We start from the raw sequence: 54,280 nt of genomic DNA on the forward strand, positions 1-54,280 counted from the left end.
CCTGCGGCTTGTCGCTCTTGCCGGGTGTGCTGGCCTTGTCCGCCGGCAGTGCCTTGCCGGTGGTCTTGCCGGCCTGCGCGCGCGCGTCAGCGGTTTGCTGCGCCACGATCTGGTCGTACGGGATGGCGCCTTGCAAGGGCTCGATGATCGCCTTGAGCCTGGTGCGGCTGGGCGCGTCATCGAGGGTGAGCAGGCCCCGGTCAAAGCCCACCGTGCCGACGTCCAGAGTCCAGTTTGACGGCTTTCCGCCCTTGGGAAAGCTGAAATCCCAGCTGGTCCGGCCCTGCTTGTCGCGTTCCAGGTCGACGCTGGGTTGCACCAGCTGCAGCGAGGGCACCTCGATGCGATGGGTCAGCAGCGGGAACGGCGACAGGCGGAAGCGCAGCGCCTGGAGTTGGGCGAATCGTGGCTGCTGCGCCCACGGCGGATTGGCGATGCTGATGTCCCGGGCGGTGAATTCCGGCCATGGCACCAGCGAGGCCAGCCAGCTGCCCTGGCGATCACGCGTCCAGTCGAGCGTAAGGTCGCCATTGATCGCGAACGGGCGGCCGAGGGCCTTGCTCACCTTGTCGCTGATGAAGGGCCGCATCCGGTTCCAGTCGAACGTGGCGATCACCACCACCAGGATCAGAATCAGCGCGAGCACGACTCCCACGATCCATGCGAGGACTTTGCGGCTGCGCTTCATGCTGGTCTCCTGTCACGGTTCGCCAAGCTCATGGATAACCCCTTGGGTGACAAGATTTCGTGGTGACGGCCCGGCGGGCGTCAGGCGGGGTTCATGCGCAGGCCGCCGACGGGTTCGCTGCACGGTGCAGGCCGACCACGCCGGGGGTGTCAGTGCGCCGGTTCGGTCACCTTTACCGGCACATCCATGCTGCACAGGTCGACCTTGCCGGGCGGGTGGGTGTAGAACGCGCTGCGGCCGTTGCGCCGGGCTTCCACCAGGGCAGCGAAGGTGGCGCTGTCGGTGCGCAATACCTTGACCGAGGGGCGCTCCGCGGCAGGAATGTCGGCCGCCAGGCGTACCGACTGGATGCCGACGCGCCGCGCCGGGTTGGCGTAGAAGCCCATCGGTTCAGGGCCGCGCGGAAGGCCGGACAGCAACGGCATGCCGTCGAGCACCCGTCCGGCGACCGCGAGGGCATGGTCCAGCCGGCGCGCCTGGCCGATGACGGCATACAGCGAGCTGCCACTGCCGCTGTCCGGCGCCACGTCGCGCGCCACACCCACCGTGCCGTAGCACTGCGCCACCCATTCCTGGCCGCTGGCGGGATCGCGTCCCACGGGGAAGCCTTCGGAAAAACCCACTTCGGGCGCGTAGACATCACCGTCCGGCATGGCCGTCCACGGCAGCTTCGGATTGATCGGGCGAGTGAACTCCGGTGCCAGGGTGCTGGCGGCCTTGCCCAGCGAGCGGACCTTGCTCTTGTCACCGTTCTCGTCATCGTTCGGGTCGCCCCACTGGGTGACGAAATTATCCTGTACCCGGATGATCGCCAGGCCGTCGAAGTAGTGCTCGCGCACCAGAGTGCGAATGTTCGCCGCGTGCAGCGGGGTGAAATCCTGGGCCAGCTCGATCACCACCCGTCCGGTCGGCAACTGCATCAACAGCAGGTTCTGCGGGTCGGGCGTGCGCCATTCCGCTGGCGTGGACTTGGCCAGGATTTCCTTGGTGGTCGGCGTGGGCTTGTCTTGGTCGGCGGCGAACACGGGGCTGGCCAGCAGGCTGCCGGCCAGCGCGAGTGCAGTAATCAGGTGGCGACGACGCATGGCTTTCCCCTCAAAGTCGATCAGACGAGGACAGCAACTTAGCAGAGTGACGCCGTGCCGGCCGCCACTCGGGTGCCCGTCGACCCAAGCGACGTCGGGCGCGATCAGGAGCCGGTGCGCGGTTTGCGGCGGGTCCGCTTGCCGCCTGCAGCTGCACGGGGGGCTTCTTTCCCCGGGACCACGCGGCCGGCATGCAATTGCTCGGCCCAGGACACGGCATCCACATAGGAGAGAAAGTGTTGCAGATAGCCCGCCGACTCTTCGCGCATGAGCGCCAGTGCGCGATGCACCAGGCTGCGTGAATTGAGCGGGCCGGCATTTGCCGGCATTTCCTCCAGCGATTGGCGCAACTGGCTTTCCGCGCGAACGCTGGTCCAGATCTTCCGGAAGTCACCCAGCGCGGCCAGCTCCGGAAGAGGTCGCTGCGAGAGGGTGGAATCGACGGGGTCGATGGCTGGCGGACCGCTTCCACGAGAATCCGCTCGATGGGTGATTTCATCGACCAGGGCGGCCAGTGTTCCGCTGGCCGGCAGGCACGGCTTGGCGGCCGCGTTCGCCGGCCGACTTCCGGATGCCTTGAGGTCGCTGGCGTAGTCCGCAAGCAGCCCGGACAGCCGCTGGTCGAGCAAACGCCGTGCCTCACCGGTATGGCTGGCCGTACGCCGCTCAAGCGCGTCGATGAAATGAAATCGCACCGGATCGAACCGTGCGCCAGCCTGGGCGCGCCATGCGTCCAGTAAGGCGCGGGGATTTTTCCTGCTACGGCTCATGGGATGGCGCGGTGGTGGTCGATGGCCGCGGCAGCGGTGCGATTTCCACGCGTCGGTTGCGCGAGCGCCCTTGCTCATCCGCGTTGGAGCTGACCGGCTGGCTGGAACCGAACGCCGCGGCAAACACGGCGTCGGCGGGAACGCCTTCGGCAATCAAGGCCCGGGTCACGGTCAGCGCCCGCTCGGCGGACAGCTCCCAGTTGTCGACGAACTGGCGGTTGCCATCGCGCACCTGCCGGTCGTCGGTGAAGCCACTCACCATCAGCATCTCGTTGCGGGCCTTGAGATAGTCCGAGAGTGGACCGGCCAGGCTCTTCAACACGTCCTTGCCTTCGGGCTGCAACTGGTCGGAGTTCAGCGCGAACAGCACGTTGCCACTGATGCCGATGCGGCCGTTCGCAAACGTCACGCGGCCGGCAGCCAGCGGTATGGCCAGTGCCTGTTCCAGCGTCTTGCGCTGTTGTGCCTCGATCTGCCGCTGCTTGACCGCCTGCTCCAGACTCCTGGAGAGTTGCATCTGCACGCCGATGACGCCCACCAGCACCAGCACGAACGCGCCCAGCAGCACCGACATCAGGTCGCCGAAGGCCGCCCAGATCGGCGCCGCGGACTCCGCATCGACCTCGATCTCGTCGCTCATGCCGGTTCCAGTCCGTCCGCTGCGCGCTGGCTGGGCAGTTGCTGCAGGTTGGCGATGATCTGCTTCTGCGACAGCATGCTGAGGTCGATCACTTCACGGGCCTGCGCCACGTAGTAGGCGAGCTGCTCGTCACTGCGCGTCAGCGATTTGTCCAGCGCGGTTTCAATGAGCTGCAGGCGGGTGACCAGCTGCTCGTTCGATTCGCCGAACAACGTCACCGCCATGCCGAACGCTTCGCCAAGGCTGGCAACCTCGACGGCGCCGCTGGTGACCTGGGCGGCCGCGGCGTCGAGTTTGTCGGTTTCGGTGGCGATGTGGTCGGTGAGGCGACTGCCGGCGCGGTCCAGCAGGTCCGCTGAGGTGGCAACCAGCGCGTCGATCGCCAGCTTCTGTTCGGTGGAGGCCCGGTTCACGCCATCGAGCAGGGTTTCCACCGTGGCCATCAGGCGGTTGCGCTCATCCAGCATCGCGGTATCGCGCACCATGCTGTCGGAAAGCTTCTGGCGCAGTTCGGCAACCACTTCCGCCGCAGCCTTCGGCGCTTCGGAGGCGGCCTGCACCAGCCGGGATATTTCGCTGATCGTGGCGCTGGCGTGCGTTTGGGTATGGCTCGATATTTCGCGCGCGGTCTGGGCCAGTGCGTCGCAGATCTCCTGCTGTCGGCTTGCGGTGTGCGTGCCGGCTTGCTCCCAGTCCAGTCCGAGCTTTGTCGCCACCGCATCCAGCGCCTGGGTCCAGGCCGCCAGACGCTGCTGGTCCTGGGCTGCCCAGGTGGCCTGCAAGTGGGCATGCGACTGGTCAACATGGCCGACCAGCGCCATCGCGTGCTGTTCGAAAGTCGCCGCAGCGGCGGCCAATGCCTGCTGGTTGCGCGCGGCCAGCGTTGCGTGGCTTTCCTGTTGCTGTGCCAGCGCCTGGGTCCAGGCGCCGGCCACGCCGTCAGCGGTGCTGTCCAGACGGGTGGACACGCCGTCCAGCAAGGCGACCGAGCGTTGCTCGAAGGTGTCGGCGAATCGTTCCAGCGCCTGGTGCAATTCGCTGGCTTGCGCCTTGTTTGCGCGCTGGTGTTCAGCCAGGGCCTGATGCCACAGGTCCGCCACCGTCGTCGTGGTGGCCGTCAGTCCGCTGGACAATCCGTCCAGCTGGCTCTGCACCGCCCGCGTGATCGTGTCGTGCAGCGCCGCGGCCTCACTGGCCAGCCCCGCCATGGTGGTTTCGATGACGGGTTTCAGCACGGTGCCTGCCACGCGCGCGCTTTCGCTCACGCTCTGTTGCAGCGATTGCTCCACGGAGCGGGCCAGGCTGGCATAGACCGTTTCGGTCCGGCCATGGAAGGCTTCCTGACTGGCGAGTTGCCGCTCGCTCATGGCCACATTCTGGTGCTCGATGGCGCCCATCATTCCTTGCAGGCGATCGACCAGCGCGGGCATCACCGCGACCTGCTGCTGCAGGAGTTTGAAGGTCTCCTCGCGCTGGTGTGCCTGCGAAAACACGCGCAACGTGGTGGCGATGCGGACATCCAGCCACTGCACCGCCTGCAGTCGCTCGCGTCGGCACAACGCGGAAAGCAGGCCGAGCATGGCCGAGCTGGCGACGCCCGCGATCGAGGTGCCAAAAGCAAAGCCCAGGCCACGAACCGGAGCCGCCAGCGAGCCGCGCATGGCTTGCAGGTCGGTGGCGCTTTCCAGCGCAAAGCCGGTGCCACGGAGCGTGGCCATCATGCCCAGCAGGGTGCCCAGCATGCCCAGCAACACCAGCAAACCCACCAGGTAAGGGGTCAGCGCGGGCGCCGGCAGCGCCACGCGCTCGCCTTCAATACGCAGACGCACCGCGTTGCGCATGCCCGAATCCAGCCGGCCAAGCCAGTCGTCCAGGCGGGTCGGGGTGGTGGACAGGTCCGAAACAGCCCGGTTCAGCGCGGCGGTGCCTTGGCGATAGCGATGCAATTCGAGCGCGCCTGCCAGATAGCACAAGCCAATCAGCACCGAAACGGACAGTGCCAGCGGATTGGAGCCGATGTAGCCTGCGCCGATCCAGCAGACGGCGACAAGGCCGGCAACGAAGACGGCGAGATCAACAAGATTTCTGAACATGACTTCCCAGAGAGTTGCTGCGAAGCGCTGCGAGCAGCCCTTCGACCGGTTGAAAACGAACGTCCAGTTCGGCCAGCAATAGGTTCCGCATGTCCTTGCGGAACACGTTCAGCCAGGCGCCATGCGCTGCTGCCGTTTGTCCTGCCTGGCGCTGCCGTTCGAAGTGCTCGCCCAGCAGCGTGGAAACGCCGGCCAGCGCAGCCTGTTCGCGCGGGCTCAGCGCCAGCTCCATCACGGCATCCATTTCCGCCAGCCGGGCCATGCCGGGCGAGATCTTTGCCAGCATCTCCCGCAAGCGACCCCGCAATTTGCCCGTTGCCGCCTGCATCGACCTCTGCATGGCGAGGTAGCGTTGCCGGAAGTCCGCATAGTCCACCTCGGTTTCCGCAGCAGATGCCTGCCCGGAACTGCCAAGGACCGGCTCACTGGCAATGGCGTGCACCAGCGCAGAGCGCACCCGGGTGCATTCGCGGTCCACGCTCTCGTCGAACCCCGTGACCGCGGATGCCCCGGTGTCCGGCTTGCCATCCAGTGCGGTGGAAAGCGCGAGTGCCTGGGTCCAGTCGAACCACTGGCTCAGGCGATCAGGCAGCGACTGCCCCGAAAAGGGCACGTCAGTGCCAGTCAGCCGAGCGAGCAGGTGGACGAAGGTCGGCCCCGGGATGACCACGTCGGGCTTGGTGATTGGCAGGGGCGTTTGCACCATCGGGCCGGCGTCAAAACGACCAGTTTACATCCTGGGGATGCCGCGCTGGCGTCTTGCAGCGTCGACGGGCCGGGGTGGCCCGCTCAGACCAGTTTCAGGTCGCGCGGCTGCGCCTGCGGAAAGACGTGCTGCAGTTGCTGGCTCGACAGTCCCCAGGTTCGTCCAAGCAGGCCGCCCAGCACGTCACGATAGTTGTTGAGTACCGGGTAGTCGCGATTCTGCAGGAGCGCCGAGGCGTTCACCGACGCCTGCTCGCCGGCCACGCGGCCGCCGTTGACCCTGCCGCCGAGCACCCAGTGCACGGTGCCGTGGCCATGATCGGTGCCCTTGTCGCCATTTTCGCGGAAGGTGCGGCCAAACTCGGACAGCACCACCACCGTGGTGTTGTTCCATTCCTCACCCAGGGCTTCGGCATAGGCGGCCAGGCCTTCGCCGAGGCTGCGCAAGTTGTTGGCGAGGCCACCGGTGACGCTGCCCTGGTTGACGTGGGTGTCCCAACCGCCCACATCGACGAAACCCAGCCGGTAGGCGTCGCGCATCAGGGTGGCAATGCGCCGGGTCTCGGTGGCGAAGCTGCGGGCACTCGGCGCGCCGCCGCTGGCCTTGATCATTTCGTTGCGCAAGTCATCGGACAGCGAGGCGGGAAGGGCCAGGCCATCCGCCGTGGCGGCGGCCAGCGGCGTGCCCTTGTACATGTCGCTGAGGATCGCCGACTGCCGGGCGTTGAAGCGCGCCTTCGGATCGGCCTTCATCGAAATATTCGGGATGTCCCTGCCGGAGCCCTGGAAACTCAGCGGAAGGTTTTTCGTGAAGGCCATGGCGGGTACGCCGGTGAGCTGGCTGGACAGCCGTCCCAGAAAGCCCGAGCGGTAGCTGCCGTGTGCTGCGCCGGACTGGCCGGATTCGATATGGTTCTGGGTCTCGAAATGACTGCGCGACAAGTCGTCAGTGCCGGCGAAAGGAACGAACGCAATCTGTTTGCGCTGCCACAGCGGCAGGAGCGAATCACGCAGTACCGGGTTCAGACCCCACTGGGCATCCAGCGCAATTGCGCTGTCCGGGTTTGCGGGATCCGGTCGGGCGATCGCCAGGGTCGGTCGGGATTCGTAATAGAAGTCGCTGGCATAAGGCACCAGCAGGTTGTTGCAATCGTAGCCGCCGCGCAGGAACACCAGCAGGAAACGCGGTGAACTGGCCGGTGCGGCAAACAGGCTGCCACTGAGGGATAGCGCGGGCACGGCCGCGGCGGCGGAGGCGGCGGCCAGCAGGAATTCGCGACGGTTCATGACGGGCCTCGGAGGCTTTTCAGCGGTAATTAAAGTCGGGTGACGACAGCAGATAGGTGTTCCATTCGGCTGCCGAACCGGCCTTGCCCAGCGCCACCCGCGTGGCAGGCGACAGATAGGGTTCGATGGCGGCGCGATAGAGCGGCGAATCCAGCCCGGGCACCGCCGGGCGCGGGCGCGCCATCGGCGGGTCCGACTCGTCGGTATCCGCCGTGAACAGCTTGTTGCGACCGCTGCCGATCGCCCGCGCCACGTCGAAGCGGGTCGCCATCTGCCCTGAGCCGGACCAGCTGGCGCCATCCAGCGGCCAGCCATCAGGCGTGATCCGGCCGAATACCGGTTCACCCATCTGGTTGAGCCAATTGACCAGCGGGCGGGCGTTGCGGATCGGCTGATCGGCGTAAGCCAGTTTCATCGCGGAAACCAGGAACTGGGTGGGATCCTTGAACTTCCCGGCGCCGCCACTGATCAGGGCCGGTGAATCGAACATCGTGCGCAATACCGCGGCGATGTCGCCGTCGCTGCGCTGGAACGTTTGCGCCATGGCATTCACCAGTGCCGGCGATGGTTGATCAGCCACGAAATACTCGGCCAGCTGGCGGGAAATGAAGCGGGCGCAAGCCGGCTGTCGCGTGATCAGCTGCACGGCCTGCTCGATCTCGCCGTAACCGCTGCCCGCGATGCGCTGGCCCAGCAAGGTCTTGTCGCTGAAGTCGTGCCGGTTCGGGTTGAACACGAATAGGCCGTCGCGCACGAAGCCCTGGCGGGCGCGGCCGGGGCGGGTGGCAAGCTTCGGCGCGGTGATCCCGGCGCCGGTCAGAATCAGCGCCAGCTGCTGCACATCCTGCTGGGTATAGCCGGAACCGACGCCCAGCGTGTGCAGTTCCATCAATTCGCGCGCATAGTTTTCGTTGGTCTTGCCCTTGACGTTCTTCGCGTTGTCGAGGAATTCCAGCATCGCCGGGCTCTTCAGTGTGGCCAGCACCAAGTCGCGGAACTTGCCCAGTGCATGCGGCCGGATCACACGCTCCTCATAGTCGGCCGCGACCAGCCGCACGCGCCCCTTGGAGGCGTACACGCTGAAGTGGTTGAGCCAGAACCACACCATCTGCTCCTTCAGCGGATTGCTGCCGTAGATCGCGTGCAGCAACTCGGCCTGCTGCGCCTGTTGCGCCAATTCGCGCGCCTGCTTCTGCAGGTCCTTTTTCGCGGCAACCTTGGCGTCGCCATCGGGCATCGATCTCAACGCGCGACGTGCCTCGGCTTCGGTGGCCAGCAGCTCCGCCGGTGGCGTACTGATCGCAGGGTAGCTGGCGATCAGGCCGGCGATCGCCGGCGGTAGCCTGTCGTCACGATCGGCCAGTTCCGTATCCAGCCACCGGCGACGACCCAACTGGCGATACGCCGCCAGGCTGGTTGTGTCGAGGCCGAACGTTGCCCGTTGCAGCCAGCGGACGTCGGCCGGAGCAAGGCGTGGCTGCGCAGTGTCCGGTGCATGGGCTGCCGCGGCGGTGAGCCACAGCAAGGCCGCCAGCGGGAGCAGGCAGTGCGGACGATGACGGTGCGAACCTGGAGATCTGACAGGGACAAGGTGCATGGACGAAACCTGGGCCATTCCGAGCGCCCGATGGTGCGGCGCCACACGCCAGTTCAACGCGCTGGCCGGCTAGCGGATGACACGTCTCTTCAGTGCGCGTTTCCCCGGTTCAGAACTCATCCACGAATTCGATGCCGGCACCGCGTTCGCCGGCCGCCTCTTCGGCGCGGGCGCGCACGTCGTCCGCCACGGTGTCGTCGGGGGCATCCACTTCGATGCTGTAGACGTGGCCCTCGCTGTCACTGACCGAGTCGCTGGAGCTGGAGTCTTCCCGCATCCCGGAGACCAGGTCATCGATTTCCTCGACGTGCTCGATGCGATCGAGGCCGTGCAGCGCGGCGATCACGGCGTCGGCATTGGCGCGGCTGCCAATCAGGCGGAAGCGGACCATGGGCATGGCGTTCTCCTTGGGACGGTTGGATTCTTGGCAGGAATGCTGGCATCGACTGCGCATGCAGAAGGTGACGCCGCTGCCATCGGAATGGTTTGGGCGGATACCATGGGCCTGCCTCCATCGACCCAAGAATCCGCATGCCCAAGTCCTACGACCGCGCCTACTTTGACAAGTGGTATCGCGACCCGCGTCATTCCGTGGCTTCGCCGAGCGAGCTGAAGCGCAAGGTGGCGATGGTGGTCGCGCAGGCCGAGTACTACCTCGGAAGGCCCATCCGCAACGTGCTCGATGTCGGCTGCGGCGAGGCCACCTGGCGGGCGCCGCTGCGCGCGCTGCGACCCGGCATCGAGTACCGCGGGCTGGATGCCAGCGAATACGTGGTGGCGCGCTACGGCCGCAGCCGCAACATCGGATTGGCACGCTTCGGCCAGCTGGAACATCTGCGCTTCGACGAGCGTTTCGACCTGATCGTGTGCACCGACGTACTGCATTACCTGAAGCCGGCGGAGATTCGCGCGGGCTTGCAGGGCATCGGCGAAATGCTCGAAGGCGTGGCGTTTCTGGAGCTGTTCACCAGTCGCGACGACGTCGCCGGTGACCAGCACGGCTTCGTGTCGCGCGCGCCGACGTGGTACCTGCGCGAATTCGGTCACGTCGGGCTGCTGCCGTGCGGCTCGCACTGCTATCTCGGGCCGCGTCTGGAGCGTCACATCGCGGCGCTGGAACGGGCGCAGTTGCCAGCCGGATGATTCCGCTGGCACGGCGGAAAAGGACGGCGATCTTCCGTTCCCCGTTCCCCGTTCCCCGTTCCCCGTCTGCCTAGTCGACCGTCTTGTCCTTGTACCGGCACAAGTCGCGGATCACGCAGCGCGGACAATCGGGTTTGCGCGCCTTGCACACGTAGCGGCCATGCAGGATCAGCCAGTGATGGGCATCCTGCTTGAATTCGGCGGGCACCACCTTTTCCAGCTTGTCTTCCACCGCGCGAACGTCCTTGCCGGGTGCCAGGCCGGTGCGGTTGGATACGCGGAAAATGTGCGTGTCCACCGCGATGGTGGGCACGCCGAACGCGGTATTCAGCACCACGTTGGCGGTCTTGCGACCGACGCCGGGCAGCGCCTCCAGCGCCTCGCGGGTGCTCGGCACTTCGCCGTCATGTTGCTCGATCAGCAAACGACATAGCGCGATGACGTTCTTCGCCTTGGCGTTGAACAGACCGATCGTGCTGATGTAACGCTTCAGCCCGTCTTCGCCCAGCGCAAGAATCGTCTGCGGGGTATTCGCCACCGAGTAGAGCTTCCTGGTGGCCTTGTTGACGCCCACGTCGGTGGCCTGCGCCGACAGCACCACCGCCACCAGCAGTTCGAATGGCGTGCTGTAGGCAAGCTCGGTGGTGGGGTGCGGGTCCAGTTCGCGCAGACGCGAGAACAGCTCGATCACGTCGGCGCGCTTCATGCTTGCGGGTCCTGCTGTCGCGCCTTGGCGCGGGCCAGCGCGGCAAGCACGGGATTGACCGGTCCGGTGGCGGTTTCCATCGCAGCCTTGCGCGCGGTCAGTTCGGCTTCGCGCTCGGCACGCTGGCGTTCAAGGCGCAGTTCGCGGTGCTGGAAATGCTCACGCGCGGCATCGGCATGGGAGATGTCGATCTGGGCGAGAGGCATCGGCTCGAGCACGATGCAGTCGACCGGGCAGGCCGGCACACACAGTTCACAGCCGGTGCAGTCGTCCGCCAACACGGTATGCATCAATTTTGACGCACCCACGATCGCATCAACGGGGCAGGCCTGGATGCACTTGGTGCAGCCGATGCAATCGGCCTCCACGATGCGCGCAAGCGTGCGCGGTTTCTCCAGGCCGTGCGCGGGATCCAGTGCAAGCACCGGTCGGGCAAGCAGCGAAGCCAGCTTTTCGATACCCGCGGCGCCACCGGGAGGGCACCGGTTGATCGGTGCCTCGTCGCGTGCGATCGCCTCGGCATACGGGCGGCAGCCGTGATAGCCGCACTGCTCGCATTGCGTCTGCGGCAGCAAGGCATCGATGCGATCAGTCAGAAGGGTGATGGACTCACTCATGGGTGGATGCGAAGACAGACGATAATCGACGCACATTGTCCCGCAATTGTCGCTGCCTGTCGGAGCCTGCCATGAAATCGTCGTTTCCTGCCTTCCTGTTGCTGGCTGCCTTGCTGGGTGGCGCCGGCGGCATCCTGATGACCCATGCGGCTCCCGCCCAGGCGGAAACCCCAGCGGTCACGGGCGACACGGTGACTGTGTTCATCGATGCCACGTTCGGATTCCGCAAGAAGCACATGGCGAGTCAGCTCACGAAGTCGCATGCCGCTTACGCGGCGCGCGGCTACCGCTATGTCGACATGGCGCCGTACAACGAGAACGGGGACCTGGTCGGTGTGTTCGTGACCTATGCGAAGCCGTAGCGCGCCGGCTTCCCGCCTCGTTCCGTCATCGAATCAGCGAACAGTGGCGCCGGGTTTCGCGCCCTGATCGGCGTCGAGCAGGAACAGGTCGCTGCCGCCGTCACCCGCTGAAAGGATCATGCCTTCGGACAGGCCGAAACGCATCTTGCGCGGGGCCAGATTGGCGATGAACACCACGTTGCGGCCGACCAGTTTTTCCGGCTCGGCATAGGCGGCGCGGATGCCGGAGAAAATCTGGCGGGTGCCCAGCGGGCCGGCGTCCAGCTCGAAGCGCAGCAGCTTGTCCGAACCGTCCACGAATTCGCAGACGCTGACCTTGCCGATGCGCAGGTCGAGCTTGGCGAAGTCGTCGATGCCGATGGTGGCAGGGGCGTCGGCCGGCAGTGAGACTGGCGCGGCGGCAGGTTTGACGGTGTCGTTCATGGCTTTCTTTTTCGTGGGGGCGGTCGTGGCGGCAGGCGCGCCGAGCGATTCCTTCGAGGCCTCGACCATCGCCTCGATGCGCTTGGGGTCGATGCGGGCCAGCAACGGCTCGAAGGCCTGGACGGTGTGGCCGTGCAATTCGCGGCGGGCATCGTCGAAACTGCTGATCGGCGCGGCGAGGAATTGTTCGGCGGCAGCCACGGTAGCCGGCAGCACCGGCTTGAGCAGGCCGGACAGCAGACGGAAGCCGTGCAAGGCCAGCGTGCAGACTTGTTGCAGCTCGGCGCGGCGGGATTCGTCCTTGGCGATCAGCCAGGGTGCCTTGGTCGCGATGTAGCCATTGACCAGGTCGGCGATGGCGACGAAGCGGCGGGTGACTTCGGCGAATTCGCCCGTCTCATACAGTGCCTCGATGCCGTCGTAGTGCGACAGCAGGGTCTGCCACAGCGCGGCTTCCTCCGCCTCGAAATGGTCGGCCAGCTTGCCGTCGAAGAACTTCTGCATGAAGCCGGCGGTGCGGCTGGCGATGTTCACCCATTTGCCGATCAGGTGCGAGTTGACCCGCTCCTCGAACGCCTTGAGGTCGAGATCCACGTCGACCGGCGCATCGCTGAGCATGGTGGTGAAGTAGTAGCGCAGGAATTCGGGGTGGATCCCGGCGTCCAGATAGGTGCGTGCCTGGATGAAGGTGCCGCGCGACTTGGACATCTTCGCACCGTTCACGGTCAGGTAGCCGTTGACATGCAGCGCGGTGGGCGTGCGGAAGTTCGCGCCATGCAGCATCGCCGGCCAGAACAAACCGTGGAAGTTGATGATGTCCTTGCCGATGAAATGGTGCATCTCGGCGCTGCTGTCAGGCCCGAGGAAGTCGTCGAACTTCAGCCCGGTGCGGTCGCACAAGGCCTTGAAGCTGGCCAGGTAGCCCACCGGTGCGTCCAGCCAGACGTAGAAGAACTTGCCCGGCGCATCGGGGATGGGAAAGCCGAAGTAGGGTGCGTCGCGCGAGATGTCCCAGTCCTTCAGGCCACCGTCCAGCCATTCGCGCAGCTTTGCCGCGACGCCGCTGTTGGCCACCGGCTTGCCGTCGGTGAACTTGCCGGCGAACCAGTCGCGCAGCAGCGCTTCGAACTTGCCCAGCTCGAAGAAGTAGTGCTCCGAGTCGCGCAACACCGGGGTGGCGCCGGACATCACCGAAGTGGGGTTGATCAGGTCGGTGGGCGCGTAGGTGGCGCCGCAGTGTTCGCAGTTGTCGCCGTACTGGTCCGGCGTGCCGCACTTCGGGCAGATGCCCTTGATGTAGCGGTCGGGCAGGAACATCTGCTTTTCGGGATCGAACAGCTGCTGGATGCTGCGCTTGGCGATGAAACCCGCGTCGCGCAGGCGCGTGTAGATCAGCGACGCCAGTTCGCGATTCTCGTCCGAGTGGGTGGTGTGGTAATGGTCGAAGCTGAAGTTGAATTCGGCGAAATCGGCTTCATGGCCGGCGCGGATGCCGTCGATGAAGGCCTCCGGTGTCATGCCGGCTTTCTCCGCAGCCAGCATGATCGGCGTGCCGTGGGCATCGTCGGCGGCGACGAAATGCACCTCGTTGCCCATCATCCGCTGTGCCCGTACCCAGATGTCGGTCTGGATGTAACCCAGCATGTGGCCCAGGTGCAGCGGACCGTTGGCGTAGGGCAGGGCGTGGGTGACGAGCAGGCGACGACTCATGGCGGGCAGATACTCCGGAGGGACTGCGCATTATGGCATGGCCGTCCAAACCTCCCGCGTCTCGTCCGGGCATTCGCTCCACGAAAAAAAGCGCGCCGGAGCGCGCTTTGGTGGAGTGGATCCCGGCCGGGCTCAGGGCTGGCGTTCCCACACCTGCGAGCGACCGACCCAGGAGAAGCCGATGTAGCCACGCACGTTGAGCTTCTGACCACCGTCGAGCATCGACAGCTTCACTTTGTAGACCTTGCCGGACTTCGGGTCGAGGATCTTGCCGCCATCCCAGGCGTCGTCGTTCCGATGGACGCCCCACATGATGTTCATGCCTTCGACCGGCTTGTCCTTGCGTTCGCCGTCGCACTTCTTGCACAGCGCCACGGCGCCGTCGCGGGCGATATCTTCCGGGCTGCGGTTGAGCAGCTTCACGATGTGCGCCTGAAGCTCGCCGTTGTGGTTGGTGATCTCCACGATGGACTTGGCCTGACCGGACTCGTCATCGATGGTTTTCCAGGTGCCGACCGGGGTGTCATTCGCCGCCATCACGGCGCCGGTGGCGAACAGCAGGGTTGCGGCAATCGCCAAACGAAACGCATGCTTCATGGTGTTCCTCCCGTACGAAAGCGTATGGAATGCAGACTGGCGAGGATCGGCGGGGGCGTCAAGCTGCATTGCGCAAAGGCTTGCGGTGGCGGCGCAATGGCCGGCCTCGTCAGGCGGGCAGTGATCTGGATCAGCTGGCCCTGGCCGGCGCGCTGGCATAATGGCAGCCCCGCAAATTCTCCGAGCAGACATGACACAGGCGAACGAAGCCCTGGTCCGCCAGATCCTTGGCGACCTTATCGACACCCACACCGGTGCCCCGCTGGCCGAGTCGCTGCGCGCGGTTGGGGTGGACGGTGCGAAAGTGTCGGTGGACCTGCAGCTGGGTTATCCGTCGGCCGGTGCGGTGGATGCCATGCGCGCACGCGTGCGGCAGGCGCTGGAGGCCGATCCGGCGATCGAGGCCGCCACGGTATCGGTCACCAGCCGCATCCACGTGCACAAGGTGCAGGGCACGCTAGGTCCGTTGCCGAACGTGAAGAACATCATCGTGGTGGCGTCGGGCAAGGGGGGCGTGGGCAAGTCCACCGTCTCGGCCAACCTGGCGCTGGCGCTGCAGGCCGAGGGTGCGAAAGTCGGCGTGATGGATGCGGACATCTACGGTCCCAGCCAGCCGACCATGCTCGGCGTGCACGGCAAGCCGGCCTCGCCCGATGGCAAGAGCATCATTCCGATGCAGGCGCATGGCATGCCGGTGATGTCGATCGGTTTCCTGGTGGAAGAGGACACGCCGATGATCTGGCGCGGGCCGATGGTCACCCAGGCGATGATGCAGTTGCTCACCGACACGCGCTGGGAACAGCTCGACTACCTGATCGTTGACCTGCCACCGGGCACCGGCGACATCCAGCTCACGCTGTCGCAGAAGGTGCCGGTGGCCGGCGCGATCATCGTCACCACGCCGCAGGACATCGCCCTGCTGGATGCGCGCAAGGCGTTGAAGATGTTCGAGAAGGTCGAGGTGCCGGTGCTGGGCGTGGTGGAAAACATGGCCACCCATGTCTGCTCCAACTGCGGTCACGAGGAAAACATCTTCGGCGAGGGCGGCGGCGAGCGGATGGCCAGCCAGTACGGTGCCGCATATCTGGGTTCGTTGCCGCTGGACATCCGCATCCGCGAGCAGGCCGACAGCGGCAATCCCACGGTGGCGGCGATGCCCGATTCCGACTTGGCCATGCGCTATCGCGAGATCGCGCGCAATGCGGCGGGTCGGTTGTCGCGGCAGCCGCGCAACAAGTCCCTGGGCCTGGGCAAGATCGTGGTGCAGGGCGCACCGGCCGCATGAAGGTGGTGGCGCAGGTGTTGTGCCTTTCCGGCAGCCTGCGCCGCGTGTCGTCGAACTCGGCTGCCCTCGAGGCGGCGTATCGCCTGGCGCCGTCGACGCTGGAGCTTTTGCTCTATCGGGGTCTTGGCGAGCTGCCGCTGTTCAATCCGGACGCGGAGACCGATCCGTTGCCGCTGGCGGTCTCCGAACTGCGCGAAGCCGTCGTCTCGGCCGATGCCTTGCTGATCGCCTGTCCGGAGTACGCGCATGGCGTGCCCGGCGCGTTCAAGAACCTGCTGGACTGGCTGGTCGGCAGTCCTGAATTCCCGGGCAAACCGGTGTTGCTGCTGAACACGGCAGCACGCGGCTCGTATCACGCACAGGAGGCACTGGCCGAGATCCTGTCCACCATGTCCGCGCAGCTGCTGACCGCCCAGCCGTTGCCGGTAGCGCTTCCGGGAGCCGGATGCTCGGTGACCCAGGTGCTGGAAAGTGTCGATCGGTGTGCCGAATTGCAGGCGGTGTTGCAGGTGCTGGTGGAGGCCTTTCCGGCGTCCTGATGGCCTTGGCTGGCGCCGCGATGCCCTGACCGTGTATTTTTGCCGTCTTGCGCCCGGTTGGTCCGGGCCGTCAAGCCAACCAGCGGAGACAGCGTGAGCATCAAACCCGACAAGTGGATCCGGCGCATGGCCGAGAGCCACGGCATGATTGAGCCGTTCGAGCCGGGCCAAGTGAAATTGCGTGACGGCAACAAGCTGATTTCCTACGGCACCTCCAGTTACGGCTACGACGTGCGCTGCGCGCGCGAATTCAAGATCTTCACCAACATCAATTCCACCATCGTCGACCCGAAGTCGTTCGATCCGTCGAGCTTCGTCGACGTGGAGGCGGATGTCTGCATCATTCCGCCCAATTCGTTCGCACTGGCGCGCACCGTCGAATACTTCCGCATCCCGCGCAAGGTGCTCACGATCTGCCTGGGCAAAAGCACCTACGCGCGCTGCGGCATCATCGTCAACGTGACGCCACTGGAGCCGGAGTGGGAGGGACACGTGACGCTGGAGTTCTCCAACACCACGCCGCTGCCCGCAAAGATTTACGCCAACGAGGGCGTGGCGCAGATGCTGTTTCTCGAATCCGACGAGGAATGCGAGACCAGTTACAAGGATCGCGGCGGCAAATATCAGGGCCAGCAGGGTGTGACTTTGCCGCGCACCTGAATGCGCGCATCGAGAGGGGTTTTGACCCCGTCTCCCTGTGTGGTTCCGAGTTACACTTCAGCCGATGACCATCATTGATTGCTTGCAGGAGACCCGCATGATCCGTTTTTCCACGATGCTGAAGCGAGCCACGGCTGCGCTCATGCTGGGCGGCCTGTTCGCGATCGCCGGCTGTCATTCCGGCAGCACCAAGAGTGATGTCCCCACGGCGTCGGTGAAGGGGCAGTTCGACACCACCATCGAGGCGTACAAGGATGGACAATTCCTGGTCGATGGAGCGGTGCTTTCGGCGCTCGATGTGGGCAGTCACTTTGCCTATCTGAAGGACCAGGGGAAGTTGCCCAAGACGGTGCTGTTGATGCCCAGCGATGACTCGAAGATCCGCAAGCGGCATCTGGAGTACATGGCTCGCATGCAGATGGACTACGGCTTCACGGTGTTCTACGACGACAAGGGCACGCTGACCAAGATCAATCCGGTCGAAACCAAGGCGCGCGCGCTGGAGGATCATCATGCGCCGGCGCAGATGCCCGATTCCCAGAAGGGCAAGGACGCTGCCAGCGGCGGCTTCGATCCGGAGAATCAGCAGCAGCGTCAATATTGACCGTTCGCGCCAACTCTTGACGGCCAGGGAGCGTGGCTGAGTTCGGTCATTCGATGGACTCGTCCGACTCCGCAAAAAAGGCTGCAGCTCACGCTGCAGCCTTTTTTGTTGAAGACTCAACGGATGAGCGACTTGCGCAGTGCGCCGATCAGGTGCTCGCGTTGCGTGCCGTCGTAGTCCACGGCATGGCCGTTTCCCCAGACCGGTCCGGGCCATGCGGCATCACCATCGCGACGCCCGACCAGGTGCACATGCAATTGCCGCACGATATTGCCCAGCGCACCCAGGTTGAGCTTCTCGAAGACCGCCACCTGGCGAAGTGCCGCGGTGACATGCGCCACTTCCTGCCATAACGTGGCCTGATCCTCGCGGTCCAGATCGCTGATCTCGACCACGCCGGCACGCCGTGGCACCAGAATCAGCCAGGGATACCGCGCGTCGTTCATCAACAGCACGTCGCACAGCGGCAGCGAGATCACCGGATGGGTGTCGGCTGCCAGTCGCGAATCGAGGATGAACCCTGCATCGATCATGCTTCCGCCACGTGCTGGTCGAAGAAGGCCAGGGTGCGCTGCAGGGCGAGTCTGGCACTGGCCTCGTCGTAGCTGGGGCCGCCATCGCGATTGAAAGCATGATCCGCAGGATAGGTGAACGTTTCCATTTGCGGCAGCGCCTCGCGGTGCTTGGCCACCGCTTCGGGCGAAATGCTGTGGTCTTTCTCGCCGAAGTGGAACATGACCGGCGCCTGGGGCGTTTCATGAAGGAACGGCAAGTTGCGCGCGCCGTAATAGCTCACCGAAGGCAGGCCCAGTCGCAATGCCGCGAGCAGGGCGACGGTGCCGCCCCAGCAGTAGCCGACGGTGCCGACTTTTCCCGCCGAACGGATGGACTCGGCGGCGCTGGCCACATCTTCCAGGGCGCGTTCAAGCCCCAGCTCGGCCACGAGTTGCTTGCCACGGTTGACGCCGACCATGTCGTACGGCAGTTCCAGTCCGCTTTCCAGATGGTCGAAGAACGCCGGTGCGATGGCGGTGTAGCCCTGCCGGGCAAAACGGTCCGCCACGTCGCGAATGTGGGCGGTCACGCCGAAGATCTCCTGGATCACCACGATGCCGCCCTTGGGCTTGCCCGGCGGCTCGGCCAGATAAGCACCGATGCATTGTGTTCCGGAGGTGGGGATGTTGATGGACTGGCCCATGGCGCGGCTCCTGTGAGGAAACGTTCATTTTAGGCAGTGTGGCGAATCGCTGACAGCGATCATGACCCGATCGGCGGGCGCCATGCTGCTCTGTTCGTCCAGGGTTCCCCTATAATCAACCGTTTACCCTTCTGATTCCCGGTAGCCCGAGCCATGTCCACTCCCGCCCAAAAGATCGGCTTCGTCAGCCTTGGTTGTCCCAAGGCCCTGGTCGATTCCGAGCGCATCCTCACCCAGCTCAAGGTCGAGGGTTACCAGATCGTGCCCAGCTACGGCGAGGCCGATGCGGTGGTGGTCAATACCTGCGGCTTCATCGACGCCGCCGTGCAGGAGTCGCTGGATTCGATCGGCACCGCGCTGCACGAGAATGGCAAGGTGATCGTCACCGGTTGCCTGGGCAAGCGCGAGGCGCTGATCCGCGAGGCGTATCCAGACGTGCTTTCCGTCAGCGGGCCGCAGGATTACGCCAGCGTGATGAACGCGGTGCACCAGGCACTGCCGCCGGTGCGCAACAAGTTTTTCGACATCGTGCCGGACACGGGCGTGAAGCTCACGCCGAAGCATTACGCCTATCTGAAGATTTCCGAAGGCTGCAATCATCGTTGCAGCTTCTGCATCATTCCTTCGATGCGCGGCAACCTGGTTTCGCGCCCGGTTGACGAAGTGCTGCTGGAGGCCGAACGCCTGGTCAAGGGTGGCGTGAAGGAATTGCTGGTGATTTCGCAGGACACCAGCGCCTATGGCGTCGATCTGAAATACGCCGAGCGAGAGTGGCGGGGCAAGTCCTACCGCACCCGCATGACCGAACTGTGCGAGGGCCTGTCCGAGCTGGGCGTGTGGGCACGTCTGCATTATGTCTACCCGTATCCACACGTGGACGAAGTGATGCCGCTGATGGCCTCCGGCAAGCTGCTGCCGTATCTGGACATACCGTTCCAGCACGCCAGTCCGCGCATCCTGAAATTGATGAAGCGCCCGGGCAACATCGACCGGACGCTGGAGCGCATCCAGAACTGGCGCAGGCAGGTGCCGGACCTGACCATTCGCAGCACCTTCATCGTCGGCTTTCCCGGCGAGACCGACGCGGAGTTCGAGGAGCTGCTCGACTTCCTGCGCGAGGCCGAGCTTGATCGCGTCGGCGCGTTTGCCTATTCGCCAGTCAATGGCGCCAAGGCGAACGAGCTGCCCGATCCGGTGTCGGAGGAGTTGAAGGAAGACCGGCTGGAACAGTTCATGGCCGTGCAGGCGGAAATTTCCGCCGCAAAACTGCAGCGCAAGATCGGCCGCACGATCAAGGTGCTGGTCGACGAGGCCGGTGCCAGCGGTGCCGTGGCGCGCTCCGCCGCGGATGCGCCGGAAATCGACGGCAGCGTGCTGATCGCCGATGGCCAGAAACTGCGTCCGGGGCAATTTGTTGATGTCGTGGTCGAGTCGGCCAGCGATCACGACCTGCACGCACGCTTGGCCCATCCGCAGCTAACCGTCGTCTAGATTCTCCGTGCGCTACGTCGCGCCGGCTCGCGACCGGGTGGATCCGGCCGTTTTCGGACGGATGCCGTTGCTCGCCTGGCGCGATCACGCCGACCTGCTGGAAGGCGCGTGCTGGCCTTCGATCGACGCATTGAACCGCTGCTGGCCTGGCGGCGCGTCCGAGCGTTTCGTGGCGCAGACACCGGCCTTGCTGGCGGATGGATTGCACTACGAGCAACGCATTGCCGAACGCGGCCAGATCGCCACCCGGGAAGAGAACTGGCATGACCTGCTGAATGCGTTGATCTGGCTGCGTCATCCGGGCCTGAAACGCGCATTGAACCAGCGCCAGGCGGGTGAAATCACCCACATGGGACCGAAGCTGCGTTCGCGTGCCCAGTACGCGATGACGCACTTCGACGAAGGTGGCGTGATGGTGGGCGTGAGCGACCTTTCCTTGCTGGAGCTCTGGGACGCACATGACTGGCACGGACTGTTCTGGCGCAGGCGCCAGGCCTGGCTGGACGGAACGATTCGGCTGGAGCTGTTCGGCCACGCGCTGCTCGAACTGGCGTTGAGTCCGGCCAAATTGCTGGTGGGCAAGGCGCTGGTATTCCACGCCGATCACAGCATGGATTTGCCCCTGCATTGCGCCGCGGCGGTTCGTTCCGGCCTGCTGTTGCGCGACCCGCTTGAGTTGCGGCCGCTGCCGGTGTCCGGATTGCCCGGCTGGCATGCCGACAACGCCGACGAAGCCTTCCATCGAAGCACGCCTTGTTACCAGTCGCGCCGAGACGGGCGCAGTTATCCGGCCCCGTTCGAGCTGCTGGTACCCTGATTCCGCCGCTTGCCCCGTGGGTCGATCACGACTATATACAGGGCATGGGGAGGCGGGTCAGGGAGCGCAGGGCATTGACCATGGCAAGATCCTGGTGGCGTCATCAGCATGGCGGGAGCGTGCTCGGGACGGTTGCCGCGACGCTTTGCGCCGTGCTGCTTGGCGTCGGCGGTGCGGCCGCCGCGGGGCTGCCTGCACGCGCTCAGACGCCGCTCCGCTTCGGCATCCTTCCGATCGGCAGCGCCGCCGAATCGCTTGAGCAATGGCGCCCGATGCTGGCCGATCTGCAGAAGCGACTGGATCGTCCGGTGACGACGGTATCGGTGGGCAGCTATGCCAGTCTGTCCAGCGCGATCGGAGGCCAGCGGGTCGATGTCGCGTTTCTGTCCGGCCGGTTGGCGGTCGAGGCGGTGACCCACCAGCACATGCAGGTATTTGCGCAGTTCCTGCGCAAGGACGGGGTGCAGGGCAATGTGGCCGCCCTGGTGGTGCGCGATGACGGCCCGATCCACGATCTCGGCGACCTGATCGGCCTGCCTGCCCAGCGCTGGCGCTATGCGCGCAGCGAGCATCTCTCGGTGACGGGCTACATGGCGCCGGAAGCCTATGTCTTCGCACCGAGAGGGCTCAATTCGGACACGTTTTTCGCCAGCGTGCACGTGGGTGATCACCAGAGCAATTTGCTCGCCGTGGCCAATCGAGAGGCGGACGTGGCCAGCAGCAACAATCCGGACATGGATCTGTTCCGCCGCAATTTCCCCGGCGAGGCAGACCGGTTGCGGGTGATCTGGCGATCACGGCTGATTCCCTCGGGCGTGCTGGTGATTCGCGAAGGGCTGTCCACGCAACTACGCCAGCGCCTGACTGACATCCTGCTCGGCTATGGCAAGGCGCGCGGCGTGGCAGGGGAGCGCGAACGCGCCAATCTCGCACGGGTTCCGGATCTCGGTGGCTTTGTTGCCGAGGACAGTCGCGTGCTGAAGCCTTTCGTGGACATGCAGTACGCGCTGTTGCGGCAGCAGGCCATCCACGGTCAATGGGTCAGTCAGCAGGCCCGACAGGAGCAACTGGCGAAGATCGAGCATGATCACCAGCAGACCCTGCGCCTGCTGTCGCCGCACGAAGATGCCGGTCAGTAGGTCAGATCGGTCCGTTGCGCTTCCGGACACGGGCCGTCAAAGCCGTACTGTGCGGCTTACCGCGCTGCCGTGGAATCGTCGTCGTAAGACACTCCCACGATGGTGAATTCGGCCGGTCCGGCGGGCAGTTCCGCCACAAATTCATCGTCGACATGCCGCTTCAGCACGGCACGCGCCATGGGTGAGTCGATGCTGATCCAGCCCTGTCTGGCATCGGTCTCGTCGGGGCCGACGATGCGGTAGCGAAGGATCTCGCCGGTGTCCACGTCTTCGAGTTCGATGCGGGCGCCGAAGAACACGGCCTTGCGATCACCGGGCATGCCTTCGGCGACCTTGAGCGAGGGGATGCGTTTGGTGAGGTAGCGGGCGCGGCGGTCGATCTCGCCGAGTTGCTTCTTGCGGTAGATGTATTCGGCGTTTTCCGAACGATCGCCCTCGGCGGCAGCAGCGGTGAGCGCCTTCACCACTTCCGGGCGCAGCACGTGCCACAGGTGATCAAGTTCAGCCTTGAGCCGCTCGAAACCCTCGCGGGTGATGATCGCGGTGGAACTGGGAGAGGCGGGTCGCCAGCGGCTCACGCAGCAAGACCTTTCAACGCTTGCCGCCGAAGATCCCGCCGAGCACACCACGCAGGATCTGCCGGCCGAGCTGGCTGCCGGCCGTGCGCACCATCTGCTTGCCCATGGTCTCGATCATGCCCTGGCGACGCTTGGTGCCGAACAGCGCATCGTGCACGGCGCCACCCCAGCCCGCTTCGGCCGGCTTGTCGCCACCGTTGGCCGGCGCATTGGCGGCGACCGCGGTGGCATCGGCGGCCTTGTCTTCGGCGCGCCTGGCCAGCATCTCGGCGGCGGACTCGCGATTGACGGTGGTGTCGTATTTCGCCCCGACCGGCGAGCGCTGGCGGATGGTGGCGCGCTCGGCGTCGGTGATCGCGCCGATGCGACAGCACGGCGTGGTCACCAGCACCTGCTCGACCGGTGTGGGCACGCCACCGTTGGCCAGGGTCGAGGCCAGCGCTTCGCCCACGGCGAGTTTGGTGATGGCTTCGGTGACGTCCAGTTTCGGATTGGCGACGAAGGTCTCCGCCGCGGCCTTGACGGCCTTCTGATCGCGCGGGGTGAACGCACGCAGCGCGTGCTGTATGCGGTTGCCGAGCTGACCGAGGATCACGCCAGGCACGTCGTCGGGATTCTGCGAGCAGAAGTACACGCCGACGCCCTTGGAGCGGATCAGGCGCACCACCTGTTCCACGCGCTGCAAAAGCGCCGGCGAGGCGTCATCAAACAGCAGATGCGCTTCGTCGAAGAAGAACACCATCTTCGGCTGCTCGAGGTCACCCACTTCGGGCAGTTGTTCGAACAGTTCGGACAGCAGCCACAGCAGGAAGGTGGAGTACAGCCGCGGCTTCATGATCAGTTGGTCGGCGGCCAGCACGTTGATGATGCCGCGGCCGCTCATGTCCTGGCGCATCAGGTCGGCCAGCTCCAGCGCCGGTTCACCGAAGAACTGGTCGGCACCATCGCCCTCGAGTTTCAGCAGCGCGCGCTGGATCGCCGCGATGCTCGTCGTGCTGATCAGCCCGTACTGGGTGGACAGCGCCTTGGCGTTTTCCGCGGCGTAGCCGAGCAGGGCGCGCAGGTCGGCGAGGTCCAGCAGCAACCAGCCCTGGTCGTCGGCGGCCTTGAACACCACTTCCAGTACGCCTTCCTGGGTGTCGTTGAGCTCCAGTACGCGACCGAGCAGGGTGGGGCCCATTTCGCTGATGGTGGCGCGCACCGGGTGGCCGAGTTTGCCGTAGATGTCCCAGAACACCACCGGGTTGGCTTGCGGCTTCCAGTCGGTGAGCTTGAGCTTGTCCAGTCGCGCCTTGAGCTTGTCGCCCGGTTCACCGGCGGCCATGGCCAGCCCAGCCAGGTCACCCTTGGCATCGGCCAGGAAGCAGGGCACGCCCAGCCGCGAGAAACCTTCGGCCAACACCATCAGCGAGACGGATTTTCCGGTACCCGTGGCGCCGGCGATCATGCCGTGCCGATTGCCGTAATGGGGATCCAGGCTGACGCTGGTGTTGTCGTTGCGGCCGATCAGAATCTCGGTCATGGCGTTCCATCCAATGGTGATCGCACGATTGTAGCCAGACCGCCAGCCGACCGCGTGCGTTGAGTCCAATCCCGGTGCCCGCTATGGTGGGCGTTTTCCTGGGGTAGCGTTTGTGATGTCGTCGCGTTCCGTGGTTCGTTCCATCCGCCTGGTGCCGGTTGCCCTGGCGATCAGTCTGCTCGCAGCATGTGCCAGTACCGGTTCGGCAAAACCTTCGGGTCAGGTCGGCGCGCTTTACAGCGAGCTCGAGGTGGCCAGCAAGGGTTACGAAATCGCCTTGCAGCAGTCACGGGAAGGCGATTTGCAGGCATCCCAGGCCACCCTGACTCAATCACTGGATCGCCTGAAGCATGCGTCGGCGCGCTGTGGCAATACGCCAGGCTGCGACCCCCAGCGATTTTTCTCGACCTTTGACCATCTGCTGCGCCTGAAGGACGGCGATTTCGGCGGAGCGCAGGATCTGGACAGCGATGTGGACCCCACCCAGGCAGCGTTGGCATTGGCCGGCAAGACCGGGGCGGCGAGCTTGCCCCAGGCCCAGCGCAGCGTGACCCTGCTGCACGGACAGAAGCTGTCGAAGCTGATCGCGATGAATGGCCCGGTCAAGGCCGCGTTGGAAATGTGGCTGACGCAATGGCGGCCGCAATTGATGGATGCGTACGTCAATTATCAGTACATGCGTTATCAAATGTGGCCCGCCTATGAGAAGGCCGACCTGCCCGAGGCATTGCTGTTCGGCATCATGGCAAAGGAATCCGGCGGTAAAGTGCATGCGGTTTCGCGCTCGGGTGCCGCAGGCCCGCTGCAGTTCATGTATTCGACCGGCCTGCGTTTCGGTCTGGTCAGTGACAACGGCTTCGACACCCGCTTTGATCCCGCTGCCTCCGCGCGCGCCAATGCCGAATACATCAACGAGCAGCTGCGGATCTTCAACGACAACCTCGAGTTGACCATCGCGGCGTACAACGGTGGCGAGGGCCGTATCCGGCGGCTGGTTGGCGACGATACCTCGGTGAGTTTCTACGATCCGCGGGTCTACAACGAGCTGTCGCGGGAAACGCGTGACTACGTGCCCGCGGTACTGGCGGCGGCGTGGCTGTTCCAGCACCCGGACAGCTACAACCTGCGTTTTCCACGCCTCGACATCGCGCCCGGCTCGATCACCCTGAAGCGGCCTGCATCCCTGTCCGAATTGACGGTTTGCCTGGGTTCGGCCGGAGGCATGGGCGACGGCTGGTTCCGTACACTGCGCAACCTCAATCCGCGGCTGGACCCGCAAGTCAGTCAGCCTGCGGGTACCCGCTTGCAGTTGCCGAAAATGCTGGAGCGGGCTTACGACTCGCGCTGTGTCGCCGGTCCCTGGCCGATCCTGGCCAGCGACCTTCACCAGGCGGTCGTTCCCGTGGTTGACGCACCTGAAGTCAAGGCGCCAGTGAAAATTTCGGCCACCAGGAATTATCGGGTGCGGCGCGGCGACACCTTGATCAGCATCGTGCGCAAGCTGCAATGTTCAAGCGTGCAGGAGATTGCCGAAATGAACGGACTGCGCCACCAGCACCTGCGTATCGATCAGACACTGAAGGTGCCGGCCTGCCGCTGAGCGACGTGGCCGGCGGAAACTCAGGCGACTGCGGTTTGCTGCATCCAGCTGTCGACCGTGTTGCCCTGGGTTTGCACTTCCTTCAATTCACGCAAAAGCTGCATCAGCTGGCGGTAATGCGGCTGCAGGCTGGGGTATGGCGAGTTCTTGGTTTCGTGGTACGCCACGGCCAGCCATAGCGCGATGCCGCGCATGGCGACCTCGGCGTTGCCGGAGCGGGCGCGCTCGTAACCGGCCTCGGTACCCTGTCCCCACGGCAGGTAGCGTGCTTCCGGGGCGGTGCCATGCAAGTGCGGAAAATCGCTGCGCGAAGCCTGTCCGATCTCGCGCAGGGTGAGTGTGCTGAGACGCTGGTGGGCACGCTTTGGCAGGGCACGCACAATTCGTTCGATATCGCGGAATTGGCGGCCAAGCTGGCGCGCGCGCATCATCACTAGAAACGGTGTGAGTATTTGCATCGGATCCCCTCGGCGCATGAATTCAACCGTGCCCCCTGCGCACGACTCCGGGGCGGAGTATAGCGAGGTATCCGGGCGGTTTGCGCGCAGGGCGTCACATACTGACGTGCTGCGTCAGTATCGGGCGACCAGGCCTGCTGCAGACCGGGAATTCAGGGGCAAACGCTTGATTTCGGGTTGTTGCTTCGGCGCAACCTGCTGGCTGAAAGCCACGCGCCTGCGGGCAAGCCGCCTCAATCCTGCTGTTGCCCCAGCCGCTGGCCTACTTGCACGGCCTGTTGCGGGACCAGCGCATCCAACTCCGCCATGCTTTCGGGAAGCAGCATGATCACGGTGGAACCCATGTTGAAGCGCGCCATCTCGGCGAAGCGCTCCAGCGTGATGCCCTGGCCGGCAAACGACTTGCGCCGGATCGACGAGGCATACGGCGGAATGACCAGGCCATCCCAGACCGTGGCGACCGACGAAACCAGGATTGCACCCACCATCACCACCACGAACGGGCCGCGCTCGCCATCGAAATGGCAGACCAGCCGTTCATTGCGGGCGAACAGCCGCGGGATCGCCTCGACGGCGAAGGGCGCCACGCTGAAAATCCGCCCCGGCACATGCACGGTTTCTCGCAGCGTGCCTTTCAACGGCATGTGCACGCGGTGGTAATCGCGGGGTGACAGATAGACGGTGACGAAACGACCGTTGCGGTAGGGTGCGGCCGCAGTTTCGTCGCCGCCAAGCAGTTCGGCCGCGGTGTATTCCTGGCCCTTGGCCTGGAAGATCCGTCCGTCGACGATGGCGCCAGACTGGCTGATGCGCCCATCGGCGGGGGAGAGCAGGGCAGTTGCGTCGGCGTCGGCCTGGCGCGCACCGGGCTTCAATTTGCGGGTGAAAAACGCGTTGAAGTGCTGGTAAGTCAGCGGATCGGGCTGCGCGGCTTCGGCCATGTTGACGTTGTAATTGCGCACGATGGTACTGATCAGCCAGTTCTTCCACGGCGCGAAGGTCCAGCGCGTGGCCCGGTAGACCACGCGGGACAGCGCGCGGTGCGGCAGGATGTACTGCAGGAATACGTTGAAAGTCATCCGCCCAGTATAGATGTATCCCGCGGGCGTTCGGTCCGGGTCGAGTCCCGGGAAAGGTTCCGGGCGCTGACCGGTGGTAACGCACGGGATGGGGGGGCCTGGGCTGCCATGTCGGACGGCGATCGGGATCGAAAAATGACGTGAGCCGGTCGGCCTCGCTCAAGGCCTTATAATGCCCGGCCAATCGTCCCATCCCTGGATCGCCGTGACCGCCGAGCTTGCCACCATCATCGACTTCATCCGTTATGGCGCCAGCCGCTTCTCCGCGGCCGGGCTGACTTTCGGCCACAGTCACGACAACCCCATCGACGAGGCCACGCACCTGGTGCTGGCCAGCCTGCACCTGCCGCCGGACATTCCGCCGGCATATGGCGCGGGCCGGTTGACCACGGCGGAACGCGAGAACGTGCTGGCGTTGATCGAGCGCCGCGTCAGTGAGCGACTGCCGGTCGCCTACCTGGTCGGCGAGACCTGGTTTGCCGGGCTGAAGTTCAAGAGCGATCGTCGCGCGCTGGTGCCGCGTTCGCCGATCGCCGAGCTGATCGAGTCGGGCTTCGCGCCGTGGCTGGACGAGCGCCACATCGAGCGCGCGCTTGACCTGTGCACCGGTTCGGGCTGCATCGGCATCGCGATGGCCGAGTACAACCCGGACTGGCAGGTCGACATCGTCGACATCAGCGACGAGGCGCTGTCCCTTGCGCGCGAGAACATCGTGTTCCAGCACGTCGAAGGTCGAGTCGAGGCCATCCAGTCCGACCTGTTCGCCGGGGTGAAAGACCGTCGCTACGACCTGATCGTCTCCAATCCGCCGTACGTCACCGAAGACGAATACTCGGCGCTGCCGGGCGAGTACGCGCACGAACCGAAGCTGGGCCTCACCTCGGGCGTGGACGGTCTGGACTTGTGCCTGCGCATGCTGGACGAAGCGGCTGACCAGCTCACCGAGAATGGCCTGCTGATCGTCGAGGTGGGTGAAAGCGAGCACGCGCTGGCCGCCTTGCTGCCGGAAGTGCCGTTCATCTGGATCGAGTTCAAAGTGGGTCAGATGGGTGTGTTCGCACTGGAGCGGCGCGACCTCATCGCGCATGCGTCGGCCATTCATGCCGCGGCTGCGGCGCGTCGCGTCGGCTGAGATGGAACTGGCCACGGCGCGACTGCATATCGACGCGCTGCGGCCGGCGGATGCGGAAGGCCTGTTCGCGTGCCGCGCCGATCCCTCGGTGGCGCTTTACCAGGGCTGGTGTCCGATCGATCTGGCCGCCGCCCGCGAATTCATCGTGGCGCAGCCGGCTTCGCCGTCGCATGGCTGGTTCCAGCGTGCCATCCGGCTTGGCAACGGCGGTACGCTGATCGGTGATCTGGGCGTGTGCCTGCCGGAAGATCCGCACGGCTCGGTCGAGTTCGGCGTCAGCATCGCGCCCGCGCAGCAGGGTATGGGTTATGCCAGCGAGGCCGTGCGCGCGCTGATCGCCTGGGTCTTCGGTGAGCTCGGTCGCCATCGCATTCACGCCTCGGTCGATCCGCGCAACCTGGCCAGCATGGCCATGCTGCGCGCACTCGGCATGCGCCAGGAGGCCCATCACCACGAAAGCCTCTGGTTCAAGGGCGAGTGGGTCGATGACGTGATTTTCGCCATGCTCGATCACGAGTGGCGCATGCAACAGGCAAGCGGCCCTCATCACGGTTAAGCTGTGCCGGTTATCCCTTGGACGTCCAAATCTCGTGTCCAGCAATTCGTTCGGCAAACTCCTTACTGTCACGACCTTCGGCGAAAGCCACGGGCCGGCCATCGGCTGCGTGATCGACGGCTGTCCGCCTGGACTGGCGATTGACGCGGATGAATTCCGCCATGACCTGGAACGCCGGGCCACCGGTCGCAGCCGCTACACCTCGCAACGGCACGAGGCGGACGAGGTGGAAATCCTCTCCGGCGTGTACGAGGGCAAGACCACCGGCACGCCGATCGCACTGCTGATCCGCAACACCGACCAGCGCAGCAAGGACTACGGCGACATCGTTCAGACGTTCCGCCCCGGCCATGCCGATTACACCTACTGGCAAAAGTACGGCATTCGCGATCCGCGCGGGGGTGGACGCTCCTCGGCCCGTGAAACCACCATGCGCGTGGCTGCCGGTGTGCTGGCCAAGAAATGGCTGGCCGAGCGCCATGGCGTGCACGTGCGCGGCTGGCTGGCGCAGATCGGCGACATCACCCCCGAAACTTTCGACCGGGAAGCGGTGGAGCAGAATCCGTTCTTCTGGCCAGCTGCGGCGCAGGTGCCGGCACTGGAGGAGTACATCAATGCGCTGCGCAAATCCGGCGACTCGGTCGGCGCGCGCATCAACGTGGTCGCCGAAGGTGTGCCGCCGGGTTGGGGCGAGCCGATCTATGGCAAGCTCGATGGCGACCTGGCCAGTGCGCTGATGTCGATCAACGCGGTCAAGGGTGTCGAGATCGGTGACGGCTTTTCGGCTGTCACACAGCGCGGCAGCGAGCATCGTGACGAAATGTATCTGGACGGCTTTGCGTCCAACCACGCCGGCGGCATTCTCGGCGGCATCAGCAGCGGTCAGCCGGTGACGGCTTCCATCGTGCTGAAGCCCACGTCCAGCATCCTGATTCCCGGTCACAGCGTGAACCTGGCGGGAGAGCCGGTGGACGTGGTCACCAAGGGGCGTCATGACCCCTGCGTCGGCATTCGTGCCACCCCGATTGCCGAGGCGATGATGGCGCTGGTGCTGATGGATCACGCGCTGCGTCATCGCGCCCAATGCGGAGATGTCGGTGTCGTCGCCCCGCGCATCGGCTGATTTTCCATGGCAGCCACCGGAACCATGTCGATGACCGAGAAGCCGCGCGTCTGGGTTTCCCGCCCCACTTTCCCGGACATCATTGCCCGGCTCGAGCCCCATTTCGAGGTGAGCGTCGAGGCCGACGAGCGCAAGTTCAGCCAGCCCGAGCTGGCCGCCCGGCTGGCGCGCCAGGATGCTGCCATCGTCGGCCTCAAGGATCGCATCGGCTTCCTCGAGGTCGCGTCTGCCGAGCGGCTGCGCCTTGTCGCCAACCTGGGCGTTGGATACGACAATATCGATCTGGCGGCAATGACCGCCGCGGGTATCGCGGTTTCCAACACCGCCGACGTGCTCAATGAGAGCGTGGCCGATTACACCTGGGCATTGTTGCTGGGCGCCGCACGCCGGATGCCCGCCGCGGAGCGCTGGCTGCGCGAAGGGCACTGGCAGTCCACCGACTTCAAGGCATGGCTGGGTACCGATGTGCGCGGCCGCACCCTGGGCATCCTCGGCATGGGGCGCATTGGTCAGGCGATCGCAAAGCGGGCGCTTGGTTTCGGCATGCCGGTGATCTATCACAATCGCTCGCCGCTACCCGAGGCGGACGAGCGTGCCTGCAACGCGCATCTTGTCGACAAACAGCAGTTGCTGGGTCAATCGGACTTCCTCGTGCTGGCCTTGCCGCTGAACGCGCAGACCCGCCACGTGGTCGGCGCAGACGAACTGGCGCTGATGAAGCCGACCGCGATGCTGATCAACATCGCTCGCGGCGGCATCGTTGATGATGCCGCGCTTGCCGTGGCATTGCGCGAGAAGCGACTGGCAGGCGCGGCGCTGGATGTATTCGAAGGCGAGCCGAAGCTTCATCCGGCCCTGCTCACGCTCGACAACGTGGTGCTCAGCCCGCATATCGCCAGCGCCACGACCGAAACCCGCCGTGCGATGACCTCGGTGGCAGTGGACAATGTGCTGGCGATGTTTGGCCACGGTCCACATGCCGGACGTCCACCCAACCTTGTCACCCCGAACGTGCCGTGAGCGACACGATTCTCCTTCCCCGAGAGCAAGCCATCCCATGAGTCAGAAGAGCAGTTACAAGGTCGCCATGGTCGGCGCCACCGGCGCCGTCGGCGAGACCCTGCTGGCAATCCTCGCCGAGCGCCATTTTCCGGTGAGCGAGCTGGTGCCGCTGGCCAGCGAACGTTCGGCCGGCGGCAAGGTCAGTTTTGACGGCAATGACGTCACCGTGCAGTTGCTGGACACCTATGACTTCGCCGGAGTCGATATTGCCTTCTTCTCCGCCGGCGGTTCGGTCAGCCGCGAACACGCGCCACGAGCGGCCGCGGCTGGCGCGGTGGTGATCGACAACACCTCGGAGTTCCGCTACCAGGACGACATTCCGTTGGTGATCAGCGAGGTCAATCCGCACGCGATCGCGCACTACACCAACCGCGGCATCATCGCCAACCCGAACTGCTCGACCATGCAGATGCTGGTGGCGCTGGCACCGATCCATCGTGCGGTGCAGATCGAGCGGATCAACGTGGCGACCTACCAGTCCGTCTCCGGTGCCGGCCGCACCGGCATGGAGGAACTGGGCAAGCAGACTGCAGCCCTGCTGAATTTCCAAAGCGTGGAGCCGGGCAAGAAATTTCCGGCCCAGATCGCGTTCAATGTGATTCCTCAAATTGACGACTTCCAGCCCAACGGCTACACCAAGGAAGAGATGAAGCTGGTGTGGGAAACCCGCAAGATTCTGGAAGACGAGTCGATCCAGGTGAATCCGACCGCGGTGCGCGTGCCGGTGTTCTATGGCCACTCCGAGGCAGTGCACATCGAAACCAGTGACAAGATCACGGCCGAGCAGGCCCGTGAGCTGCTCAAGCAGGCGCCGGGCGTGGTGCTGCTGGATGAACGCAAGCCGGGTGGCTATCCCACGCCGGTAGGCGAGGCGGCTGGCGCCGACGGGGTTTTCGTGGGGCGCATACGCGAAGATATTTCGCATGAGCGCGGACTGGACATGTGGATCGTGTCGGACAACATCCGCAAAGGCGCGGCGCTCAACGCGGTGCAGATCGCCGAATTGTTGATCGAGGACTATCTCTGATATGAGCTTTATCCAAGTATCTGTATTTTTTGGATTTCTGTGCTGTGGCATGGCGGGGGCGACCGGCTTGGCCCAGGCGCATCCGGCGGCCTCGACCTCATCACCGACCTCACCGAAGGCAATGCGGAAAGTGGTGCGGAGCGAGGCGGAGATCAAGCGTCTGGAGCGCGAGGTGAAGCGGCAGGAATCGGACAGTCAGCGAGCCAGCGACCGTCTGCAGCAGCAGGACAGCAAGATCGCCGAGTTGCAGAAACAATTGCAGGAGTTGCAGTCGGCTCATGCCGGCGAACAACATTGAAGCAGGACACGGCAGTGAGAACGCGCTGCAGCAATGCGCCGCAAGTATTCGCCACGCCTATTGTTGATTGGCGCTCTTGTAACTAAAGTGGCACCTCAGTTTGGGGCAGTAAACACTATGGCGGCAACGCCAACCTAGAGAGTTGCGTCAGGATCGTTCGGGGGAACACGCATGAATCGTTCGTTGAAATTGTCGGTGCTGATCGCGTTGGCATTGGGCACCAGCCAGGCGATGGCCATGGATCTGGGCAAGATCCAGGTCAAATCGGCGCTGGGGCAGCCGCTGCTGGCGGAGATCCCTCTGCATCCCGACAATCCGGCGGAGTTGCAGGGCCTCACGGTCCAGCTGGCGTCCAGCGAAGAGTTCGCGCGCGCCGGGATCGTGGGCGGCCGCACGTCGATCCCGTTGCATTTCAGCGTGACCAAAGCCGGCGACAGTCGGTCAGTGATCCGCATCACCAGCAGCGCTCCGGTCGACGACCCCTTCCTTGATCTGCTGATTGAAGTGAACGGCAAGGCCGGCAAGAGCGTGCGTGAGTACGCCATCCTGCTTGATCCGCCGAATGCCATGTCGGCGGCTCCCATCGCGGCTTCCCCCGCGCCCGCCAGGCCCGTTCAGCATGCCCGGCCTGCCGCCCCGGCACCTGTCGCGAGTGAACCCAAGGCGGCGACACCGACGCGGACGCCGGCAGCGCCGACCAGCAGCGGCCAGCTGGGGCCGGTTGAGCGGGGCCAGACCTTGTCGGGCATCGCGCGCAATGTGGCACCGTCCGGTGTCGACGTGCAGCAGATGATGCTGGCGATCAAGCAGGCCAATCCGGATGCTTTCTACCGCGACAACATCAATGCATTGAAGAGCGGCGCCGTGCTGCGCGTGCCGACCTCGGCCGAAGCGCAGGCGATGACGATGGCGGCCGCTGCCGCCGAGGTTCGCCGGCAGAACAGCGACTGGCGCGCCGGCGCGCCGGGCAAACCCACCGTCGTGGCCGATGCGGCCACCCGCACGTCCAGTGCCAGCGTCGCCACTCCGAGCGACACCGGCGACCGGCTGGCCCTGGTCCCGGCGAAACAGGACGGCCATGCCGGAAGTCCGGGTACCGGATCAGCTGACAAGTCCGCTGGCAGCTTGCGCCAGGATCTGTTGCGTACGCAGGAAAGTCTCGCCAGCCTGCAACAGCAAAGTTCGGACCTGAAGACCCGGTTGAAGGACCTTGGCGACATCAACAGCAAGAACGAGCGTCTGTTGTCATTGAAGGACAATGAGATCGCCGAGCTTCAGGCGAAGCTTGCAGCCGCAAGGAAAAGCGCCGGTCTGCCGCCTGCTGCCGAATCAACCGTCGCCTCGGCGAAAGAGGCTGGCGCCGAGACTGCGGCGACTTCCGCCGTTTCCGAGCTTGCGCAGAAGGCCGATGTGGGCGCTGCCCCTGCTCATGCGGGCACCGCGAAAGAGCCCGTGACCCCGGCAGCCGTGGCGGGTGCAAGCATTCCCGCGTCCGCCGCGACGACGGTCACCACGCCGTTGGCGGAGCCGGCGGTGGTCAAGCCCGCCGAACCGCCGGTCACCAAACCGGCAGCCAAGCCCGTCACGCGGCATCCGGCAACGACACGGGCAGCCGTGGAGGAACAGCCGTGGTACATGCAGACGTGGGCATGGGCAGCAGGTGCCGGTGCGCTGGTCTTGCTGATTCTGCTTGCCATGTTGGGTCGTCGGCGCAAGCCGGTGGCCACCGGTCCCAAATCCTCGCAGTCGCTGGCCGATCGCTTCGGTTCCACCGCTGGCGTGGCCGAACAGGATTCCGCGGGCGACGACGTCGACCAGGAAGAATTGCTCGACCAACTGGCCGAGCACCCGGATGACATCGGCCTGCATCTGGAACTGGTCACGCTTTACTACTCGCGTCGCGACGTCGATCATTTCGAGGCAGCGGCCGAGGCGATGCATGCCCATATTACGGATCCGCAGCAGGACGAGTGGCAGGATGTGTTGCACATGGGCGAGGATCTCGTGCCCGGCCATCCGTTGTTCGATCACCATGAAGAATTCATCGCGCACGACGACGTCGACCCGCGCGGAGAGTTCGACATCGACGACTACGCCGACAAGTCCCAGGCTTCCCCGGTCCATCCGTCGATGCCGCCGCTGCCGGGTGAGGCACCGAAAAAGGTCAGCGAGTACAACTTCAATTTCGATCTCACCCATCCGTCAGCAGAGGCGTCGGCGCATCCGGAAGCCGCTGTGGAAAATGTGGCCGCGGTTGTTCCTGCGGCAGCGGCGGAGTCGGACTCGGACTGGAACTTCGACGAGGCGGAGAACTTCTCGCACAGTGCGGACCAGGGTCACGATCTTGGCGAGTTCAATGACGATCCGGTGGATACCAAACTCGACCTCGCGCGCGCCTATGTCGACATGGGCGATGCCGACGGTGCTCGCGCCATGTTGGGTGAGGTGATGAATGAAGGCAGCCAGATGCAGCGCGACGTGGCCAAGCGCCTGCTCGACAGTCTGCACTGAGTTTTCTGTCCTGATGTATCGCATCGGGCCGGCCTAGCCGGCCCGATGCCGTTTCGGCCTGTTAATCTTCTGCGCTTCCCTTCAGGTTCTGCACGATCCATGCGTATCGCTCTGGGCATTGAATACGACGGCACCGATTTCTGCGGCTGGCAGCGGCTGAAGTCGGACGCCAGCGTGCAGGGTGCGCTGGAACAGGCATTGTCCAGGGTCGCCGCGCATCCGGTCGAGGTCAGCTGTGCGGGGCGTACCGATGCGGGCGTCCATGGCCGTTGCCAGGTCGTGCATTTCGACACCGAGGCGCCGCGCGACATGCGCAGCTGGATCCTTGGTGCATGTTCCAATCTGCCGGCCAGTGTGGCCGTGCTGTGGGCGCAACCGGTGCTGGACAGCTTCCATGCGCGATACGCCGCGCGCAGCCGGCGTTATCGCTATCACATCCTGAATCGGCCGGTGCGGGCGGCGCTGGATGCCCGCTATGTGACCTGGGAAAGGCTGCCGCTGGATGCCGACCGCATGCACGATGCAGCCCAGGCGCTGCTGGGTGAACATGATTTCAGCGCGTTCCGCGCGTTGTCGTGCCAGGCTGCCCACCCGCGACGCAGCGCACTTGCGGTGAGCGTGAGGCGCGAGGGCGAACAGCTTTTCGTCGACATCGAAGCGAATGCCTTCCTGCATCACATGGTGCGCAATATCGTCGGCTCGTTGCTGTTGATCGGCCGCGGCGAGCGGCCGATCGAATGGCTGGGCGAGCTGCTGGCCGGACGTGATCGGCAGGTGGCCGGTCCGACGGCGCCATCCTCGGGGCTGACCTTCATCGGCCCGCGTTACGAGCGCCACTGGGGACTGCCGGACGAGGTGTGTCTGGTTGATCGCGCGCCGGCGGGATCACCGCCGTGACGCGCATCAAATGCTGCGGCATGACCCGGGTCGAGGATGCGCTGCTGGCCACCCGGCTAGGTGTCGATGCGATCGGCCTGGTGTTCACCGGGCGCAGCAAGCGGCGCGTCTCGCTCACCCAGGCGCGCGCGATCGTCGACGCATTGCCGCCGTTTGTCGCGACGGTGGCCTTGTTCATGGATGACGAGGCAAGCCTGGTGCGCCAGGTGCTCGACGAAGTCCGCCCCACGCTGCTTCAGTTTCACGGTCGCGAAAGCGACGCATGGTGCACCCAGTTCGAACGCTCCTTCCTGAAGGCGATCGCGATGGGCGATGGCGCGGCGGCATCGCCGCGTTTCGACGAGTATCCCCACGCCGCGGCGATCCTGCTGGATAGCCATGCCGCCGGCGAAGCAGGTGGTACCGGCAAGGTGTTTGACTGGCGCACGCTACCGGCCGGTCTGGGTTTGCCCATGATTCTTGCCGGTGGCCTGCATGCCGGCAATGTCGGCGAGGCAATCAGGAAGGCGCAGCCGTTCGCGGTGGATGTGGCGAGTGGCGTCGAGTCGGCCCCGGGCATCAAGGATCCGGTCAAGCTGGCGGCGTTTGTCCGGGCCGTTCGCGAAGTGGATGCGCAACGGTCGTTCAACCCCTAGGTGACCGCGATGGTCGCTCGACGAATGGCCGGGGTCTGCGAATCCGGCGTGCGCCGATGACGGCATCCGGCACGCGCGATAGCATGGCCGGATGATCCTTTCCGGCGACGGATGAACTGCATGCCTGCTGCCATCGAAGAATATCGCCGGACCGCTCAACCGCTCGGACTGGACGAGATCACCGGCCACGATCGCCCGCTGGTGCTGCGTGGACTGTGCCGCGACTGGCCGCTGGTGCGCAGCGCGCTCCAGTCGGATACGACCTTTGCGCAGCAGTTGGCCGGTTGGGACAACGGCACCGAGGTGAATGTCCTGCGGCTGCCCCCCGACGAAGCTGGCGTGGTCGGTTATGACGTCAGCTGCACCGGTTTCAACTACGAGCATTTCCAGGTATCGGTAACCCATGCGTTGCAGCGGTTGGCCAGCTACAGCCGCCAGGCGGATCCGCCCGGGCTGGCTTTGCAGAGCGCACTGATTGCCGATTGTCTGCCGGAGTTTCTGGCCGGGCACGGGTTGCCTTTTCTCGACTCGCGGATCCAGCCGCGACTGTGGCTGGGCAACCGCGTCACCACGCCGGCGCATTTCGACGAATACGCGAACATCGCCTGCGTGGTCTGTGGCAGCCGGCGCTTCACGCTGTTTCCTCCCGAACAGGTGCGCAACCTCTATGTCGGGCCGCTCGATTTCGCGCCCACGGGTGCGGCAATCAGCATGGCCCGACTTGACCAGCTCGACGATCCGCGTTTCCCGCGCCTGCGCGAAGCGCTGGCTCACGCGCAATTCGCCGAACTGCTGCCAGGTGACGCGATCTACATTCCGCCGCTGTGGTGGCACCACGTGGCGTCAATGCAGCAGATCAATGCGCTGGTCAATTACTGGTGGATTCCGGGCATTGGTCGGGGGCGTGCCACGCCGACGGCGCTGGATGGATTGCTGCATGCGATCCTCAGTTTCAAGTCGCTGGATCCGGCCGATCGCGCAGCCTGGCGGCTGCTGCTTGATCATTACGTGTTTGGCGAGGAGGATCCGGCGGCGCACATTCCGGAACGCGCGCGCGGCATCCTCGGTCCGCTGACATCCGAGCGGGTGGGGCAACTGAAGGACATGATCCGTCGCTATTTGTAGCGTGGATTCGCAAAGCTCAGCCGCCCGCCAATTCCTGCCGCAGCCATTGCACCAGGGCGGCGGCGCGCCGATCACCCGAGCGCTGCGGCGTGGCCAGAATCCAGCTGCCGGGAGTCGGCTGGAATCCCCACGGTGCCAGCAGGCGGCCGCTGGCCAGTTCGTCGGCCACCAGCGGTGCCGGCGCAATCGCCACGCCGAGACCGGCGATCGCCGCTTCCAGCAAATGGTAAAGATGCGGAAAGCCGGCTCCGCCGGGCGCGCGTGGCGGCGGCAATCCTGCGCCGAGCAGCCATTCGGACCATGCCTGCGGGCGCGAGGTGGTGTGCAGCACCGGTTCGTCGAGCAGGCATTCGGGTGGTTGGTTCTGCAACGCCGGCCAACCCGGATAACGCGGGCTGACCACCGGGCCGGTCCGTTCCGGTGCCAGTGTTTCCACCTGCCAGCCTGCCGGCCACGGTGGCGCGGCGAGCAGCAACAGCGCGTCCAGATTGCCCAGCTCCGGCGTGGCCGAGGATTCCTGTGCCGACAGATGCAATTGCAGATCGGGCAGGTCATGGGCGAGGCGATCCAGTCGCGGGATCAGCCAGCGCGCCAGCAGGCTGCTGGCACAGCCGAGCACGAAGGGTGCCTGTGCGTTGCGTTGGCGCAGTCCGGCCCAGGTGTCACGCAATTGGTCGAAGGCGGTGCCGATGCCGTCGTGCAGTTGTTCGCCGGCGTCGGTCAGCGCCAGGCCGCGCCCTTGCCGCATGAAAAGTGCGCGGCCAAGCGTGTCTTCCAGCAGGCGCAATTGCCGGCTGATGGCGCCGTGGGTGACGTGCAGTTCCGCTGCGGCACGGCTGACGCCGTGCAGGCGAGCCACTGCCTCGAAGGCGCGCAAGGCATTCAGTGGTGGCAGTTCGCGCCCTGGCATCATTGAGTTTTCCTGACGTATGGTGGCGATCTTATCGCTTTTGTGCAGGCCTGGTGATGCGATAACCTGAGACTTGATCCTGCCCCCGACTATGTGGGGCTCCAGCTTTTCGCACAGGAATCCGCACATGCCGACGATCCAGGACTACCACCGCTGGCCCGACCAGCACGGCCGTTTCGGCGACTACGGTGGCAGCTACGTGGCCGAAACCCTGATGGCGCCGCTGGCCGAGTTGAGCGAGGCCTACGAGCGACTGCGCAAGAATCCGGCGTTCCTCGCCGAACTGGATCGCGACCTGAAACATTACGTCGGGCGACCCAGTCCGATCTATCACGCCGAACGGCTGTCCCAGCACGTGGGTGGCGCGCGCATCCTGCTCAAGCGCGAGGATCTCAACCACACCGGCGCGCACAAGATCAACAACACCATCGGGCAGGCGCTGGTGGCCCGGCACATGGGCAAGCAGCGGGTCATCGCCGAAACCGGTGCCGGCCAGCACGGCGTGGCCAGCGCCACCGTGGCGGCGCGTTTCGGCATGAAGTGCGTGGTCTACATGGGCGCGGTCGACATCGAGCGGCAGAAGATCAACGTCTACCGGATGAAGCTGCTCGGCGCCGAGGTGGTGCCGGTCACGTCCGGCTCGAAGACCTTGAAGGACGCGCTGAACGAGGCGATGCGTGACTGGGTCACCAACGTGGCCGACACGTTCTACATCATCGGCACCGTGGCCGGTCCGCATCCGTATCCGAAGATGGTGCGCGATTTCAACGCGATCGTCGGGCGCGAGGCGCGTGCGCAGATGCTGGAGCAGTACGGCCGCCTGCCGGACGTGCTGACCGCGTGCGTCGGTGGCGGCTCCAACGCGATCGGCCTGTTCCACGAATTCCTCAATGATGCCGACGTGCGCATCGTCGGCGCCGAGGCGGCGGGCGAGGGCATCGCGACCGGGCATCATGCGGCCTCGCTGGCAGCCGGCCGCCCCGGCGTGCTGCACGGCAACCGCACTTACGTGCTGTGCGATGACAACGGCCAGATCACCGAGACGCACTCCATTTCGGCCGGACTCGATTACCCCGGCGTCGGCCCCGAGCATGCGTTCCTGAAGGATGCCGGCCGCGCCGAGTATGTCGGCGTGACGGATGACGAGGCGATGGAAGCGTTCCATCTGCTGGCACGCACCGAAGGCATCCTCGCCGCGCTGGAATCCAGCCACGCGGTGGCCCAGGCAATGAAACTGGCGCGCGAGCTGCCGAAGGACGGCATCGTGCTGTGCAACCTGTCCGGTCGTGGCGACAAGGACGTGCACACCATTGCCGCGCGCGAAGGAGTCCAGGTATGAGCCGCATCGACCGCCGCTTCGCCGCGCTCAAGAGCGCAAGCCGCACCGGCCTGATTCCGTTCGTCACCGCCGGCGATCCGGCGCCCGAACACATGGTTGTCCTGATGCACGCGCTGGTCGACGCCGGTGCCGACCTGATCGAGTTGGGTGTGCCGTTCTCCGACCCGATGGCGGATGGGCCGGTGATTCAGCACGCCAGCGAACGCGCGATCGCGAAAGGTGTCGGCCTCAACGAAGTGCTGGGCTGGGTCGGTGAATTCCGTCAGCGCGATGCCGATACGCCGATCGTGCTGATGGGCTATCTGAATCCGGTCGAGATCCACGGCTACGCGCGCTTTGCGCAGGAAGCGGTCGCGGCCGGTGTCGATGGCGTGCTGCTGGTCGACTGTCCGCTGGAGGAATCGGCGGTGTTGCAACCGCTGCGCGAGGCCGGCCTGCAGCAGATTCTGCTGGCCGCGCCCACCACCGCACCCGTGCGTATGGCGCAGCTGTGCGGTTCGGCCGAAGGCTTCCTGTATTATGTGTCGTTCGCCGGCATCACCGGGGCGGGTCAGCTGAGCACCAGTGACATTGCCGCACGGGTTGCCGACATTCGCGCCCGCGCCAAGGCACCGGTGGCGGTGGGCTTCGGTATCCGTGATGCGGCCAGTGCCGTGGCGATCGGCGGGTTTGCCGACGCGGTGGTGATCGGCAGTGCGTTGGTCGAAAGGTTGGCAGGTGCCACGGATGCGGCGGATATCGCGGATCGAGCACGGGATTTCCTGCAGCCGATCCGTGCGGCGCTGGATGCACACTGAGACGGTCACCTGACCGTTTCGGGTCAGGAACGTTTGAGGTGTTGCGATGAATTGGCTGCAAAAAATCATGACTCCGCGCACCCGTCCGCAGGGTGTCAATGGCGGCAAGGGTTCGGTGCCCGAGGGCGTGTGGGAAAAGTGTGGCGGTTGCGGCACCGTGCTGTACAAGCCGGAGCTTGAGCGCAACCTGATGGTGTGCCCGAAGTGCGGTCACCATCATTACATCAGCGCGCGCATGCGCCTGGACGCGCTCCTCGATGAAGGCTCGGCACAGGAATTGTGGGCCAACCTCGAGCCCACCGATCCGCTGAAATTCCGTGACTCCAAGAAATACCGCGATCGCATCACCGCCACCCAGAAAAAGCTGGGCGAGAAGGATGCGATGGTCGCCATGAGCGGCAAGCTCAAGGGCCGTCCGCTGATGGCAGTGGCGTTCGAGTTTGCCTACATGGGCGGCTCGATGGGTTCGGTGGTCGGCGAGAAATTCGCCCGCGCCGCCGAGCGCGCGCTGGCCGACAAGAGTGCGCTGGTGTGTTTCTCCGCCACCGGCGGTGCGCGCATGCAGGAAGCGCTGTTCTCGCTGATGCAGATGGCCAAGACCTCGGCTGCGTTGGCGCGCCTGCGCGATGCCGGCGTGCCATACATCAGCGTGCTGACCAATCCGACCACCGGCGGCGTCTCCGCCAGCCTGGCGATGCTCGGAGACATCAACATCGGCGAGCCGAAGGCACTGATCGGCTTTGCCGGTCCACGGGTGATCGAGCAGACCGTGCGCGAGACCCTGCCGGAAGGTTTCCAGCGTTCGGAGTTCCTGGTCGACCACGGTGCGATCGACCTGATCGTCGATCGCCGCGAGATGCGCGACAAGCTGGCCGACCTGTTCGGCATCCTGACCCGGGCCGATCGCGCAGCCTGAGCCGGATCGCCTTCGGTTCGCGAGCGATGCCGCCTTCGGGCGGCATCGTCGTATTTGCGTCAGGGTTTTCCACAGCCGCTGTGGAAGTGTTGCGGTAAAGCCTGTGGACAAGCGCGATTCCGCGCTTGCCGATCAGTGACTTGCTACACGCTGGTCATGCATTGCCCACACTGATGTCGTGTGCATCAACGGTTCTCCCCGTTTGCGTGGCACAGTTTTCCACAGCAAATGTGGGTGAGCCATGTACAAGCCTGTGGACAACATCCATTCGCCTTTTGCTGGCGGGCACTTGGCTTGGTTTGTCGCTTTTTTGCGCAGTCGCGCGAAGTTCTCCACAGCGATTGTGGAGCGTGCCGGGTAAAGCCTGTGGACAAGTAGGCTATCTGTCTGAGCGCAAAGGAAGTCACGACGGCGTGCGCAAATACTGCGCAGTGGGCGGGCTCACGCCGCTGTCGGCAACAGCCAGGCCGATGCAGCGCCCAGACCGCCGCCGAGGACGATCGCGGCGAGCACGTCACTGGGATAGTGCAATCCAAGAATCACTCGTGATGCCGCGACCAGCGTGGTGAAAGTCAGCAGCAGTGGCGCCAGTGGCGGATACCAGGCGAGCGCCACCACGGTAAAGCCCACTGCCTGCAAGGTATGGCCGGACGGGAAACTGAATTCATCCAGCGGCGGCAGGTGCGCGATGACGCCGGGGCAGGCGCGGTACGGACGCGGGCGCTTCGTCCAGCGCTTGAGTCCTTGATACAGCAGCAGCGCGACCAGTCCCGTAGCTGCCATGTGCAGCGCGGCGAGCCGACCGCGCTGACCATCGAGCAAGCCCAGCGCGAGCATCAACACGTACCAGAACACGCCGTCGCCCAATCGGCTGATGCCGATGAAGAACCATCCCACCACGCGACGCGCGCCCCAGTGATTGGCGATCATGCAAACCCGACGGTCCAGTGCGAAGCGCGGCCCCGGCGTGAAGTCAGAAGTGGGCAGTGACGGCGGCATGTTCATGCAGGTTCTCCTCGGCCATCTCGCGCAGCAGGCTTTCGAAATCGCGAATCACCGACTCTGGCGAAAGGCCGGCCACGCTGGCGCGGGCGGCGCGGCCCATGTGGCGGATCAGCGCGGGGTTGCTGGCCAGTCGCACGGCGGCGTCGACAAAGGCGCGTGCGTTTCCGGACTCGACGCAATAGCCGTTGATGCCATCCTGCAGATGTTCGCGGGCGGCGCCTTCGGCATAGGCCACGATCGGCAGTCCGGCAGCCAGGCCCTCGATGATCACGTTGCCGAAAGTTTCGCTGAGACTGGGAAACGGGAACATGTCGGCGCTGGCCACGTGCCGGGCCAGTGCCTCGCCGCGCTGCATGCCGGCAAAGATGAAGTCCGGATGTGCCGCCTGCAATGCCGGCCGCGCCGGGCCATCGCCGACCCAGAGGTAACGCGCCTGCGGCACCTGCTGCCGAATGGCGGAAAAGGTCTGGATCGCCAGTTCGAGATTCTTTTCGGCGGCGATGCGTCCGACGTACAGCACCACTGGCGTGGCAGGGTCGACACCCCAGCTGGCGCGCAGCGCTTCATGGCGTCGCCCGGGATGAAACAGCTGCGTATCCACCGCGCGGCGCAACAAGTGTGCATTGGTGATGCCCATGGCGTTCAATTCCCGTGCAAGTGCATTGGTCGGCACCAGCGTGGCCGCGGTGCGCTGGTGGAAGCGGCGCAGGTAGGCACGTATCAGTGGCGTCAGCAGGCCGATGCCGTAGTGGCTGGCGTAATGATCGAAGCGCGTGTGGAAACCGCTGCACAACGGAATGCCCAGTCGCCTCGCGGCCCGCGCTGCCGACCAGCCGAGCGGGCCTTCGGTGGCGATGTAGATGGCGTCGGGGCGTTGCCGCGACCACTGCCGAAACAATGCTCGGCCGGCCGGCCATCCGAAGCGCAGTTCGGGATAGCGGGGCAGGGAAGCTCCACCCAGTTCGGTCACGGCGATGCCGGGCTCGTCGTGATACGGCAGCGGCTGGCGTGGGCGAATCAGCTCGATGTCATGGCCGCGGGCGGCGAGGCCGGCAGCGAAGCCGTGGACGGTCAGCGCGACGCCGTTGATCTCCGGTGGATAGGTTTCGCTGACAATGCCGATGCGCATGATCGTACCCGTGCTGGCTTGACCCAGCATCGCGGCGTGGAGTTGCATCGGCATGGCGGGTGGGTGACGCTGTGCTTACACTGGCACTCAACTATTCGCTGGAGATTGATGATGAAGCGCATCCTGCTTGCCCTTGCGTTGACGGGGCTTACCGGATCGGCCATGGCTGCCGACGCTCCCACGCTGCCGGTCACCCCGGCGCCTGCCGATGCGGAGGTCTACATCATCTCGCCGCTGGACGGCGCCACCGTGGGCCGGGATGTCACCGTGCGTTTCGGTCTCAAGGGTATGGGTGTCGCGCCAGCCGGGGTGAGCAAGGAGCACACCGGTCACCACCATCTGCTGGTCGACGTGAAGCAGTTGCCCGCCGCGGGCCAGCCGATTCCCGCTGACGCGAATCACATCCACTTTGGCGGTGGCCAGACCCAGACCACGCTCAAGCTGAGCCCCGGAACCCACACGCTGCAATTGGAACTCGGCGATCAGAACCACGTGCCGTTCGAACCGGCGCTGGTGTCGAAGAAGATCACCATCGACGTGAAGTGAGCCATGGCGGGGCGGCAGCTTGTTTGGCGTCAGTGCCCGAAGAAAACGGAAGCGCCCAAGCCGGCCCACCAGTCGGGCAATGGGCCGGACAGTCGGTGCCGAAAACCTGCGTCGAGTTGAACCCGACGATCAATCTGCCAGGCCACGCCGGCACCGGCCAGCGTGCCGCCGGTCGAGCCGGCCGGGCGTTGCCATGCCGCTTCGACGTAAAGCGTCACCGCCGGCGTCAGCGAGTGGCTGCGATTGATCGCTACGGTATAGCTGTCCTGGTTGGCGGCCCGGACACTCTCCACGTAGGCGCCGATGCTGTTGGCGGCATCAAGTTGCCAGCCCAGTGCCATGCCCAGCAGATACTGGCGCTGCTCGTTGCGGAATGCGCGGGCACCGTCGGTGAACTCGACGCTTCCGAGCACTCCCCAACTGAACGAGGTGCTGGACGAGGGCAGGGCGAGTTTCAAGGCCAGGTTGCTGTCGCCACGGCCGTGCTGATTGAGCGTGGTTCCAGCGTCGGTTTGGCGCAGGTGGTTGTATGGGGAATTACCCCATTGCAGTTCCAGTGAGCTGCCCAGACCCAGTCGCAGCAGGCTGTCGAGGGTGTATTGGGAAGTGCGGATGCCTTGCCCGCTGTCTTGAGTCCAGGTGGGCAGACCCTGCTCGAGGGTCAGCTCGCCCCGGCCCAGTACGGCCGGATTGAAGCCGAGCCCGGGGCGGTCGTAGCCGGGGTTGTCGGCTCGTGCCGACGTGGTGGCGAACACGCCCACTGCGAGCATGATCGGCAGCCCGGGATGTCGCATCCACGCATGGTGTCGTGGGAGGTTCGGGCGGTTGCCCCGGTATCGGCTAAAATCCATCACCTGGCTTCACTCTTCGCAAAGAATCCCATGACCGTACGCACCCGCTTCGCCCCCAGTCCCACCGGCTTCCTGCATATCGGCGGCGCTCGTACCGCACTCTACTGCTGGTTGGAGTCGCGCCGCCGCGGCGGCGAATTCATCCTGCGCATCGAGGACACCGATCGCGAGCGTTCCACCGACGAGGCGGTGCAGGCGATTCTCGACGCGATGCACTGGCTCGATCTGGATGCCGACGAGGGTCCGTTCTACCAGACCCGGCGCCTGGAGCGTTACAAGCAGGTGGCCGACGAGCTGGTGGCTGCGGGCAAGGCCTACTACGCCTACGAGAGCAAGGCCGAGATCGAGGCGATGCGCGAGACCGCGATGGCGAATGGCGAGAAGCCGCGTTACAACGGCTACTACCGCGACCGCAACGAACCTTTCCGTGAAGACCCCAATCGCGTGATCCGCTTCCGCAACCCGCACGAAGGCTCGGTGGTGTTCGAGGACAAGGTGAAGGGCCGCATCGAGTGGGCCAATACCGAGCTGGACGATCTGGTGATCTTCCGTTCCGACGGCTGGCCAACCTACAACTTCGCGGTGGTGGTCGACGACATCGACATGGGTATCACCGAGGTGATCCGCGGCGATGACCACGTCAACAACACCCCGCGCCAGATCAACATCTACAAGGCGCTGGGCGCGCCGGTGCCGGAGTTCGCGCACCTGCCGATGATCCTGGACAAGGAAGGCAAGAAGCTTTCCAAGCGCACCAGCGCGGTCAGCGTGATGGACTACCGCGCCGACGGCTTCCTGCCGCACGCGATCCTCAATTACCTGGTGCGGCTGGGCTGGTCGCATGGTGATCAGGAGATCTTCTCGCGTGAGGAGATGATCGCTTTGTTCGACATCGGCGATTGCAACAAGGCGGCCTCGCGCTTCGATACCGAGAAGCTGGCGTGGGTCAACCAGCATTATCTGAAGACCGATGAGCCGCAGTCGCTGCTGGCCGAGTTCGAGTGGCACCTGCAGCGCGCAGGCGTCGACATCAACCACGGCCCGGCTCCGGCCGAGGTGATCATGGCGCTGCGTGATCGCGTGCACACGCTCAAGGAAATGACCGAGCGGGCGAAAATCTGGTACGGACCGATTCTCGAGTGGGACGACAAGGCGGTCGCCAAGCACCTGAAGAACGAGACTGCGGTGCTCGTGCTCGAAACCGCGAAGGCGCTGCTCGCCGACTGCGCGTGGCAGCCGGAGCCGATCCATCACGTGATCGAACAGGTCGCGGCGAAGCACGAACTCGGCATGGGCAAGGTCGCCCAGCCGTTGCGGGTCGCGATCACCGGTACCCAGGTATCGCCGTCGATCGACCAGACCCTTTATCTGACCGGACGCGCCGAGGCGCTCAAGCGCATCGACGCGGCCATCGCGCTGGCTCGCGGCTGATTCGGACCCCATGTCGATGACCCGCTGAGCACGACATGGACGAATGGCTGGCCAGGGCCACCCAGGGCGTCGACCCCGACGCGCCGGGGGCGTTCTGGCACGTTTTCTTCAATCTGTTGAATATGGTGCCGTGGGCAGCCATGTTCTGGTGGAACCTGCTGTTTGTTGCGGTAGGTGCCTTGCTTGGCTGGTGGCGCGGGCGATTGCTGGAAAGCATCGTCTGGGCCTGGGTACTCGGTCCGATCGGCTGGATCGTGATCCTCGGCAAACCACGCCAGCCGCCCCGCGCGAAACCACCGCCGCTACCCCATTGATGCCAGCCGGCACCCCACGGGCAGCGGTGTATGATCTTCACGAGGTGACATCTTGAGCCACGACGCCGCCAGCAACCCGCACTCGCACCATGGGCATCATCATGACGATGCCAAAGGCTTCGTGCGCGCGGTCGAGCATGCCAGCGAGGAGCGTGGGCTGCGGCTGACCCCGCTGCGCAAGGAGGTGCTGGAGCTGATCGCCGCTGCACACAAGCCGGTGAAGGCCTACGACCTGCTCGACCAGTTGCGGGAGAAGCATGGCAACGCGGCGCCGCCGACGGTCTACCGGGCGCTGGACTTCCTGCTCGAGAACGGTTTCATCCACAAGCTGGAATCGATCAATGCCTTCGTGTCTTGTCACCACCCGGCCGAGGCACATCAAGTGCCGTTCCTGATCTGCGACGTCTGCTCGAGCGCCCAGGAAGTTTGCGATGAGCGGGTGGCCGAACTGATCGAGGCGCAGGCCAGGGCGCAAGGGTTCCGTCCCCAGGCGCAGACCCTGGAAGTGCACGGCATCTGCCGGAATTGCCGCAAGCCTTGAGTGACAGCGGCAGGGGATGGCGCGGGCCAATGTTATAATGTAACATCCGTCTACCGGGTTCAGAGTCACCACTGTTTGGTGACGCCGGGGCGAGTCGATGAGATCCGAGCAGTCGAGCAAATCCCGTTGGTGGCATCTTGCCGATCGCGTTGGTGCGGTCGCGTCTTTCCTGTGTGCGATCCACTGCGCCTTGCTGCCTTTCGTGCTGGCGCTGCTGCCGCTGATCGGTATGGAGTTCCTGGCTGACCATCGTTTTGAGCGCATCTTCGTGCTGTGTGCCTGCGTGCTGGCTGCGCTGGTGCTGGTGCGTGGCTATCGCCGGCATCGCCGCGCGTTGCCGCTGCGAATGGCGGTGCCGGGGCTGGCCTTGCTGCTGCTGGGCATTGCCTTCATCGACATGGGTTCGCCGATCCTGCACAGCGTGCTGGTGACTTGCGGCGGCCTGATGCTGGCGGCGGCGCACTTCGTCAACTTGCGGCTGGATCGTCATCGCGAGCACGTCCATGTACACAGCCCGCAGTGCGCGCATTGAGTCGTGGTGATTGTGTAACGGCCATGCCCGTTTCTAGCATGCGCGCATGAACATGCCAGACCATCACGATCACACGCCTCGATCGGCGCACGAACACGACGCAATCCACGACCACGACCACGACCACGGAGTGACGGCGGGCGGAAGCAGCCGCAAGCTGCTGCTGGCGCTGGTGCTGACCGGCATCATGATGGTCGTCGAGGTGATCGGCGGCATGTGGTCAGGTTCGTTGGCGCTGCTTGCCGATGCCGCGCACATGATGGTCGACACGCTGGCCCTGCTGTTGGCCGTGGTGGGTGCCTGGATGGCCACCAAGCCGGCCGATGCCCGGCGCAGCTATGGCTACGGCCGGATGGAGGTGCTGGCCGGTTTCGTCAACGCATTGAGCCAGTTCGTGCTGGTGGCCTGGATCGCCTATGAGGCGGTGATTCGCCTGCGCCATCCTGGCGAAATTCTCTCCGGGGTGATGCTGGTGGTCGCGGTCGCGGGCCTGCTGGTGAACGGATTGGTGCTGCGCACCTTGCACGGACACGCGCATGACGACGTCAATCTGGCCGGCGCCAGCCTGCACGTGCTCGGTGACCTGCTGGGTTCGCTGGCTGCCGTGCTGGCGGCGCTGGCGATTCGCTGGTTTCACTGGCTGTGGGCCGATCCCCTGTTGTCGCTGCTGGTTTCGCTGCTGATCCTGAACAGCGCGTGGCGATTGCTGCGCAGGTCGGCCCACATCCTGCTGGAAGGTGTGCCCGAAGGCATCGACACGCACGCGGTGGAAACCTCGCTGCGCACGGCCGCGCCGGGCATTCATGACATCCATCATTTGCACATTTGGCAGTTGGCCTCGGGTTCGCGCATGGCTACCGTTCATGCCGAGCTGGAGGAGGATGCCGATGGCGCCGTGGTGCTGCAATCAATCAAGCTGATGTTGCGCGAGCGTTTCGGGGTCCAGCACGTGACCGTGCAGATTGACCCCGGTGCCTGCCAGGATCTCACCGGGGATTGCGCCGGACATCGCCATCCCTGACTATCCGGGCGAGCCGCGGCACTGCTATGATGGCAGACCGTTCATCCAATAAATCAAGGAGTTCCCCATGGGTAAGGGCGATCGCAAGACCCGTCGCGGCAAGACCTATCGCGGCAGCTACGGCAATACCCGTGCGCACGGCGTCCTGCCGGCCGTGGTTGGCGCCAAGTCGACGGTGACCAAGCCGGCTGCTGCCAAGAAAGCGGCGCCGAAGAAGAAGTCGGCCTGAGCCAGCTTCGTTCTGCAGCTGCCGTACAAAACCCCCGCCTCGGCGGGGGTTTTTGTTTCTGGCGGGCCTTCCGCCATTTCGTGTAGCCGGAGCCCCGGAGCCCGCGCTCGGCGCAGCCCGCAAATCATTGATTGCTGCGCCCTCACTCGTCGTGTACAGTGCGCATCACTGTGTTAATGCGTTAGTACATTATGAAGCGTCGATCGCTGGATCCCGAGTCCCCCGTGGGGGAAGCCGAACAAAGCCTTTACGAGGCGCTGCTGTCGTTGCGCAACAGCGAAGAGATGGGTGCCTTCCTGAGTGACCTGTGCACGCCGGCCGAGCTGGAGGTGCTGGTCGATCGCTGGCGCGTGGTTCCCTATCTGCTCGAAGGCGTGTCCTATCGGGAAATCCACGAGCGCACGGCCGTCAGCATCACCACGATCGGGCGGGTGGCGCGCTACCTCAACCAGGGCAGTGGCGGCTATCTGGCTGCCGCGGCCAGGGCGGCGCGGCGACAGGCACAAACAGCCAGGAAGAAAGCATGAAGCCGCGGGATCGATTGCGTATCGCGATGCAGAAGTCCGGTCGACTGACCGAACCCGCGCTGGATCTGCTGACCCGCTGCGGGCTCACCTTCCGGCAAAGCCGCGACAAGCTGTTCTGTTTCGGCGAAGGCGAACCGGTTGACCTGTTGCTGGTTCGGGACGACGACATTCCGGGCCTGATCGCCCAAGGTGTCTGCGACCTCGGCATCGTCGGCCGCAATGTGCTGGGCGAGTTCCAGCTCACCGCCGGGCGAGACAGCGAACCGCTGGCCGAATTGCGGCCGCTCGGCTTCGGTCGTTGCCGCCTGTCGATCGCGGTGCCGCAGGAACTGGACTACAGCGCACCGAAAGACCTGGCGGGGCGACGCATCGCCACTTCATATCCCGGCCTGCTTGGCGAATGGCTGCGCACGCAGGGCATCCAGGCGGGTGTGGTCACGCTGGCCGGCTCGGTCGAGATCGCCCCCAAGCTGGGAACCGCCGATGCAATCTGCGATCTGGTGCAGAGCGGTGGCACCTTGGTCGCCAACCAGTTGCGCGAAGCCGATGTGCTGCTGGAGAGCGAGGCGGTTTTGGCCGGTCCGTTGACCCTGCCGGTGGACGAGCGCGGCGACATGCTCGAGTTGCTGCTGAAGCGGCTGGATGGGGTGATCCAGGTGCGCGAGTCGCGCCTGTTGCTGCTGCAGACCTCGCGCCACACGCTGGAAGCGGTGATCCGGTTGCTCCCCGGCGGGCCGCAGCCGACCTTGCTGCCGGTCGCCGGGCAGCCCGATCAATTGATGTTGCAGGCGCTGTGTGCCGGCGAGGTGAGCTGGCGACAGCTGGAAGAGATCAAGAAGGCCGGCGCGCGCGAGATGTTCGTGTTGCCGGTGGAGAAGATGCTGGCATGAAACGTCTCGACTGGAATGCACTGGATGACGCAAGCCGCCGTGAGGCGCTGGCCCGGCCGTCACAATCGCGTGCGGACGACCTTCGTCATGGCGTCGAGCTGATCATTGCGTCCGTGCGCGAACGCGGTGACGTGGCCTTGCGCGAACTCAGCGCAAAGTACGATCGCTGCACGCTGGACGCCATCGAGGTGGACGAGGCCGAGTTTGTCGCTGCCGAGGCGACGCTGGATCCCGAGCTGAAAGCGGCGATTCGCGAGGCCGCCGCACGCATCGAGCTGTTCCATCGCGCCACGGCGCCGCAGCCGGTGGTCGTCGACACCGCGCCCGGCGTACGGGTGGAGCGGATGCTGCGCCCGATCAGTCGGGTTGGCTTGTATGTGCCGGCCGGTAGCGCACCGTTGCCGTCTACCGCCTTGATGCTGGGTGTGCCGGCGCAGGTCGCCGGGTGTCGCGACGTGGTGTTGTGTTCGCCGGCGCGCGCCGATGGTCGTTGCGACGAAGCCGTGCTGTATGCGGCGCGGCTGACCGGTGTACGCAAGGTGTTCAAGCTGGGCGGTGCGCAGGCCATCGCCGCGATGGCCTATGGCACCGGCAGCGTGCCGAAGTGCGACAAATTGTTTGGTCCCGGCAACGCTTGGGTCACCGAGGCGAAGTTGCAGGTGTCGTCCGACCCGGACGGCGCGGCGATCGACATGCCAGCCGGTCCGTCCGAGGTGCTGGTGATCGCCGATGCCGATGCGAATCCGGTATTCGTGGCCGCCGACCTGCTGTCGCAGGCCGAGCACGGTCCGGATTCACAGGTGATTTTGCTCAGTCCGTCGACCGGGCTGCTGGACAAGGCGGCCGCTGAAGTCGAACGCCAATGTGCCGAGTTGCCACGTAACGCGATCGCGCGCCAGGCGCTGGCACAGAGTCGCTTGATCCAGGTCGAGTCGCTGGCGCAGGCGGTCCAGGTGAGCAACCGCTATGCACCCGAGCACCTGATCCTGCAGGTCGCCGCCCCCCGCGATCTGCTCGACGGCATCGAGAGTGCCGGCTCGATCTTCCTCGGCCAGTGGACGCCGGAATCGGTCGGTGATTACTGCAGCGGCAGCAACCATGTGTTGCCGACGTACGGTTACGCGCGCAGCTACAGTGGCGTGTCGGTAGCGAGTTATCAGAAGCAGATCAGCGTGCAGGAGGTCACCGCCGACGGCCTGCGCCACATCGGCCCATGCACGGCCACGCTGGCCGCGGCCGAGCAACTGGAAGCGCATCGTCGCGCGGTGACCTTGCGTCTGGCGGTACTGGAGGCGATGCCATGAGCGTGCTCGATCTGGCACGGCCGGAGATCCGTGCGATGCAGCCGTATTCCTCCGCGCGGATGGAGGCCGCCGGCGGGCAGGTGTTCCTCAATGCCAACGAATCGGCGTGGACGCCATGGGGTGATGATGGCGTGGGCTGCAATCGCTACCCGGAACCCCAGCCGGCGGCGTTGATCGCGACCCTGTCGGCGCTGTACGGCGTGCGCCACGAGCAACTGCTGGTCGGCCGCGGCAGTGACGAGGCGATCGACCTGCTGGTTCGCGCGTTCTGTCGTGCTGGTCGGGACGCGATCCTGATCCAGCCGCCGACGTTCGGCATGTACAGCGTCTGCGCACGCGTCCAGAACGCCGCCGTGATCGAGGTGCCGCTGGCCGATGATTTCTCATTGGACGTCGATGCGGTGCTGGCGGGGGTGACGCCCGCCGTCAAGTTGATCTTCATCTGCACGCCGAACAACCCGAGCGGCCAGTACGTGCCGCGCGAGAGCATCGAGCGCCTGCTGCAACAGCTGGATGGCCGCGCCTTGCTGGTGGTCGACGAGGCGTATATCGAGTTTGCCTACGAAAGCAGCGTGGCCGACCTGATTGATCGTTACGAATACCTGGCGGTGCTGCGCACTTTGTCCAAGGCGTGGGCGTTGGCCGGCGCGCGCATCGGCTGCCTGCTGGCCAATCCCGAAGTGATCGCGCTGCTGCGCCGGATCATGCCGCCGTATCCATTGCCGCTGCCGTGCGTGGCGGCGGTCATGGCGGCGTTTACCGAACAGGGCCAGGCGCTCGCACGCGAGCATGTGGCCACGGTACGTCACGAGCACGAGCGGGTGCGCGGCGCGCTGGCGGCACTGGTCTGCGTGCGGGCCGTGCTGCCGTCACAGGCAAACTTTCTGGCTGTGCGTTTCAATGATGCCGCGACGATCTATCGCCGCCTGCTCGCGGCTGGCGTCGTGGTGCGCGACATCCGCCGCTATGCGAACCTCGGCGATGCACTGCGCATCACTATCGGCACGCCCATCGAGAACGATCAGATGCTGGCTGTGCTGGAAAGCGCGGCCATGCATGGCCGGGGTTTCGCGGAGGGCTCGGCATGAAGCAGAGAAAGATTCTTTTTGTCGATCGCGACGGCTGCCTGATCGAGGAGCCGGCCGACCAGCAGATCGACAGCTACGAGAAGCTGGCGCTGCTGCCGGGCGTGATCGCCGCCTTGCAGCGCTTCGTGGTGGCCGGCTACGAACTGGTGATGGTGACCAACCAGGACGGTCTCGGCACCGACAGTTTTCCCGAAGCGGATTTCACCGGTCCGCACGAACTGCTGCTGGGCATCCTGGCGTCGCAAGGCATCCGCTTTCGCGAGGTGCTGGTCGACCGCAGCTTTGCCCGGGAAGGCCTGGACACGCGCAAGCCCGGCATTGGCCTGGCGCGACACTATCTTGCCGACGACAGCTGGAGCCGCTCCGCCTCGGCGATGGTCGGCGATCGCGAGACCGATCTGCAGTTCGCTGCGAACCTCGGTGTACGTGGTTGCCGGGTCGGCCCGCAGGGGTTGAATTGGGAAGCGCTGGCGCACGAAGTGCTCGACGCGCCGCGCACCGCCAAGGTGGTGCGCAACACCAGGGAAACCCGCATCACCGTCAGCATCGATCTGGATCGCGTGGCCGAACCCAGCGCGCATACCGGGCTGGGTTTCTTCGACCACATGCTGGAGCAGATCGGCAAGCACGGCGGTTTCGCACTGGAGCTGCGCTGCGACGGCGATACCCACATCGACGAACACCACACCATTGAGGACTGCGCGCTGGCGCTGGGCCAGGCGCTGAAGCAGGCACTCGGCGACAAGCGCGGCATCGGCCGCTACGGCTTCACCCTGCCGATGGACGAATCGCAGGCCAGCGCCGCGCTGGATCTGTCCGGTCGTCCGTACTTCGTGTTCGAGGGCAGCTTTCCGCGCGAACGTGTCGGTGAAGTGCCTACCGAACTGGTGCCGCATTTCTTCCGCTCACTGTGCGAAACGCTGGGGGCAAATCTGCACTTGTCCGTGCGTGGCGACAACGCCCACCACATGGTCGAAGCCTGCTTCAAGGTCGTGGCGCGTACCTTGCGCCAGGCAATCCGCCGCGAAGGCAGCGAACTGCCCAGCACCAAGGGCACGCTGTGATGCCTGTGACTGCAGGAGCCCGCTCGCGGGCGATGTTCTTTGGCATCTGCCATTCCCCATACCCAATCCGCGCGACGAGAGAAGCAT

58 protein-coding genes (1 of these 58 only partly in view) are annotated in these 54,280 nt (G+C 65.0%); 35 read left to right on the forward strand and 23 right to left on the reverse strand.

Translation table 11 applies throughout. The annotated features are described in order from the left end of the window. The 9 genes from ACVWWQ_RS11440 to ACVWWQ_RS11480 form a co-directional block, all read right to left on the reverse strand. Positions 1-688 carry the 5' end (the start) of an AsmA family protein gene (locus ACVWWQ_RS11440; RefSeq protein ID WP_133947296.1) on the reverse strand. Its footprint begins 1,445 nt before the window's first position, so only the first 688 of its 2,133 coding nucleotides appear in the window; its start codon is at positions 686-688; its stop codon lies off the left edge, out of view. Positions 689-837: 149 nt separating this feature from the next. Further along, a complete protein-coding gene (locus tag ACVWWQ_RS11445) occupies positions 838-1,773 on the reverse strand; it encodes a peptidylprolyl isomerase (protein ID WP_133947294.1) in 936 nt (311 codons plus the stop codon). Between the two features lie 104 nt (positions 1,774-1,877). Beyond that, complete coding sequence (locus tag ACVWWQ_RS11450) at positions 1,878-2,543, reverse strand: DUF2894 domain-containing protein (protein WP_133947292.1); 666 nt, start codon at positions 2,541-2,543, stop codon at positions 1,878-1,880. Next, on the reverse strand, positions 2,533-3,183 hold the full coding sequence (locus tag ACVWWQ_RS11455; RefSeq protein ID WP_133947290.1) for an OmpA family protein: 651 nt from the start codon (positions 3,181-3,183) through the stop codon (positions 2,533-2,535). The genes ACVWWQ_RS11450 and ACVWWQ_RS11455 overlap by 11 nt, the downstream gene beginning before the upstream one ends. Then, positions 3,180-5,276, reverse strand: a complete 2,097-nt coding sequence (locus tag ACVWWQ_RS11460) for a DUF802 domain-containing protein (RefSeq protein WP_133947288.1) — start codon at positions 5,274-5,276, stop codon at positions 3,180-3,182. The genes ACVWWQ_RS11455 and ACVWWQ_RS11460 overlap by 4 nt, the downstream gene beginning before the upstream one ends. Further along, positions 5,257-5,982, reverse strand: coding sequence for a DUF3348 domain-containing protein (locus ACVWWQ_RS11465; protein ID WP_133947285.1), 726 nt, complete (start codon positions 5,980-5,982; stop codon positions 5,257-5,259). Before ACVWWQ_RS11465 ends, ACVWWQ_RS11460 begins: the two co-directional genes overlap by 20 nt. Positions 5,983-6,065: 83 nt before the next feature. Continuing rightward, positions 6,066-7,268, reverse strand: coding sequence for a DUF1501 domain-containing protein (locus tag ACVWWQ_RS11470; RefSeq protein WP_133947283.1), 1,203 nt, complete (start codon positions 7,266-7,268; stop codon positions 6,066-6,068). A gap of 19 nt (positions 7,269-7,287) precedes the next feature. After that, positions 7,288-8,865, reverse strand: a complete 1,578-nt coding sequence (locus ACVWWQ_RS11475) for a DUF1800 domain-containing protein (protein ID WP_133947281.1) — start codon at positions 8,863-8,865, stop codon at positions 7,288-7,290. Positions 8,866-8,974: 109 nt separating this feature from the next. Next, positions 8,975-9,262 (reverse strand): hypothetical protein, encoded by a 288-nt coding sequence (locus ACVWWQ_RS11480; RefSeq protein WP_099653473.1) that lies wholly within the window; start codon positions 9,260-9,262, stop codon positions 8,975-8,977. Positions 9,263-9,396: 134 nt separating this feature from the next. On the opposite strand from ACVWWQ_RS11480, the gene ACVWWQ_RS11485 reads away from it, so the two are divergent. Next, positions 9,397-10,008, forward strand: coding sequence for a class I SAM-dependent methyltransferase (locus tag ACVWWQ_RS11485; protein ID WP_133947279.1), 612 nt, complete (start codon positions 9,397-9,399; stop codon positions 10,006-10,008). Positions 10,009-10,078: 70 nt separating this feature from the next. Here the strand turns inward: ACVWWQ_RS11485 and nth are convergent, their stop codons facing one another. Beyond that, positions 10,079-10,714, reverse strand: coding sequence for an endonuclease III (gene nth / locus ACVWWQ_RS11490; RefSeq protein WP_133947277.1), 636 nt, complete (start codon positions 10,712-10,714; stop codon positions 10,079-10,081). Beyond that, on the reverse strand, positions 10,711-11,331 hold the full coding sequence (locus tag ACVWWQ_RS11495) for an RnfABCDGE type electron transport complex subunit B (protein WP_133947275.1): 621 nt from the start codon (positions 11,329-11,331) through the stop codon (positions 10,711-10,713). The genes nth and ACVWWQ_RS11495 overlap by 4 nt, the downstream gene beginning before the upstream one ends. Positions 11,332-11,402: 71 nt before the next feature. Here ACVWWQ_RS11495 and ACVWWQ_RS11500 point away from each other — a divergent pair, with 71 nt between their 5' ends. Then, positions 11,403-11,693 (forward strand): hypothetical protein, encoded by a 291-nt coding sequence (locus ACVWWQ_RS11500; protein ID WP_133947273.1) that lies wholly within the window; start codon positions 11,403-11,405, stop codon positions 11,691-11,693. Between the two features lie 33 nt (positions 11,694-11,726). Here the strand turns inward: ACVWWQ_RS11500 and metG are convergent, their stop codons facing one another. After that, positions 11,727-13,826, reverse strand: a complete 2,100-nt coding sequence (gene metG, locus ACVWWQ_RS11505; RefSeq protein ID WP_133947271.1) for a methionine--tRNA ligase — start codon at positions 13,824-13,826, stop codon at positions 11,727-11,729. 132 nt (positions 13,827-13,958) lie between these two features. Beyond that, positions 13,959-14,423 (reverse strand): DUF2147 domain-containing protein, encoded by a 465-nt coding sequence (locus tag ACVWWQ_RS11510; protein ID WP_133947269.1) that lies wholly within the window; start codon positions 14,421-14,423, stop codon positions 13,959-13,961. Positions 14,424-14,613: 190 nt separating this feature from the next. Between ACVWWQ_RS11510 and apbC the strand changes: the two genes are divergently transcribed. The 4 genes from apbC to ACVWWQ_RS11530 all read left to right on the forward strand — a co-directional run bounded on the left by apbC (position 14,614) and on the right by ACVWWQ_RS11530 (position 17,511). Then, positions 14,614-15,708, forward strand: coding sequence for an iron-sulfur cluster carrier protein ApbC (gene apbC, locus ACVWWQ_RS11515; protein WP_133947267.1), 1,095 nt, complete (start codon positions 14,614-14,616; stop codon positions 15,706-15,708). Further along, complete coding sequence (locus tag ACVWWQ_RS11520; RefSeq protein ID WP_133947265.1) at positions 15,705-16,247, forward strand: NADPH-dependent FMN reductase; 543 nt, start codon at positions 15,705-15,707, stop codon at positions 16,245-16,247. The genes apbC and ACVWWQ_RS11520 overlap by 4 nt, the downstream gene beginning before the upstream one ends. Before the next feature lie 93 nt (positions 16,248-16,340). Beyond that, entirely contained in the window at positions 16,341-16,907 is a 567-nt protein-coding gene (gene dcd, locus ACVWWQ_RS11525; RefSeq protein WP_099653832.1) for a dCTP deaminase, read from the forward strand. Between the two features lie 97 nt (positions 16,908-17,004). Continuing rightward, positions 17,005-17,511, forward strand: a complete 507-nt coding sequence (locus ACVWWQ_RS11530) for a hypothetical protein (RefSeq protein ID WP_099653831.1) — start codon at positions 17,005-17,007, stop codon at positions 17,509-17,511. Positions 17,512-17,627: 116 nt separating this feature from the next. Here ACVWWQ_RS11530 and ACVWWQ_RS11535 read toward each other — a convergent pair whose 3' ends face one another. Together ACVWWQ_RS11535 and ACVWWQ_RS11540 are read right to left on the reverse strand one after the other, a co-directional pair. Continuing rightward, positions 17,628-18,044 (reverse strand): HIT family protein, encoded by a 417-nt coding sequence (locus ACVWWQ_RS11535; protein ID WP_133947263.1) that lies wholly within the window; start codon positions 18,042-18,044, stop codon positions 17,628-17,630. Beyond that, the gene (locus ACVWWQ_RS11540; RefSeq protein WP_099653464.1) at positions 18,041-18,709 is read right to left on the reverse strand and encodes a dienelactone hydrolase family protein; all 669 of its coding nucleotides are present in this window, start codon (positions 18,707-18,709) and stop codon (positions 18,041-18,043) included. The genes ACVWWQ_RS11535 and ACVWWQ_RS11540 overlap by 4 nt, the downstream gene beginning before the upstream one ends. A gap of 153 nt (positions 18,710-18,862) precedes the next feature. On the opposite strand from ACVWWQ_RS11540, the gene rimO reads away from it, so the two are divergent. The 3 genes from rimO (at position 18,863) to ACVWWQ_RS11555 (ending at position 22,156) form a co-directional block, all read left to right on the forward strand. Beyond that, the gene (gene rimO / locus ACVWWQ_RS11545) at positions 18,863-20,200 is read left to right on the forward strand and encodes a 30S ribosomal protein S12 methylthiotransferase RimO (RefSeq protein ID WP_133947261.1); all 1,338 of its coding nucleotides are present in this window, start codon (positions 18,863-18,865) and stop codon (positions 20,198-20,200) included. 7 nt (positions 20,201-20,207) lie between these two features. Continuing rightward, a complete protein-coding gene (locus ACVWWQ_RS11550; protein ID WP_133947259.1) occupies positions 20,208-21,017 on the forward strand; it encodes a DUF3025 domain-containing protein in 810 nt (269 codons plus the stop codon). Positions 21,018-21,097: 80 nt separating this feature from the next. Beyond that, positions 21,098-22,156: a phosphate/phosphite/phosphonate ABC transporter substrate-binding protein gene (locus ACVWWQ_RS11555; RefSeq protein ID WP_133947257.1), complete on the forward strand. Its 1,059-nt coding sequence runs from the start codon at positions 21,098-21,100 to the stop codon at positions 22,154-22,156. Positions 22,157-22,212: 56 nt separating this feature from the next. Here ACVWWQ_RS11555 and greB read toward each other — a convergent pair whose 3' ends face one another. After that, the gene (gene greB / locus ACVWWQ_RS11560; RefSeq protein WP_099653460.1) at positions 22,213-22,734 is read right to left on the reverse strand and encodes a transcription elongation factor GreB; all 522 of its coding nucleotides are present in this window, start codon (positions 22,732-22,734) and stop codon (positions 22,213-22,215) included. A gap of 13 nt (positions 22,735-22,747) precedes the next feature. Continuing rightward, a complete protein-coding gene (locus ACVWWQ_RS11565) occupies positions 22,748-24,256 on the reverse strand; it encodes a helicase HerA-like domain-containing protein (RefSeq protein WP_133947255.1) in 1,509 nt (502 codons plus the stop codon). Positions 24,257-24,371: 115 nt separating this feature from the next. Between ACVWWQ_RS11565 and ACVWWQ_RS11570 the strand changes: the two genes are divergently transcribed. After that, positions 24,372-25,856, forward strand: coding sequence for a transglycosylase SLT domain-containing protein (locus tag ACVWWQ_RS11570; RefSeq protein ID WP_133947253.1), 1,485 nt, complete (start codon positions 24,372-24,374; stop codon positions 25,854-25,856). 20 nt (positions 25,857-25,876) lie between these two features. Here the strand turns inward: ACVWWQ_RS11570 and ACVWWQ_RS11575 are convergent, their stop codons facing one another. Both ACVWWQ_RS11575 and asd read right to left on the reverse strand, forming a co-directional pair. Next, positions 25,877-26,314: a hypothetical protein gene (locus ACVWWQ_RS11575; protein ID WP_457383396.1), complete on the reverse strand. Its 438-nt coding sequence runs from the start codon at positions 26,312-26,314 to the stop codon at positions 25,877-25,879. A gap of 233 nt (positions 26,315-26,547) precedes the next feature. Continuing rightward, positions 26,548-27,393: an archaetidylserine decarboxylase gene (gene asd / locus ACVWWQ_RS11580; RefSeq protein WP_133947251.1), complete on the reverse strand. Its 846-nt coding sequence runs from the start codon at positions 27,391-27,393 to the stop codon at positions 26,548-26,550. Positions 27,394-27,598: 205 nt separating this feature from the next. Here asd and prmB point away from each other — a divergent pair, with 205 nt between their 5' ends. The 10 genes from prmB to ACVWWQ_RS11630 all read left to right on the forward strand — a co-directional run bounded on the left by prmB (position 27,599) and on the right by ACVWWQ_RS11630 (position 37,759). Then, positions 27,599-28,525, forward strand: coding sequence for a 50S ribosomal protein L3 N(5)-glutamine methyltransferase (gene prmB / locus ACVWWQ_RS11585; protein ID WP_133947249.1), 927 nt, complete (start codon positions 27,599-27,601; stop codon positions 28,523-28,525). A gap of 1 nt (position 28,526) precedes the next feature. Further along, on the forward strand, positions 28,527-29,081 hold the full coding sequence (locus tag ACVWWQ_RS11590) for a GNAT family N-acetyltransferase (RefSeq protein WP_133947247.1): 555 nt from the start codon (positions 28,527-28,529) through the stop codon (positions 29,079-29,081). 34 nt (positions 29,082-29,115) lie between these two features. Next, a complete protein-coding gene (aroC, locus tag ACVWWQ_RS11595) occupies positions 29,116-30,204 on the forward strand; it encodes a chorismate synthase (RefSeq protein WP_133947245.1) in 1,089 nt (362 codons plus the stop codon). A gap of 30 nt (positions 30,205-30,234) precedes the next feature. Next, positions 30,235-31,224, forward strand: a complete 990-nt coding sequence (locus tag ACVWWQ_RS11600) for a 2-hydroxyacid dehydrogenase (RefSeq protein ID WP_133949224.1) — start codon at positions 30,235-30,237, stop codon at positions 31,222-31,224. 37 nt (positions 31,225-31,261) lie between these two features. Continuing rightward, entirely contained in the window at positions 31,262-32,293 is a 1,032-nt protein-coding gene (locus ACVWWQ_RS11605) for an aspartate-semialdehyde dehydrogenase (protein WP_133947243.1), read from the forward strand. A gap of 121 nt (positions 32,294-32,414) precedes the next feature. Beyond that, positions 32,415-32,591, forward strand: coding sequence for a hypothetical protein (locus ACVWWQ_RS11610; protein ID WP_457383397.1), 177 nt, complete (start codon positions 32,415-32,417; stop codon positions 32,589-32,591). Between the two features lie 171 nt (positions 32,592-32,762). Then, positions 32,763-35,102 (forward strand): FimV/HubP family polar landmark protein, encoded by a 2,340-nt coding sequence (locus ACVWWQ_RS11615; RefSeq protein WP_133947239.1) that lies wholly within the window; start codon positions 32,763-32,765, stop codon positions 35,100-35,102. 99 nt (positions 35,103-35,201) lie between these two features. Next, the gene (truA, locus tag ACVWWQ_RS11620) at positions 35,202-35,999 is read left to right on the forward strand and encodes a tRNA pseudouridine(38-40) synthase TruA (protein ID WP_133947237.1); all 798 of its coding nucleotides are present in this window, start codon (positions 35,202-35,204) and stop codon (positions 35,997-35,999) included. Continuing rightward, complete coding sequence (locus ACVWWQ_RS11625; protein ID WP_133947235.1) at positions 35,996-36,634, forward strand: phosphoribosylanthranilate isomerase; 639 nt, start codon at positions 35,996-35,998, stop codon at positions 36,632-36,634. Before truA ends, ACVWWQ_RS11625 begins: the two co-directional genes overlap by 4 nt. Positions 36,635-36,754: 120 nt before the next feature. After that, positions 36,755-37,759, forward strand: a complete 1,005-nt coding sequence (locus ACVWWQ_RS11630; RefSeq protein WP_457383398.1) for a cupin-like domain-containing protein — start codon at positions 36,755-36,757, stop codon at positions 37,757-37,759. A gap of 16 nt (positions 37,760-37,775) precedes the next feature. Here the strand turns inward: ACVWWQ_RS11630 and ACVWWQ_RS11635 are convergent, their stop codons facing one another. Continuing rightward, positions 37,776-38,669 (reverse strand): LysR family transcriptional regulator, encoded by an 894-nt coding sequence (locus ACVWWQ_RS11635; protein WP_133949222.1) that lies wholly within the window; start codon positions 38,667-38,669, stop codon positions 37,776-37,778. A gap of 127 nt (positions 38,670-38,796) precedes the next feature. Between ACVWWQ_RS11635 and trpB the strand changes: the two genes are divergently transcribed. The 3 genes from trpB to accD are packed head-to-tail and all read left to right on the forward strand — an operon-like array spanning position 38,797 to position 41,721. Next, positions 38,797-40,008, forward strand: a complete 1,212-nt coding sequence (gene trpB, locus ACVWWQ_RS11640; protein ID WP_133947232.1) for a tryptophan synthase subunit beta — start codon at positions 38,797-38,799, stop codon at positions 40,006-40,008. Continuing rightward, entirely contained in the window at positions 40,005-40,805 is an 801-nt protein-coding gene (trpA, locus tag ACVWWQ_RS11645) for a tryptophan synthase subunit alpha (protein ID WP_133947230.1), read from the forward strand. The genes trpB and trpA overlap by 4 nt, the downstream gene beginning before the upstream one ends. Before the next feature lie 46 nt (positions 40,806-40,851). Next, entirely contained in the window at positions 40,852-41,721 is an 870-nt protein-coding gene (gene accD / locus ACVWWQ_RS11650) for an acetyl-CoA carboxylase, carboxyltransferase subunit beta (protein WP_133947228.1), read from the forward strand. Between the two features lie 441 nt (positions 41,722-42,162). On the opposite strand, the gene ACVWWQ_RS11655 is transcribed toward accD, so the two are convergent. After that, the gene (locus ACVWWQ_RS11655) at positions 42,163-42,726 is read right to left on the reverse strand and encodes a phosphatase PAP2 family protein (protein WP_133947226.1); all 564 of its coding nucleotides are present in this window, start codon (positions 42,724-42,726) and stop codon (positions 42,163-42,165) included. Then, positions 42,695-43,855, reverse strand: coding sequence for a glycosyltransferase family 4 protein (locus ACVWWQ_RS11660; RefSeq protein ID WP_133949220.1), 1,161 nt, complete (start codon positions 43,853-43,855; stop codon positions 42,695-42,697). Before ACVWWQ_RS11660 ends, ACVWWQ_RS11655 begins: the two co-directional genes overlap by 32 nt. Positions 43,856-43,966: 111 nt before the next feature. Between ACVWWQ_RS11660 and ACVWWQ_RS11665 the strand changes: the two genes are divergently transcribed. Beyond that, complete coding sequence (locus ACVWWQ_RS11665) at positions 43,967-44,401, forward strand: DUF4399 domain-containing protein (protein WP_133947224.1); 435 nt, start codon at positions 43,967-43,969, stop codon at positions 44,399-44,401. 29 nt (positions 44,402-44,430) lie between these two features. Here the strand turns inward: ACVWWQ_RS11665 and ACVWWQ_RS11670 are convergent, their stop codons facing one another. Further along, positions 44,431-45,195: a transporter gene (locus tag ACVWWQ_RS11670; RefSeq protein WP_457383399.1), complete on the reverse strand. Its 765-nt coding sequence runs from the start codon at positions 45,193-45,195 to the stop codon at positions 44,431-44,433. An 87-nt stretch (positions 45,196-45,282) separates the two neighbouring features. Between ACVWWQ_RS11670 and gltX the strand changes: the two genes are divergently transcribed. From gltX to hisB, 11 genes are all read left to right on the forward strand, one after another. Continuing rightward, positions 45,283-46,683: a glutamate--tRNA ligase gene (gene gltX / locus ACVWWQ_RS11675; protein WP_133947222.1), complete on the forward strand. Its 1,401-nt coding sequence runs from the start codon at positions 45,283-45,285 to the stop codon at positions 46,681-46,683. A gap of 35 nt (positions 46,684-46,718) precedes the next feature. Further along, positions 46,719-46,997 carry a hypothetical protein gene (locus ACVWWQ_RS11680; RefSeq protein WP_099653442.1) on the forward strand — a complete coding sequence of 93 codons (279 nt, stop codon included), beginning with the start codon at positions 46,719-46,721 and terminating at the stop codon, positions 46,995-46,997. A 52-nt stretch (positions 46,998-47,049) separates the two neighbouring features. Further along, entirely contained in the window at positions 47,050-47,538 is a 489-nt protein-coding gene (locus tag ACVWWQ_RS11685) for a transcriptional repressor (RefSeq protein ID WP_099653441.1), read from the forward strand. Positions 47,539-47,635: 97 nt separating this feature from the next. After that, positions 47,636-48,070 carry a MerC domain-containing protein gene (locus tag ACVWWQ_RS11690; RefSeq protein WP_099653440.1) on the forward strand — a complete coding sequence of 145 codons (435 nt, stop codon included), beginning with the start codon at positions 47,636-47,638 and terminating at the stop codon, positions 48,068-48,070. Between the two features lie 46 nt (positions 48,071-48,116). Then, on the forward strand, positions 48,117-49,091 hold the full coding sequence (locus ACVWWQ_RS11695) for a cation diffusion facilitator family transporter (protein WP_457383400.1): 975 nt from the start codon (positions 48,117-48,119) through the stop codon (positions 49,089-49,091). Between the two features lie 67 nt (positions 49,092-49,158). After that, positions 49,159-49,320, forward strand: coding sequence for a 30S ribosomal protein THX (locus ACVWWQ_RS11700; protein ID WP_099653438.1), 162 nt, complete (start codon positions 49,159-49,161; stop codon positions 49,318-49,320). A 191-nt stretch (positions 49,321-49,511) separates the two neighbouring features. Next, complete coding sequence (locus tag ACVWWQ_RS11705) at positions 49,512-49,847, forward strand: YerC/YecD family TrpR-related protein (RefSeq protein ID WP_099653437.1); 336 nt, start codon at positions 49,512-49,514, stop codon at positions 49,845-49,847. Beyond that, positions 49,844-50,737 carry an ATP phosphoribosyltransferase gene (gene hisG, locus ACVWWQ_RS11710; RefSeq protein WP_099653436.1) on the forward strand — a complete coding sequence of 298 codons (894 nt, stop codon included), beginning with the start codon at positions 49,844-49,846 and terminating at the stop codon, positions 50,735-50,737. The genes ACVWWQ_RS11705 and hisG overlap by 4 nt, the downstream gene beginning before the upstream one ends. Then, complete coding sequence (hisD, locus tag ACVWWQ_RS11715; RefSeq protein ID WP_133947220.1) at positions 50,734-52,041, forward strand: histidinol dehydrogenase; 1,308 nt, start codon at positions 50,734-50,736, stop codon at positions 52,039-52,041. Before hisG ends, hisD begins: the two co-directional genes overlap by 4 nt. Next, positions 52,038-53,129, forward strand: a complete 1,092-nt coding sequence (gene hisC, locus ACVWWQ_RS11720) for a histidinol-phosphate transaminase (protein ID WP_133947218.1) — start codon at positions 52,038-52,040, stop codon at positions 53,127-53,129. Before hisD ends, hisC begins: the two co-directional genes overlap by 4 nt. After that, entirely contained in the window at positions 53,126-54,193 is a 1,068-nt protein-coding gene (hisB, locus tag ACVWWQ_RS11725; RefSeq protein ID WP_133947216.1) for a bifunctional histidinol-phosphatase/imidazoleglycerol-phosphate dehydratase HisB, read from the forward strand. Before hisC ends, hisB begins: the two co-directional genes overlap by 4 nt. Positions 54,194-54,280: the final 87 nt, after the last annotated feature.

It is taken from the genome of Rhodanobacter sp. TND4EL1 (assembly GCF_054061035.1).

Excerpts from the sequence above, each read along its gene's own strand:
- ACVWWQ_RS11445 (WP_133947294.1), bottom strand. The coding sequence starts at position 1,773 with ATGCGTCGTCGCCACCTGATTACTGCACTCGCGCTGGCCGGCAGCCTG.
- ACVWWQ_RS11450 (WP_133947292.1), bottom strand. The coding sequence starts at position 2,543 with ATGAGCCGTAGCAGGAAAAATCCCCGCGCCTTACTGGACGCATGGCGC.
- ACVWWQ_RS11455 (WP_133947290.1), bottom strand. The coding sequence starts at position 3,183 with ATGAGCGACGAGATCGAGGTCGATGCGGAGTCCGCGGCGCCGATCTGG.
- ACVWWQ_RS11460 (WP_133947288.1), bottom strand. The coding sequence starts at position 5,276 with ATGTTCAGAAATCTTGTTGATCTCGCCGTCTTCGTTGCCGGCCTTGTC.
- ACVWWQ_RS11465 (WP_133947285.1), bottom strand. The coding sequence starts at position 5,982 with ATGGTGCAAACGCCCCTGCCAATCACCAAGCCCGACGTGGTCATCCCG.
- ACVWWQ_RS11470 (WP_133947283.1), bottom strand. The coding sequence starts at position 7,268 with ATGAACCGTCGCGAATTCCTGCTGGCCGCCGCCTCCGCCGCCGCGGCC.
- ACVWWQ_RS11475 (WP_133947281.1), bottom strand. The coding sequence starts at position 8,865 with ATGCACCTTGTCCCTGTCAGATCTCCAGGTTCGCACCGTCATCGTCCG.
- ACVWWQ_RS11480 (WP_099653473.1), bottom strand. The coding sequence starts at position 9,262 with ATGCCCATGGTCCGCTTCCGCCTGATTGGCAGCCGCGCCAATGCCGAC.
- ACVWWQ_RS11485 (WP_133947279.1), top strand. The coding sequence starts at position 9,397 with ATGCCCAAGTCCTACGACCGCGCCTACTTTGACAAGTGGTATCGCGAC.
- nth (WP_133947277.1), bottom strand. The coding sequence starts at position 10,714 with ATGAAGCGCGCCGACGTGATCGAGCTGTTCTCGCGTCTGCGCGAACTG.
- ACVWWQ_RS11495 (WP_133947275.1), bottom strand. The coding sequence starts at position 11,331 with ATGAGTGAGTCCATCACCCTTCTGACTGATCGCATCGATGCCTTGCTG.
- ACVWWQ_RS11500 (WP_133947273.1), top strand. The coding sequence starts at position 11,403 with ATGAAATCGTCGTTTCCTGCCTTCCTGTTGCTGGCTGCCTTGCTGGGT.
- metG (WP_133947271.1), bottom strand. The coding sequence starts at position 13,826 with ATGAGTCGTCGCCTGCTCGTCACCCACGCCCTGCCCTACGCCAACGGT.
- ACVWWQ_RS11510 (WP_133947269.1), bottom strand. The coding sequence starts at position 14,423 with ATGAAGCATGCGTTTCGTTTGGCGATTGCCGCAACCCTGCTGTTCGCC.
- apbC (WP_133947267.1), top strand. The coding sequence starts at position 14,614 with ATGACACAGGCGAACGAAGCCCTGGTCCGCCAGATCCTTGGCGACCTT.
- ACVWWQ_RS11520 (WP_133947265.1), top strand. The coding sequence starts at position 15,705 with ATGAAGGTGGTGGCGCAGGTGTTGTGCCTTTCCGGCAGCCTGCGCCGC.
- ACVWWQ_RS11530 (WP_099653831.1), top strand. The coding sequence starts at position 17,005 with ATGATCCGTTTTTCCACGATGCTGAAGCGAGCCACGGCTGCGCTCATG.
- ACVWWQ_RS11535 (WP_133947263.1), bottom strand. The coding sequence starts at position 18,044 with ATGATCGATGCAGGGTTCATCCTCGATTCGCGACTGGCAGCCGACACC.
- ACVWWQ_RS11540 (WP_099653464.1), bottom strand. The coding sequence starts at position 18,709 with ATGGGCCAGTCCATCAACATCCCCACCTCCGGAACACAATGCATCGGT.
- rimO (WP_133947261.1), top strand. The coding sequence starts at position 18,863 with ATGTCCACTCCCGCCCAAAAGATCGGCTTCGTCAGCCTTGGTTGTCCC.
- ACVWWQ_RS11555 (WP_133947257.1), top strand. The coding sequence starts at position 21,098 with ATGGCAAGATCCTGGTGGCGTCATCAGCATGGCGGGAGCGTGCTCGGG.
- ACVWWQ_RS11565 (WP_133947255.1), bottom strand. The coding sequence starts at position 24,256 with ATGACCGAGATTCTGATCGGCCGCAACGACAACACCAGCGTCAGCCTG.
- ACVWWQ_RS11570 (WP_133947253.1), top strand. The coding sequence starts at position 24,372 with ATGTCGTCGCGTTCCGTGGTTCGTTCCATCCGCCTGGTGCCGGTTGCC.
- ACVWWQ_RS11575 (WP_457383396.1), bottom strand. The coding sequence starts at position 26,314 with ATGCAAATACTCACACCGTTTCTAGTGATGATGCGCGCGCGCCAGCTT.
- asd (WP_133947251.1), bottom strand. The coding sequence starts at position 27,393 with ATGACTTTCAACGTATTCCTGCAGTACATCCTGCCGCACCGCGCGCTG.
- ACVWWQ_RS11590 (WP_133947247.1), top strand. The coding sequence starts at position 28,527 with ATGGAACTGGCCACGGCGCGACTGCATATCGACGCGCTGCGGCCGGCG.
- ACVWWQ_RS11600 (WP_133949224.1), top strand. The coding sequence starts at position 30,235 with ATGACCGAGAAGCCGCGCGTCTGGGTTTCCCGCCCCACTTTCCCGGAC.
- ACVWWQ_RS11605 (WP_133947243.1), top strand. The coding sequence starts at position 31,262 with ATGAGTCAGAAGAGCAGTTACAAGGTCGCCATGGTCGGCGCCACCGGC.
- ACVWWQ_RS11610 (WP_457383397.1), top strand. The coding sequence starts at position 32,415 with ATGCGGAAAGTGGTGCGGAGCGAGGCGGAGATCAAGCGTCTGGAGCGC.
- ACVWWQ_RS11615 (WP_133947239.1), top strand. The coding sequence starts at position 32,763 with ATGAATCGTTCGTTGAAATTGTCGGTGCTGATCGCGTTGGCATTGGGC.
- truA (WP_133947237.1), top strand. The coding sequence starts at position 35,202 with ATGCGTATCGCTCTGGGCATTGAATACGACGGCACCGATTTCTGCGGC.
- ACVWWQ_RS11630 (WP_457383398.1), top strand. The coding sequence starts at position 36,755 with ATGCCTGCTGCCATCGAAGAATATCGCCGGACCGCTCAACCGCTCGGA.
- ACVWWQ_RS11635 (WP_133949222.1), bottom strand. The coding sequence starts at position 38,669 with ATGCCAGGGCGCGAACTGCCACCACTGAATGCCTTGCGCGCCTTCGAG.
- trpB (WP_133947232.1), top strand. The coding sequence starts at position 38,797 with ATGCCGACGATCCAGGACTACCACCGCTGGCCCGACCAGCACGGCCGT.
- trpA (WP_133947230.1), top strand. The coding sequence starts at position 40,005 with ATGAGCCGCATCGACCGCCGCTTCGCCGCGCTCAAGAGCGCAAGCCGC.
- accD (WP_133947228.1), top strand. The coding sequence starts at position 40,852 with ATGAATTGGCTGCAAAAAATCATGACTCCGCGCACCCGTCCGCAGGGT.
- ACVWWQ_RS11655 (WP_133947226.1), bottom strand. The coding sequence starts at position 42,726 with ATGAACATGCCGCCGTCACTGCCCACTTCTGACTTCACGCCGGGGCCG.
- ACVWWQ_RS11660 (WP_133949220.1), bottom strand. The coding sequence starts at position 43,855 with ATGCGCATCGGCATTGTCAGCGAAACCTATCCACCGGAGATCAACGGC.
- ACVWWQ_RS11665 (WP_133947224.1), top strand. The coding sequence starts at position 43,967 with ATGAAGCGCATCCTGCTTGCCCTTGCGTTGACGGGGCTTACCGGATCG.
- ACVWWQ_RS11670 (WP_457383399.1), bottom strand. The coding sequence starts at position 45,195 with ATGCGACATCCCGGGCTGCCGATCATGCTCGCAGTGGGCGTGTTCGCC.
- gltX (WP_133947222.1), top strand. The coding sequence starts at position 45,283 with ATGACCGTACGCACCCGCTTCGCCCCCAGTCCCACCGGCTTCCTGCAT.
- ACVWWQ_RS11680 (WP_099653442.1), top strand. The coding sequence starts at position 46,719 with ATGGACGAATGGCTGGCCAGGGCCACCCAGGGCGTCGACCCCGACGCG.
- ACVWWQ_RS11690 (WP_099653440.1), top strand. The coding sequence starts at position 47,636 with ATGAGATCCGAGCAGTCGAGCAAATCCCGTTGGTGGCATCTTGCCGAT.
- ACVWWQ_RS11695 (WP_457383400.1), top strand. The coding sequence starts at position 48,117 with ATGAACATGCCAGACCATCACGATCACACGCCTCGATCGGCGCACGAA.
- ACVWWQ_RS11700 (WP_099653438.1), top strand. The coding sequence starts at position 49,159 with ATGGGTAAGGGCGATCGCAAGACCCGTCGCGGCAAGACCTATCGCGGC.
- ACVWWQ_RS11705 (WP_099653437.1), top strand. The coding sequence starts at position 49,512 with ATGAAGCGTCGATCGCTGGATCCCGAGTCCCCCGTGGGGGAAGCCGAA.
- hisG (WP_099653436.1), top strand. The coding sequence starts at position 49,844 with ATGAAGCCGCGGGATCGATTGCGTATCGCGATGCAGAAGTCCGGTCGA.
- hisD (WP_133947220.1), top strand. The coding sequence starts at position 50,734 with ATGAAACGTCTCGACTGGAATGCACTGGATGACGCAAGCCGCCGTGAG.
- hisC (WP_133947218.1), top strand. The coding sequence starts at position 52,038 with ATGAGCGTGCTCGATCTGGCACGGCCGGAGATCCGTGCGATGCAGCCG.
- hisB (WP_133947216.1), top strand. The coding sequence starts at position 53,126 with ATGAAGCAGAGAAAGATTCTTTTTGTCGATCGCGACGGCTGCCTGATC.